The sequence below is a fragment of the Kitasatospora sp. NPDC088346 genome (assembly GCF_044740765.1).
GTDB lineage: Bacteria > Actinomycetota > Actinomycetes > Streptomycetales > Streptomycetaceae > Kitasatospora.
This window is the reverse complement of sequence record NZ_JBIURH010000022.1, coordinates 1-56,904: the sequence shown is the minus strand read 5'-3', so window position 1 is coordinate 56,904 and position 56,904 is coordinate 1. Positions and strand designations below refer to the sequence as shown.

General features: G+C 73.6%; 51 protein-coding genes and 1 pseudogene (1 of these 52 only partly in view). 21 read left to right on the top strand and 31 right to left on the bottom strand.

From position 1 onward, the window contains the following. The 5 genes from ACIOFR_RS25330 to ACIOFR_RS25310 form a co-directional block, all read left to right on the top strand. On the top strand, positions 1–856 hold the 3' portion of the coding sequence (locus tag ACIOFR_RS25330; RefSeq protein ID WP_401001112.1) for a FixH family protein. The gene continues 1,406 nt to the left of window position 1, outside the view; only the last 856 of its 2,262 coding nucleotides appear in the window; its start codon lies beyond the left edge, outside the window; its stop codon occupies positions 854–856. Positions 857–1,019: 163 nt separating this feature from the next. Beyond that, positions 1,020–2,378, top strand: a complete 1,359-nt coding sequence (gene efeB / locus ACIOFR_RS25325) for an iron uptake transporter deferrochelatase/peroxidase subunit (protein WP_401001110.1) — start codon at positions 1,020–1,022, stop codon at positions 2,376–2,378. Between the two features lie 165 nt (positions 2,379–2,543). Next, on the top strand, positions 2,544–3,479 hold the full coding sequence (pheA, locus tag ACIOFR_RS25320) for a prephenate dehydratase (protein ID WP_401001107.1): 936 nt from the start codon (positions 2,544–2,546) through the stop codon (positions 3,477–3,479). A 949-nt stretch (positions 3,480–4,428) separates the two neighbouring features. After that, complete coding sequence (gene serS / locus ACIOFR_RS25315) at positions 4,429–5,703, top strand: serine--tRNA ligase (protein ID WP_401001104.1); 1,275 nt, start codon at positions 4,429–4,431, stop codon at positions 5,701–5,703. Positions 5,704–5,762: 59 nt separating this feature from the next. After that, positions 5,763–6,689, top strand: a complete 927-nt coding sequence (locus ACIOFR_RS25310; RefSeq protein WP_401001102.1) for an HAD family hydrolase — start codon at positions 5,763–5,765, stop codon at positions 6,687–6,689. Positions 6,690–6,814: 125 nt separating this feature from the next. On the opposite strand, the gene ACIOFR_RS25305 is transcribed toward ACIOFR_RS25310, so the two are convergent. Together ACIOFR_RS25305 and ACIOFR_RS25300 are read right to left on the bottom strand one after the other, a co-directional pair. Beyond that, positions 6,815–8,644, bottom strand: a complete 1,830-nt coding sequence (locus tag ACIOFR_RS25305) for an LCP family protein (RefSeq protein ID WP_401001099.1) — start codon at positions 8,642–8,644, stop codon at positions 6,815–6,817. 164 nt (positions 8,645–8,808) lie between these two features. After that, a complete protein-coding gene (locus tag ACIOFR_RS25300) occupies positions 8,809–9,735 on the bottom strand; it encodes a sporulation protein (RefSeq protein ID WP_401001097.1) in 927 nt (308 codons plus the stop codon). Between the two features lie 538 nt (positions 9,736–10,273). On the opposite strand from ACIOFR_RS25300, the gene ACIOFR_RS25295 reads away from it, so the two are divergent. Next, entirely contained in the window at positions 10,274–11,005 is a 732-nt protein-coding gene (locus tag ACIOFR_RS25295; protein WP_401001095.1) for a FadR/GntR family transcriptional regulator, read from the top strand. A gap of 74 nt (positions 11,006–11,079) precedes the next feature. After that, positions 11,080–12,345, top strand: a complete 1,266-nt coding sequence (locus ACIOFR_RS25290; protein ID WP_401001092.1) for a CynX/NimT family MFS transporter — start codon at positions 11,080–11,082, stop codon at positions 12,343–12,345. 93 nt (positions 12,346–12,438) lie between these two features. Here ACIOFR_RS25290 and ACIOFR_RS25285 read toward each other — a convergent pair whose 3' ends face one another. The 9 genes from ACIOFR_RS25285 to ACIOFR_RS25245 form a co-directional block, all read right to left on the bottom strand. Next, the gene (locus tag ACIOFR_RS25285; RefSeq protein WP_401001215.1) at positions 12,439–13,158 is read right to left on the bottom strand and encodes an ABC transporter permease; all 720 of its coding nucleotides are present in this window, start codon (positions 13,156–13,158) and stop codon (positions 12,439–12,441) included. Positions 13,159–13,260: 102 nt separating this feature from the next. After that, the gene (locus ACIOFR_RS25280; protein ID WP_401001090.1) at positions 13,261–14,178 is read right to left on the bottom strand and encodes an ABC transporter ATP-binding protein; all 918 of its coding nucleotides are present in this window, start codon (positions 14,176–14,178) and stop codon (positions 13,261–13,263) included. A 9-nt stretch (positions 14,179–14,187) separates the two neighbouring features. Beyond that, entirely contained in the window at positions 14,188–15,087 is a 900-nt protein-coding gene (locus ACIOFR_RS25275) for an ABC transporter permease (protein WP_401001087.1), read from the bottom strand. Continuing rightward, entirely contained in the window at positions 15,071–16,075 is a 1,005-nt protein-coding gene (locus ACIOFR_RS25270; protein WP_401001085.1) for an ABC transporter ATP-binding protein, read from the bottom strand. Before ACIOFR_RS25270 ends, ACIOFR_RS25275 begins: the two co-directional genes overlap by 17 nt. A 154-nt stretch (positions 16,076–16,229) precedes the next feature. After that, positions 16,230–17,282: a hypothetical protein gene (locus tag ACIOFR_RS25265; protein WP_401001082.1), complete on the bottom strand. Its 1,053-nt coding sequence runs from the start codon at positions 17,280–17,282 to the stop codon at positions 16,230–16,232. Beyond that, positions 17,279–18,151: a hypothetical protein gene (locus ACIOFR_RS25260; RefSeq protein WP_401001079.1), complete on the bottom strand. Its 873-nt coding sequence runs from the start codon at positions 18,149–18,151 to the stop codon at positions 17,279–17,281. Before ACIOFR_RS25260 ends, ACIOFR_RS25265 begins: the two co-directional genes overlap by 4 nt. Continuing rightward, entirely contained in the window at positions 18,148–18,987 is an 840-nt protein-coding gene (locus ACIOFR_RS25255) for a hypothetical protein (protein WP_401001076.1), read from the bottom strand. The genes ACIOFR_RS25260 and ACIOFR_RS25255 overlap by 4 nt, the downstream gene beginning before the upstream one ends. Positions 18,988–19,047: 60 nt before the next feature. After that, the gene (locus ACIOFR_RS25250) at positions 19,048–19,923 is read right to left on the bottom strand and encodes a hypothetical protein (RefSeq protein ID WP_401001073.1); all 876 of its coding nucleotides are present in this window, start codon (positions 19,921–19,923) and stop codon (positions 19,048–19,050) included. A gap of 261 nt (positions 19,924–20,184) precedes the next feature. Beyond that, positions 20,185–21,072, bottom strand: coding sequence for an LLM class flavin-dependent oxidoreductase (locus ACIOFR_RS25245; RefSeq protein ID WP_401001071.1), 888 nt, complete (start codon positions 21,070–21,072; stop codon positions 20,185–20,187). A 61-nt stretch (positions 21,073–21,133) separates the two neighbouring features. Between ACIOFR_RS25245 and ACIOFR_RS25240 the strand changes: the two genes are divergently transcribed. The 3 genes from ACIOFR_RS25240 to ACIOFR_RS25230 all read left to right on the top strand — a co-directional run bounded on the left by ACIOFR_RS25240 (position 21,134) and on the right by ACIOFR_RS25230 (position 22,490). Beyond that, positions 21,134–21,382 carry a hypothetical protein gene (locus ACIOFR_RS25240; RefSeq protein ID WP_401001068.1) on the top strand — a complete coding sequence of 83 codons (249 nt, stop codon included), beginning with the start codon at positions 21,134–21,136 and terminating at the stop codon, positions 21,380–21,382. Continuing rightward, complete coding sequence (locus ACIOFR_RS25235) at positions 21,379–21,780, top strand: DNA-binding protein (RefSeq protein ID WP_401001065.1); 402 nt, start codon at positions 21,379–21,381, stop codon at positions 21,778–21,780. The genes ACIOFR_RS25240 and ACIOFR_RS25235 overlap by 4 nt, the downstream gene beginning before the upstream one ends. Before the next feature lie 266 nt (positions 21,781–22,046). Next, entirely contained in the window at positions 22,047–22,490 is a 444-nt protein-coding gene (locus ACIOFR_RS25230; RefSeq protein ID WP_401001062.1) for an iron chaperone, read from the top strand. Between the two features lie 19 nt (positions 22,491–22,509). On the opposite strand, the gene ACIOFR_RS25225 is transcribed toward ACIOFR_RS25230, so the two are convergent. Next, positions 22,510–25,344, bottom strand: coding sequence for an ATP-binding protein (locus tag ACIOFR_RS25225; protein ID WP_401001059.1), 2,835 nt, complete (start codon positions 25,342–25,344; stop codon positions 22,510–22,512). A gap of 147 nt (positions 25,345–25,491) precedes the next feature. Here ACIOFR_RS25225 and ACIOFR_RS25220 point away from each other — a divergent pair. Next, positions 25,492–25,842: pseudogene (locus ACIOFR_RS25220) on the top strand (VOC family protein); the annotation flags it as partial. Positions 25,843–25,845: 3 nt separating this feature from the next. Then, positions 25,846–26,298 carry a pyridoxamine 5'-phosphate oxidase family protein gene (locus ACIOFR_RS25215; protein WP_401001213.1) on the top strand — a complete coding sequence of 151 codons (453 nt, stop codon included), beginning with the start codon at positions 25,846–25,848 and terminating at the stop codon, positions 26,296–26,298. Positions 26,299–26,402: 104 nt separating this feature from the next. Here the strand turns inward: ACIOFR_RS25215 and ACIOFR_RS25210 are convergent, their stop codons facing one another. After that, a complete protein-coding gene (locus ACIOFR_RS25210) occupies positions 26,403–26,816 on the bottom strand; it encodes a VOC family protein (protein ID WP_401001056.1) in 414 nt (137 codons plus the stop codon). Between the two features lie 40 nt (positions 26,817–26,856). Beyond that, entirely contained in the window at positions 26,857–27,291 is a 435-nt protein-coding gene (locus ACIOFR_RS25205) for a helix-turn-helix domain-containing protein (RefSeq protein WP_401001053.1), read from the bottom strand. A gap of 297 nt (positions 27,292–27,588) precedes the next feature. On the opposite strand from ACIOFR_RS25205, the gene ACIOFR_RS25200 reads away from it, so the two are divergent. From ACIOFR_RS25200 to ACIOFR_RS25185, 4 genes are all read left to right on the top strand, one after another. Next, positions 27,589–27,771 carry a hypothetical protein gene (locus tag ACIOFR_RS25200; protein ID WP_401001050.1) on the top strand — a complete coding sequence of 61 codons (183 nt, stop codon included), beginning with the start codon at positions 27,589–27,591 and terminating at the stop codon, positions 27,769–27,771. A 71-nt stretch (positions 27,772–27,842) separates the two neighbouring features. Continuing rightward, the gene (locus ACIOFR_RS25195) at positions 27,843–28,715 is read left to right on the top strand and encodes a hypothetical protein (RefSeq protein ID WP_401001047.1); all 873 of its coding nucleotides are present in this window, start codon (positions 27,843–27,845) and stop codon (positions 28,713–28,715) included. Positions 28,716–28,788: 73 nt separating this feature from the next. Then, on the top strand, positions 28,789–29,601 hold the full coding sequence (locus ACIOFR_RS25190; protein ID WP_401001044.1) for an HAD family hydrolase: 813 nt from the start codon (positions 28,789–28,791) through the stop codon (positions 29,599–29,601). Positions 29,602–29,711: 110 nt separating this feature from the next. Beyond that, positions 29,712–30,320, top strand: coding sequence for a hypothetical protein (locus tag ACIOFR_RS25185; RefSeq protein WP_401001041.1), 609 nt, complete (start codon positions 29,712–29,714; stop codon positions 30,318–30,320). A 21-nt stretch (positions 30,321–30,341) separates the two neighbouring features. Here the strand turns inward: ACIOFR_RS25185 and ACIOFR_RS25180 are convergent, their stop codons facing one another. The 11 genes from ACIOFR_RS25180 to hisC form a co-directional block, all read right to left on the bottom strand. Further along, the gene (locus tag ACIOFR_RS25180; protein ID WP_401001038.1) at positions 30,342–32,261 is read right to left on the bottom strand and encodes a GAF domain-containing sensor histidine kinase; all 1,920 of its coding nucleotides are present in this window, start codon (positions 32,259–32,261) and stop codon (positions 30,342–30,344) included. 35 nt (positions 32,262–32,296) lie between these two features. Further along, positions 32,297–35,773, bottom strand: coding sequence for a thiol reductant ABC exporter subunit CydD (cydD, locus tag ACIOFR_RS25175; protein ID WP_401001212.1), 3,477 nt, complete (start codon positions 35,771–35,773; stop codon positions 32,297–32,299). Positions 35,774–35,822: 49 nt separating this feature from the next. Next, positions 35,823–36,842 carry a cytochrome d ubiquinol oxidase subunit II gene (cydB, locus tag ACIOFR_RS25170; protein ID WP_401001035.1) on the bottom strand — a complete coding sequence of 340 codons (1,020 nt, stop codon included), beginning with the start codon at positions 36,840–36,842 and terminating at the stop codon, positions 35,823–35,825. A gap of 13 nt (positions 36,843–36,855) precedes the next feature. Further along, complete coding sequence (locus ACIOFR_RS25165; protein ID WP_401001032.1) at positions 36,856–38,397, bottom strand: cytochrome ubiquinol oxidase subunit I; 1,542 nt, start codon at positions 38,395–38,397, stop codon at positions 36,856–36,858. Positions 38,398–38,769: 372 nt separating this feature from the next. After that, a complete protein-coding gene (locus ACIOFR_RS25160; RefSeq protein WP_401001030.1) occupies positions 38,770–40,449 on the bottom strand; it encodes a sensor histidine kinase in 1,680 nt (559 codons plus the stop codon). Then, on the bottom strand, positions 40,409–41,212 hold the full coding sequence (locus ACIOFR_RS25155; RefSeq protein WP_401001027.1) for a response regulator transcription factor: 804 nt from the start codon (positions 41,210–41,212) through the stop codon (positions 40,409–40,411). The genes ACIOFR_RS25160 and ACIOFR_RS25155 overlap by 41 nt, the downstream gene beginning before the upstream one ends. 95 nt (positions 41,213–41,307) lie before the next feature. Beyond that, positions 41,308–41,967, bottom strand: a complete 660-nt coding sequence (locus ACIOFR_RS25150) for a hypothetical protein (RefSeq protein WP_401001024.1) — start codon at positions 41,965–41,967, stop codon at positions 41,308–41,310. Positions 41,968–41,999: 32 nt separating this feature from the next. Continuing rightward, positions 42,000–43,187 carry an ABC transporter permease gene (locus ACIOFR_RS25145; protein WP_401001021.1) on the bottom strand — a complete coding sequence of 396 codons (1,188 nt, stop codon included), beginning with the start codon at positions 43,185–43,187 and terminating at the stop codon, positions 42,000–42,002. Positions 43,188–43,198: 11 nt separating this feature from the next. Then, positions 43,199–43,972: an ABC transporter ATP-binding protein gene (locus tag ACIOFR_RS25140; RefSeq protein ID WP_401001018.1), complete on the bottom strand. Its 774-nt coding sequence runs from the start codon at positions 43,970–43,972 to the stop codon at positions 43,199–43,201. Then, positions 43,972–45,369 carry an efflux RND transporter periplasmic adaptor subunit gene (locus ACIOFR_RS25135; RefSeq protein WP_401001015.1) on the bottom strand — a complete coding sequence of 466 codons (1,398 nt, stop codon included), beginning with the start codon at positions 45,367–45,369 and terminating at the stop codon, positions 43,972–43,974. Before ACIOFR_RS25135 ends, ACIOFR_RS25140 begins: the two co-directional genes overlap by 1 nt. 255 nt (positions 45,370–45,624) lie before the next feature. After that, the gene (hisC, locus tag ACIOFR_RS25130) at positions 45,625–46,743 is read right to left on the bottom strand and encodes a histidinol-phosphate transaminase (RefSeq protein WP_401001210.1); all 1,119 of its coding nucleotides are present in this window, start codon (positions 46,741–46,743) and stop codon (positions 45,625–45,627) included. 302 nt (positions 46,744–47,045) lie between these two features. Between hisC and ACIOFR_RS25125 the strand changes: the two genes are divergently transcribed. The 3 genes from ACIOFR_RS25125 to ACIOFR_RS25115 all read left to right on the top strand — a co-directional run bounded on the left by ACIOFR_RS25125 (position 47,046) and on the right by ACIOFR_RS25115 (position 50,778). After that, a complete protein-coding gene (locus ACIOFR_RS25125) occupies positions 47,046–48,203 on the top strand; it encodes a LacI family DNA-binding transcriptional regulator (protein ID WP_401001012.1) in 1,158 nt (385 codons plus the stop codon). A gap of 467 nt (positions 48,204–48,670) precedes the next feature. Then, complete coding sequence (locus tag ACIOFR_RS25120; RefSeq protein ID WP_401001209.1) at positions 48,671–49,678, top strand: metallophosphoesterase; 1,008 nt, start codon at positions 48,671–48,673, stop codon at positions 49,676–49,678. Positions 49,679–49,911: 233 nt separating this feature from the next. Further along, positions 49,912–50,778 carry a hypothetical protein gene (locus ACIOFR_RS25115; RefSeq protein WP_401001009.1) on the top strand — a complete coding sequence of 289 codons (867 nt, stop codon included), beginning with the start codon at positions 49,912–49,914 and terminating at the stop codon, positions 50,776–50,778. Positions 50,779–50,805: 27 nt separating this feature from the next. Here the strand turns inward: ACIOFR_RS25115 and ACIOFR_RS25110 are convergent, their stop codons facing one another. The 3 genes from ACIOFR_RS25110 to ACIOFR_RS25100 form a co-directional block, all read right to left on the bottom strand. Then, positions 50,806–51,441: a hypothetical protein gene (locus ACIOFR_RS25110; RefSeq protein WP_401001007.1), complete on the bottom strand. Its 636-nt coding sequence runs from the start codon at positions 51,439–51,441 to the stop codon at positions 50,806–50,808. Positions 51,442–51,534: 93 nt separating this feature from the next. After that, entirely contained in the window at positions 51,535–51,702 is a 168-nt protein-coding gene (locus tag ACIOFR_RS25105) for a hypothetical protein (RefSeq protein WP_401001005.1), read from the bottom strand. 36 nt (positions 51,703–51,738) lie between these two features. Next, a complete protein-coding gene (locus tag ACIOFR_RS25100; protein ID WP_401001003.1) occupies positions 51,739–52,095 on the bottom strand; it encodes a PRC-barrel domain-containing protein in 357 nt (118 codons plus the stop codon). Positions 52,096–52,237: 142 nt separating this feature from the next. Here ACIOFR_RS25100 and ACIOFR_RS25095 point away from each other — a divergent pair, with 142 nt between their 5' ends. Continuing rightward, positions 52,238–52,489, top strand: coding sequence for a hypothetical protein (locus tag ACIOFR_RS25095; protein ID WP_401001000.1), 252 nt, complete (start codon positions 52,238–52,240; stop codon positions 52,487–52,489). 42 nt (positions 52,490–52,531) lie between these two features. On the opposite strand, the gene ACIOFR_RS25090 is transcribed toward ACIOFR_RS25095, so the two are convergent. Together ACIOFR_RS25090 and ACIOFR_RS25085 are read right to left on the bottom strand one after the other, a co-directional pair. Continuing rightward, positions 52,532–53,056 carry a DUF5994 family protein gene (locus ACIOFR_RS25090; protein WP_401000997.1) on the bottom strand — a complete coding sequence of 175 codons (525 nt, stop codon included), beginning with the start codon at positions 53,054–53,056 and terminating at the stop codon, positions 52,532–52,534. Positions 53,057–53,493: 437 nt separating this feature from the next. After that, entirely contained in the window at positions 53,494–55,161 is a 1,668-nt protein-coding gene (locus tag ACIOFR_RS25085) for an ice-binding family protein (RefSeq protein ID WP_401000994.1), read from the bottom strand. Positions 55,162–55,577: 416 nt separating this feature from the next. Here ACIOFR_RS25085 and ACIOFR_RS25080 point away from each other — a divergent pair, with 416 nt between their 5' ends. Continuing rightward, positions 55,578–56,012, top strand: a complete 435-nt coding sequence (locus tag ACIOFR_RS25080; protein ID WP_401000991.1) for a hypothetical protein — start codon at positions 55,578–55,580, stop codon at positions 56,010–56,012. Positions 56,013–56,166: 154 nt separating this feature from the next. On the opposite strand, the gene ACIOFR_RS25075 is transcribed toward ACIOFR_RS25080, so the two are convergent. Next, positions 56,167–56,313 carry a thiamine biosynthesis protein ThiC gene (locus tag ACIOFR_RS25075; RefSeq protein ID WP_401000989.1) on the bottom strand — a complete coding sequence of 49 codons (147 nt, stop codon included), beginning with the start codon at positions 56,311–56,313 and terminating at the stop codon, positions 56,167–56,169. Positions 56,314–56,904 lie beyond the last annotated feature (591 nt).

The following is a 56,904-nucleotide window of genomic DNA, read 5'->3' as shown; positions in this document are numbered from 1 at the left end:
AATCGTAGCGACAGCGGGAGCGGCGGCGGCGGAAGAGGCGGGGACGGCCGACGCGGTCGAGGCGGTCGAGGCAACGAAGGCCGTCAACGGCAGCGCGGCGGCGACCGGTTCGGCGGATGAGCTTGAGGCTGCTGCTGACGGCAAGGGCGGTGCGGACGGCGGTGCGAACGGCGCTGCTGACGGCGGCGCCGACGGTGGCGAGGGCCCCGGAGACAGGTCGGACGCCGGAGACGCGAACGGTGCCGACGACGCGGTGCGCCGGGCCCAGTTGGCGCGGCAGCGGGCGGCGCGCAGCGCCGCGACCACCAGGCGGGCCAAGGACGGCACGCCCGCCCGGGCCGGGCTGCGGCGGTCGGTGCTGGTGGAGTCGGCGATCGCGGTCGCGGTCCTGGTCGTGACCACGATGCTGACCAACTCCCCGCCCGGACGGGTAGCCTCGGCGATCGCCGCGAGCGAGCAGTCCCCGGGCGCGGCGCAGACGCCGGGCGCGGGAGCGAGCACCGTCCCCGGGCGGACGGTCGACCTCACGTTGCCGTACGACACCGGCGGCCGCACGGCGGGGGCGAAGGGGACGGCGACGGTGAGCATCAACCCCGCGGGCACCGGGAGCAACGCCGTTCAGCTCAAGCTGGACGACGCCGCCGGGCAGCCGGTGGCGGTGCCGGAGCTGGAACTGGCCTTCACGCTGCCGGACCGCGACCTCGGGCCGCTGCCGGTGACGCTGAAGGCCGAGGGCACCGGCCGCTGGTCGGGGACCGCCCAGCTGCCGCTGACCGGGAACTGGGTGGTCTCGGTGACCGTGCGGTCCTCGGACATCGACCAGGTGACCGCGGTCCAGCAGTTGAAGATCGGCTAGCCGGGCCGGGCGGGTCGCGCTTGCGATCGGGTGAGCATTCACGTGGCCGTGAATGCTCACCCGCACGCGAGCGGTGGCGGATCGGTGAACGTTGACCCGAACGCAGACGTCGGCCACCCGATGAACAGTCACCCATCAGTGAACGCTTACGAGTTGGTGAACAGTGGACGAGCCGGACACCACGGTCGACCCGGACGCGGCGACCGCAACGACCGCAACGACGGCGGCGGCGACGACTGCGGCGCCCGCGGCGCCCACGACGCCCACGGCGCCCACGGCGCCCACGACGGGAGTCTCCCGCCGCACCCTGCTGGGCAGCGCCGGAGCGGGCCTCGCGCTGGGCGCCACCGGCGGAGCGCTGGCGGCAGACGCCGCGGCCACCCACCGGAACACCGGGTCCGCGGTGCCCGCCGGGTCCGCCGCGCCGACCCTCGGCACGGCGGCCACCCCCTTCCACGGCCCGCACCAGGCCGGCATCCTCCAGCCCCAGCAGGCCCGGGCCCTGCTCGCCGCCTTCGACCTGGCCGACGGCGCCGGCCGGGACGGCCTGCGCACGCTCATGCGGACCTGGTCCGCCACCGCCGCGCTGCTGGCCGAGGGCAAGCCCGCCGGGGAGCACGAGAACCAGATCGCGCTCGACGCCGGACCCTGCGCCCTCACCGTCACCTTCGGCTTCGGCCCCTCCCTCTTCGACCGCACCGGCCTCGCCGACCGCCGCCCCGCCGCCCTCACCCCGCTGCCGGACTTCCCCGGGGACGCCCTGGACCGCTCCCGCGGCGACGGCGACCTCTGGGTGCAGATCGGCGCCGACGACGCGCTGGTCGCCTTCCACGCCCTGCGCGTGCTCCAGCGCCAGGCCGCCGGGCTGGCGTCGCTGCGCTGGCAGATGTCCGGCTTCCACCGCACGCCGGGCGCCACCGCCCGGCCGATGACCGGCCGCAACCTGATGGGCCAGGTCGACGGGACCAACAACCCGAAGCCGACCGACCCGGACTTCACCGCCCGCGTGTTCGCCGCCGGTCCCGAATGCCCCGACTGGCTGACCGGCGGCACGTACGCGGTGGTCCGCCGGATCCGGATGCTGCTGGACAACTGGGAGAGCCTCCCGACGGACCGCCAGGAGCGGGTGATCGGGCGGCGGAAGTCGGACGGTGCCCCGTTGTCCGGCGGCAGCGAGTCCACCCCGGTCGCCCTGGACGCCGTCAACCCCGACGGGACGTTCGCCATCCCCGCCGACGCCCACGTCCGGGTCGCCGCCCCCGCCGCCAACGGCGGGGCCGCGATGCTGCGCCGCGGCTTCTCGTACCACGACGGTCTGCTGCCGGACGGCTCGCCGGACGCCGGGCTGCTGTTCGTCGCCTACCAGGCGGACCCGGCCCGCGGCTTCGTACCCGTGCAGCGGAAGCTCTCCCGGGGCGACGGGCTGTCGCGCTTCCTGCGGCACGAGGCGAGCGGTCTGTACGCGGTGCCGCCGGGCGCTCCGCAGGGCGGGTACGTGGGGCAGGCTCTGCTCGACGGCTGACCTCGGACGCCCCCGGCCGGGCACCCGCTCACGGCCCGGGCACGGGGCCGGCACCGGCCGCGTCCGCTCTGCCCACGGACCGGAACGCCGCCGTGCGCGGGCGCCCGAGTGGCTAAGGTGGCAAGTCGAGTACTGCTCTGCATCACCCCGCGTACGGAGGCAGCAATGTCCGCGACCCGCTACACCTATCTCGGGCCCGCGGGCACGTTCACCGAGGCCGCGCTGCGCACCCTGCCGGAGGCGGCCACCCGCGAGCTGGTCCCGGTCGCCTCGGTGCCCGCGGCGCTCGACGCGGTCCGGGCGGGCGAGGCCGCCGGTGCCTTCGTCCCGGTGGAGAACTCGGTCGAGGGCGCGGTGACCGCGACCAGCGACGAACTCGCCTCGGGCGGGCCCCTGATGATCTACCGCGAGGTGCTGCTGCCGATCGCCTTCGCCCTCCTGGTCCGCCCCGGTACCACGCTGACCGACGTGAAGACCGTCACCAGCCACCCGGTCGCGCAGCCGCAGGTGCGGCGGTGGCTCGCCACCCACCTGCCGGACGCCCAGTGGGAGTCGGCCGCGTCGAACGCCGACGGTGCGCGGCTGGTCCAGGAGGGTCGCTTCGACGGCGCCTTCGCGGGCGAGTTCGCGGCACCGCTGTACGGGCTGGACGTGCTGGTCAACGACATCCACGACGCCGCGAACGCGACCACCCGGTTCGTCCTGGTGGGCCGGCCCGGGCGGGTCTCCTCGCCCACCGGGGCCGACAAGACCTCGATGGTGGCCTGGCTGCCCGACGACCACCCGGGCGCACTGCTGGAACTGCTCCAGGAGTTCGCCGTCCGCGGGATCAACCTGATGCGCATCGAGTCCAGGCCCACCGGCGAGGGCATGGGCAACTACTGCTTCCTGATCGACTGCGAGGGGCACCTCAGCGAGCGCAGGGTGAGCGAGGCGCTGATGGGCCTGAAGCGGATCTGCCCGCAGGTGCGGTTCCTCGGGTCCTATCCGCGGGCGGACAAGGGCAGCCCCCGGGAGCTCAGGCCGGGCACCTCGGACGCCGAGTTCGCGGCGGCGGCCGACTGGCTGTCCCGCTGCCTGGACGGCCGCGGCGAGGTCTGAGCCCCGCGAGGTCCGAGTCCGGCGAGGTCTGAGCCCGGCGAGGTCTGAGCCCGGCGAGGTCTGAGCCCGGCGAGGTCTGAGCCCGGCGAGGTCTGAGCCCGAGACGTCCGCGCCTCGGAGACGTCCGGCCTAAGAGAGGTCCGCGGCGGGCCCGGTGCGGCCGGGCTGGTGCCCCGCGAGCACTTCCGGTTGACCAGTTGAGACATCAATCCGTCGTTTTCTGTTCAGTTCTGCCCTTTTTCGACACGCGGGCAAGTTCACCTGCGTGGTGCAGTGAGCCCTTCGGGCCGCTCCGCGCCCGGTGTCCCGGCGAGCCGGCAGGCCGCCCCCGTCGTCCACAGGCCCGGGGTTCCGTCCACAGGACGCCCGCAGCGGAAGTTATCCACAGCTGCGGGGGCAAGTCGACAAAACGGCATAGCCACAGTCGCATCCACTCAGATCATCAGCTAGCGACATAGGGGTGACTAATCGGACCAGAGTCACCCTTTGACCAATAAATCACCCGTCCGAGCGAGCGAATTACCTCAGTCCAGAAGGATGACCGAGGTTTAGAGCCTCAATTCCCCGGTCCCGCACGCCCGAGTGCGCCCCGCCCCGACAATCCACAGGCCCCGAGTCCACCCTGTGGAAAACCCCCGCCCGTCGGGATCTCCACAGCGGTTATCCACAGGATCGGGCGAGTTATCCCCAGGCTGACCGCCGGTCCCCACCGCACCCGTCGACCAGCGGGCGGACGGCTCGGCGCAGGATGACAGAAGTGTGCACCGAGCGCGACCGGTCCGGTACGGCGTGACAGCGGTCCGGCGCCGGATGCGGCCCGGCTGCCGCCCGGCTGCGGTCCGGCTGCCGTCCGGCCCCGGCCGCGGTCCGACCTCGCCGCCGGCCCGCCGTGATCGCGATCGGGCAAACCGTTTCCTGCTGGGCAGCCTCTCCCCGGTAGGCTTGGCCCGTGATTGACCTTCGCCTGCTCCGTGAGGACCCAGACCGAGTGCGCGCCTCGCAGCGCGCCCGTGGCGAGGACGTCGAGCTCGTCGACGCCCTCCTCTCCGCCGACGAACGGCGCCGGTCCTCGGGCAGTCGCTTCGACGAGCTCCGCAACGAGCAGAAGACGCTCGGCAAGCAGATCCCCAAGGCCCAGGGCGACGAGAAGGCCGCCCTGCTCCAGCGCACCAAGGTGCTGGCCGACGAGGTGAAGGCCGCCGACGCCGAGCAGTCCGAGGCCAAGGAGGAGGCCGAGCGGCTGCTCCGCTCGCTCGCCAACCTGATCGACCCGGCCGCGCCGGTGGGTGGCGAGGAGGACTTCGTCACCCTGGAGGAGATCGGCACCCCGCGCGACTTCGCGGCCGAGGGCTTCGAGCCCAAGGACCACGTCGAGCTGGGCCAGCTCCTGCGCGCGATCGACACCGAGCGCGGCGCCAAGGTCGCAGGCGCCCGCTCCTACTACCTGACCGGCATCGGCGCGCTGCTGGAGCTCGCCCTGGTCAACATGGCGATGGCGCAGGCCGACGCGGCCGGCTTCACCCCGATGATCACCCCGGCCCTGGTCCGCCCGGCGGCCATGGACGGCACCGGCTTCCTCGGCCAGGCCGCCGAGAACGTCTACCACCTCGCCGAGGACGACCGGTACCTGGTCGGCACCAGCGAGGTCCCGCTCGCGGCGTACCACATGGACGAGATCCTGGACGCGGACAAGCTGCCGCTGCGCTACGCGGGCTTCTCCTCCTGCTTCCGCCGCGAGGCCGGGACGTACGGCAAGGACACCCGCGGCATCATCCGGGTGCACCAGTTCGAGAAGGTGGAGATGTTCGTCTTCACCACGCCCGAGGACGCGGAGGCGGAGCACCGCCGTCTGCTCCAGTGGGAGAAGGACTTCCTGAACGCCCTGGAGCTGCCGTTCCGGGTGATCGACGTCGCCTCCGGCGACCTCGGCGCCTCGGCCGCCCGGAAGTTCGACATCGAGGCCTGGATCCCGACCCAGGGCAAGTACCGCGAGGTCACCTCGACGTCCAACACCACCGAGTACCAGGCCCGCAGGCTGTCGATCCGGATGCGCGAGGACGGCAAGGTCCGCCCGCTCGCCACCCTGAACGGCACGCTGGTCGCCGTCCCCCGGGTGATCGTCGCGCTGCTGGAGAACCACCAGCAGGCCGACGGTTCGGTGGTGGTGCCCCGGGCACTGCGGCCGTTCCTCGGCGGACGCACCGTCATCGAGCCGTCCAAGTAACCGCACCGCGGCGGCGTACCTCCGCCGCGACACCGCAACTCCCTGGAGATGTACGGAAGATGAGCACGCCCGGCCACCGCCCCGACTCCTCTTCCGACACCTCCGCGGGCGCCCGTGCGAACACCACCACGGACACCACCGCGAGCACGACTGCGGACACCTCGGCGGACACCCGCGGTGGCGACCTGCCGTACCGGCTGGTCGCCACCGACCTGGACGGCACCCTGCTGAACACCGCCGAGACGGTCTCCGCGCGCAACCGCGCCGCGCTGGCAGCCGTCACGGCCGCCGGTGCCCGCCACATCATCGTCACCGGCCGGTCGGCGGGCTGGGCCCGCCCGGTCTTCGACGAGATCGGCTACACCGGCCTCGCCGTCTGCGGGCAGGGCGCCCAGGTGTACGACGCGGGCGCGCACAGGCTGCTGACCTCGCTGACCCTGGACCGCCGGCTGGCCGCCGTGGCCCTCGGCAAGATCGAGGCCGAGATCGGCCCGCTCGTGGTGGCCGCCAACCAGGACGGCCTGGACGGCGAGGTACTGGCCGGCCCGGGCTACCGGCTGAAGATCGGTTCGGACCTGCCGGTGACCCGGGTGGCCGCGGACCGTCTGCTGGACGCCCCGATCAGCAAGCTCTACATCCAGCACCCGGAGCTCGACGACGACGCCCTCGCCGAGACCGCGCACCGGGTCGCCGGCGCCATGGTCGGGGTCACCCTGGCAGGCCCGGGGATCGTCGAGATACTGCCGCTCGGGCTGACCAAGGCCACCGGACTGGCCATCGCCGCCCACCGGTTCGGCGTGAAGTCCGCGCAGACCATCGCCTTCGGCGACATGCCCAACGACATCCCGATGCTCAACTGGGCCGGGTACGGCGTCGCCATGGCCAACGCGCACGAGCACCTGCGCGCGGTCGCGGACGAGACCACCGTGAGCAACGACGAGGACGGCGTGGCCGTCGTACTGGAGCGGGTCTTCGGCCTCGCCTGACGCCGCACCCGGCACCCGCCACCGCGCACCGCGCGCCGCGGGCTCCCGGTTCAGGACGGCGAATGGCGCCGCACTCCACGGAGTGCGGCGCCCTTCGCCGTGCGGCGCGGGTCGGCGTGCTCGGGTCAGCCGAAGGAGACGTTCGAGCAGGGGTCGTCGTCGGCCGACCGGGCGTCCTGCGCGACCGAGCTGGGCAGCGGTCCGGGCGCGGCCGGAGTCCCGGCGCCGGAACCGCCGTTGGCCGCGGCGAAGTCCTGACCGAGGATCAGGCTGATGCCCGCCTTGCTGCCGGCCTCCAGGGTGGCGCCGGGGAACAGCGAGGCCACCGTCTGGGCGTTGGCCTTCTCCCCCGGGCCGTACTGGACCACGGTGGTCGCGTGGTTCTGCTGGGCGGCGTTGGCCGTCGCGGTGACGGTGAACTTCGACGCCTTGAGGGTGGTCGCCGCCTTGGTGGTGAGGCCGGCCGTAGTGGTGCCGTTGAAGACGCCGACCCTGATGCCCGCGCCCTTGACGATGGCCGGTGCCGCCGTGGCCGGGTCGGGGGTCGGGGCCGCCGACGGGCTCTCGGCCGGGGCGGGGGTGCCGCCGCTGGCGTCCTGCCCGTCGAGGGTGCGGTCGGCCTTGAGCGCCGACCAGAGCTGGGTCACGTCCGGGTAGACCAGCGCGACCCGTTCCTTGTCGAACTTCCACGGCGTGGTCAGGAACTTGATGTTGTGCAGGTCTATGTCCTTCATCGTCATCGCGAAGGACAGCAGCTTGGCCGCGGTGTTCAGGCCCTCGTCCACCAGCAACGACTTGGTGGCCGCGTCGGCGAGCGGGAGCAGGGTGGTCGGGTTCATGCCGGCCCCCTTGACCTGCTTGATCAGCGAGGACATGAAGGCCTGCTGACGCTTCATCCGGCCGATGTCCGAGCCGTCGCCGATGCCGTGGCGCAGCCGGACGTAGTCCAGCGCCGCCTGGCCCTCGACCTTCTGCACGCCCTTCGGGTAGAGCTGCTTGCCCTTGTGCCCGAGGTTGGGGTTGAGGTCGCCCTCGAAGATCGCGTTCGGCAGGCAGACGTCGACGCCGCCGACGGCGCTGGTCATCGACGCGAAGCCGTTGAAGTTGACCACGATGGTGTGGTCGACCCGGATGCCGGTCAGCTTCTCGACGGTGTTCTGGGTGCAGGCCGGGTTGCCCTGATCGGTGTTGCCGACCGAGAAGGCGCTGTTGAACATCACGCCGGACTGCTGCTTGGTCCACTTGCCGTTGGGCAGCTTGCACGGCGGGACGTCGACCAGCGCGTCGCGGGGGAACGAGACCCCGACGGCGTGCTTGTGGTCGGCGTAGACGTGCAGCAGCATCGTGGTGTCCGAACGGGCACCGCCGTCCTCGCCGCCGCCGAGGTCGCGGTTGGAGCCGTCGCGGGAGTCGGAGCCGATCAGCAGGACGTTGATCGGAACCCGGCCCTGGGCGTCCGGCGCGGCCGCGGCCGGGCGGTCCGAGCTGAGCGCGTCGTCGCCGAAGAACTGGATGTTGCCGTTGAGCTTGAGGTAGACCGCGCCGCCGGCCGCGGTCACCAGCGCGATGGCGCCGACCGCCGTCCAGATGACGATCTTCTTCTTGCTGCGCGGCTTCTTCTTCCGCCCGCGGGCGGCGGCCCGGCCGCCGGCCCCGCCCGCACTCGCCCCGCTCGCACCGTTGCCGCCGGAGCCGTTGCCGCCCGGACCGCTGCCCGCGCCGCCACGGCCACCGCGGCCCTGCTGGGCCCGGCGGGCCTCGGCCCGGCCGCCCGATCGGGGCTGTTCCGCCGCCGGCTCGGGCCGGCGCCGCCGCTGGCCGACCACCGACGGACCACCGGCGGGGCGGGCGTCATCGCGGTGCGGCGCGTCGTCCCGGTAGCCGCTCTGGTCCGGGGCGTCGTCACGCCACCAGTCGGCGTCCTGGCCGGACGCCCCCGCCCTCTGGCCTGCCATGCGTACACCCTTCACCGACGGCAGCAACACGAAGCCTCAGCAACGCACCGAGTGCAGTACCGACGCGTAGAGCTCTGCGGAGCATATAAAGGCATCATTCAGGAGTCACGAGCCGGGCCACCGGTGACCCGTTCGGCCGCGCCTCGGCGCGGCCCCAAGGGCCGTCAGCCCTCGAAGAAATCCTCGAAGACCTCGTCCACGACCTCGTCCATGACCTCACCCAGCACCAGGCCTCCCACCAGCCCGGCAGCCGCACCGGCCGCCGCCGCGCCGAAACCGCCGTGCCCGCCGTGTCCCCCGTGGCTCCCGTGGCTCCCGTGCCCGTGACCGCCGTGGCCGTAGCCGGAGGCCACCTGCTGGAGCCAGCCGTCGACCACCGGGGTCAGGTCCTGCTCCGCCGCGGCGTTCTCCAGGCGGTGTTGGTGGATGACGTCCCCCGCGCGCTTGTCGAACTCCAGCACCACCTCCGTCCCGGTCTCGGAGGCGACGAAGGTCAGCTCGACCGCGCTGCACAGGTGCGCGTACTGCGGGGCCGCCGTGAACTCGATCTCCTGGTAGAACGGCAGCCGCTGCCCGCTGTCCCGGATGTGCCCGGCCTCCAGGTCCGCGCTGCGCAGCCGGAATCCGAGCCCGGTGAACGCGTCCAGCACTCGCTGCTGCACCGGCAGCGGCGCCACCCCGAGCGGGTCGGCGTCGCCCTTGTCCCGGGCGCCGCTGATCTCGACCTCGGTCCGGAGCCCGACCGCCATGCCCGGCAGCTGCCAGCCCGCGAAGCTGGTGATCGGCGTCTCGTGCGGCGCCCGGACGCTGAACGGGACGGAACGCTGCTCGCCCACCGCCAGCCGGAACGGCGCGCTGACCGCGAAGCGGGCGAACGGGGACAGGCCGGTGCTCTCGCCCTCCTCGTGCTCGATCTCGACCCGGGCCACCAGGGTCAGCGTGATCCCGGTGATCTCCGCGTCCTGGGTGCCGCCGACCAGGTTGACCCGGCCCTCGATCAGCCCACCGGGCTGGACGACCGGCGTCGACAGGACGGTGTCGACCGTGGGTCCACCGACCCCGAGCGCACCAAGCAGCTTCTTGAACACCATGAGGGCGGACTCCAGGAGAGAACGGAAAGCGGTGGACACAGGTGATCGGAGAAACGCAGCCGGCACCGGGGCGGTTCCCGCCGCGCCGACGCCACGGATCGGGGAGGACTCTACGTTCGGACCGCACGACCGCCCCGGCCGGCCGCCGGCGCCTGCCTCGGGTGCCCGGCGCGGGGGGCGTGCTCCGCGCCGTCGGGGCACGCCCTCCGGCGTACCGGCGTCAAGGGAACGCCGGGAGCCCGCCCGGAAGGGCGGCCCGCGGTCGCCCGTTGACGCCGTCCGACACCACGACCCGACACCACGACCCGACACCACCGCCCGACACCACCGCCCGACACCACCGCCCGCCACCGCCCGCCACCGCCCGCCACCGCCACCGGACGCCGCCGCCCGGACGGCGTCTCACCCGATCGCCCGCGACACCGGCCGCGTCACCGCGACACCGCCCTACCCCACTTGTAGGATGACCGGGCAAGCAGTTGTAGGATGACTGACGATCGACCCTCCCGCCCCCGCGCGTGCCCAGGAAGGAACCCCGGTGACCGGTGCAAACGACGGACTGCAGGCCGCCGGCCGACGCTCCCTGGTGGACGCCGCCATCGAGCAGCTCCGCGAGCAGCTGGTGGCCGGGACCTGGCCGGTCGGCTCGAAGATCCCCAGCGAGCACGAGCTGGCCGAACGCCTGCAGGTCGGGCGCAACACCGTCCGGGAGGCGATCCGGGTGCTCGCGCACGCCGGGATGCTGGTCTCGCGGCAGGGTGAGGGCACCTTCGTCCGGAGCACCAGCGACCCGGCCGCCGTGCTGCGCGGGGTGCAGCGCTCGGGCGTGCGGGACGTGCTGGAGGTCCGCGCCGCGCTGGAGGCCGAGGCGGCCCGGCTGGCCGCCGTACGGCACACCCCCGAGGACATCGCCCGGATGCGGGCCGCGCTGGCCCGCGAGGCCGAGGTGCTCGCCGCCCATCCCGAGCGGGCCGGCCGCGAGGCGACGGTGGAACACGACCTGGAGTTCCACACCGCCGTGGTCGACGCCGCACACAACCCGGCGCTCGGCGAGGTCTACCGGTACTTCGGCGCCTCGGTGCGGGAGTCGATGCGCACGGCGTTCGGCGACCACGAGATGCCCGAGGTGGTCATCGCCACCCACGCGGCCCTGGTCGACGCGATCGAGAGCGGCGACCCGGACCGCGCCGAGACCGCCTGTCGCGAGCTGCTCGCGGAGCCGACGGCCGCCGTGGAGCAACTGCTCGCCGCCATCGCGGCCCGGAAGTGACGCGGGGGCCGCACCGGCCCTCTCCTTCCGCCGTCCGCCGCAGTCCCGCCCCGTTGCAGAGAGAGCACCACCTCATGTCGGTCACCCGTGCCCAGCAGCCGGTTGCCATTCCCACGGTCCGTACCCGCACCAAGCTCGCGCACCCCGCGCTGTTCCTGGCCGGCATCGTGCTGGTCGCGCTGAACATGCGGGCCTGCCTGGCGGCGGTCGCCCCCGTCCTGGCGGAGATCCAGCAGACCTTCCACCTGTCGGCGACGGCCAGCGGGCTGATCACCACCGTGCCGGCGCTGTTCCAGGGCGTCGGCGCGCCGCTCACGCCCCGGCTGACCAGGCGGTTCGGCACCGAGCGGGTGGTGCTGGGCGCGGTGCTCACGCTGGGCGCCGGCGTGCTGGTGCGGGTGCTGCCCTCGGCGTTCGCGCTGTACCTGGGGTGCGTGGTGATCGGGGTGGCGATCGCCGTCCTGAACGTCTCGATGCCGGGCCTGGTCAAGCGCGAGTTCCCGGACCGGGCGGCCGCCGCCACCGGCCTGTACTCGACGGCGACGCTGGTCGGCGCCACCCTGGCGGCGGCCTCGTCGGTGCCGCTGGAGAAGGCGCTCGGCGGCGGCTGGCAGGCCTCGCTCGGGGCCTGGTCGCTGCTGGCGGTGGTGGCCGCCCTGGCATGGCTGCCGCAGGTGCTGCGGTCCCGGCAGGCGGCCGGCGCCGTACGGACCGGGGGCGCACGGACCGGGGGCGCGAGCGGCCCGGTCGCGCCGGCCGGCCGGCCGATCGAGGGCATCTGGCGCTCCTCGCTGGCCTGGCAGATCAGCGGCTTCATGGGCGTCTCGTCGCTGCTGGTCTACGTCCTGGTGGCCTGGCTGCCGACGATCCTCGCCGACCACGGCATGGACCGCGGCGAGGCCGGCCTGGTCTTCGCGTTCAGCAACCTGCTCCAGGTGGCCGGTGCGTTCCTGGTGCCGCTGCTGGCCGGCCGGATGACCCGGCAGAGCGTGCTGGCCGTGGCGATGGCCGCGATGAACGGAGCCGGCATCGCGCTGCTGCTGCTCGCGCCGGTCTCCGGGGCCTGGGCCGCGGCCGCGGTGCTCGGTGTCGCGCAGGGCGGTTCGTTCGGGCTGGCGCTGGCGTTCATCGTGCTGCGGACCGGAACCCCGGCGGGCGCCGCCCAGCTGGGCGGGATGAGCCAGGCCGTCGGGTACCTGGTGGCGGCGTCCGGGCCGGTCGGGGCGGGTGCGCTGCACCAGCTGACCGGCGGGTGGACCGTCCCCCTGGTGCTGATGCTGGGCCTGGCGGCGGCCGCCGCCGTGGCCGGCTGGGGGGCCGGGCGCAACCGCACGCTGTGAGGCGGCCCGGGCGTGCCGCGGCCGCGTCGCGCCCCGGCCCGGGCGCCGTGCCGCCGGCCCGCCCGGGGCACACCGGCGGCACGGCGCCCCGCCTCACTCCTCCGAGGCGAGGGTCAGCCCGGCCAGCTTGACCGAGGCGAGCACCGTGGCGGCCACCGCGACGCCGATGAGCAGCGGGACGGCGGTGCCGAGGGCGACCTCGGAGCTGATGGCGCCGTCGGTGGCGAGCGACTCGGCGACCGCGAGGCCCCACTGCTGGACGCTGAGGGTGCGGGCGCCCTCGACGTAGGTGCCGACCAGGCTCTCCCAGACCAGCGCGTACGCGAGGCCCGCCACGACGGCGTGCCGGGTGACAACGCCGAGCAGCAGGAAGAGTGCGCTGTAGGCGGCGCCGGAGGCCAGCGCACCGACCGCGTAGCCGACCGCCATGCCCTCCTGGTTCCCGTAGATGATCAGTCCGGCCAGCAGGGTGGGGACGGCGGCGAAGGCCCAGGTGGTCGCGATCGCCACGGCCAGCTTGGTGGTGATGATCTGCCAACGGGGGATCGGCTTGGAGAGCAGGTAGACGATCGAGCCGTCGTCGATCTCGGTGGCGATCACGCCCGTGCCGATCACCAGGCCGAGGATCGGCACCAGGGTGCCCAGCGAGAGCTGGCCGAGGATGCTGACGGCGAGGTCGTGCTTGTCCTGGTCGGCCCCGCGGGCGAACAGGGAGATCACCAGCAGCACGGCGGGGACCACCAGCAGCAGGACGCCGCGGCGGCGGCCGAGCAGGCCGCGCACGGTCAGCCTGGCGACGGTCGGGTTCACGATGGGTTCCAGCCCTTCTGGCGGCGTTCTGGCGATCTCACGAGCGGGAGACGGCCGAGGGGTTCGGCTCGGGGTGAGCCGAGGGGCGCAGGACGAGCCGGGGGCTCAGGACGAGACCAGGTAGGAGAAGACGCTCTCCAGCGACTCGTCCGCCGGGGAGACCGTGAAGAGCCGGATGCCGGCCTCCTGGGCGACCCTGGGCAGCAGGGTGGTGAAGCCCTGGAAGTTGACCGCCTCGATGCGCAGGGCCTTCTCCTTCGCGTCGAACTCGATGGCGGCGGTGGAGCCGTCGGCGATCAGTGCCGCGGCCAGCCTGCGGTCGTCGCTGGAGCGGACCAGGTAGCGGTGCGGGCGGTCCGTCATCAGGCGGCGGATCTTGCGGAAGTCGCCGGAGGCGGCGTGCCGACCGGCCACCACGACCTCGATGTGGCGGGCGAGTTGCTCGACCTCCTCCAGGATGTGCGAGGAGAACAGCACCGTGCGGCCGTCGGCGCCGAACCGGCGCAGCAGCTCCATCAGCTGGAGCCGCTGGCGCGGGTCCATGCCGTTGAAGGGTTCGTCGAGCAGCAGCACGGCCGGGTCGTGGACCAGGGCCGAGGCCATCTTGACGCGCTGCTTCATGCCCTTGGAGTAGGTGCCGGTCTTCCGGTCCTGGGCGTACTCCATCTCGACCAGGGCGAGGGCGCGGCGGGCGGCCTCGCCGGGGTCGGGCAGGCCGTGCAGTTCGGCGTTGGCGAGGACGAACTCCCAGCCGGTCAGGTAGTCGTACATCGACTCGCGCTCGGGGACGAGTCCGATCTGCCGGTAGACCGTCTGGTTGCGCCAGATCGGTGCGCCGTCCAGGGTGACCTCGCCCGCGGAGGGGCCGAGGAAGCCGCTCATCATGTGGATGAGGGTGGACTTCCCCGCGCCGTTCGGGCCGAGCAGGCCGGTGACGCCGGGGCCGATCCGCATGCTGATGTCGTTGACGGCGACGACGTTGCCGAACCAGCGGGAGACCTTGTCGATCGCGATGACAGCCATGACGACCTCTCAGATCTTCCGGTAGCGACGGAGCAGGGACACGTACGAGAGGGCCACCAGGGCGACGAGTTCGACCGTGAAGAGCACGGCGCCGAGGGTGCCCGGCGCGTGGAGCGCGCTGTCGGGGCCGCCCAGGCCGAAGACCTTGTTGACGACGGCCTCGACGAGCAGGTCCGGGGAGATCACGGCGACCCAGTTGGCGGACTCCGTGCCCTCGAAGCCGCCGGTGATGCCGTAGGCGATGGTGGCCAGGATGGTGCTGACGGTCAGCACGCCCATGATCGCGGCGACGCCGAAGCCGCGCCGCGGGGTGGCGGCGGCGATCAGCAGCGCGATCGCCGAGTAGACCAGCGCGTAGAGCACGGCGGCGGCCAGCCCGTAGAGGAAGTGCTCGGTGTTGGAGCCGAACGGCAGCTTGCCGAGCACGGCCCCGAGGTAGAGCACCAGCAGCGGCACCACCATCAGGATCAGCATGGCGGCGGTCATCGCGGCGAACTTGGCCCGGACGTAGTCGCCCCGGGTGATCGGCCGGGAGAAGTAGAGCGGCACGGTGTTGTGCCGCAGGTCCCGGGACATCAGCACGGGGGCCTGGGCGGCCAGGAAGATGGTGACCAGCAGGCCGAAGTTGCTGAGGAAGGCGGTGTAGTCCGTCATCAGCTTCTGCTGCTTCGACATGATCGTCGCCGTGACGATCACCAGCGCGATCGCGGAGAGGGCGCCGAGGAGCAGCATCGGCAGCACCTTGGACTTGCCGGAGCGCCCCAGCCCGTACGCGCCGCGCAGGCTCTGCACGAACAGCGAGCGGGTGGCGTACGAGCGGCCGAGCCGGGGGCCCTGGTAGCCGCGGTAGCCGATGTTGTGGATGACGCCGCTGTCGGGCGCGGTCCTGGGCTCAGGAGGCAACGACATCGGGAGCACCTCCTGCCTGCTGGTCGGCGATCGGCGCGGGCGCGTGGGACGGCGCCTCGGACGAGTCGGTGGTGAAGATCTCGGCGACCCGGTGGCGGCGCTGCTCCAGCCGGACCAGACCGAGGCCGAGGCCGGCGACGGTGTCCCGGATGAGGTCGTAGGTGTCGTCGCCGGCCATCTCGACCAGCAGCACCCGGGAGCCGTCCGGACGGACGGAGAGCCCGGCGGCGGCGAGCCGGTCGCGGACCAGGCGGTCGGCGTCCACGGTCAGGTCGTCGGGGTGGTCGGTGACCTCCACCGCGAGCAGTCGGGTGGCCTCGGTGAAGGAGGCGGTGGAGGAAGAGCGCAGCAGCCGCCCGCCGTCGATCACCACCAGGTGGTCACAGGTGCGTTCGAGCTCGCCGAGCAGGTGCGTGGTGACCAGCACCGAGATGCCGAAGTCGCTGTGCACCCGGCGGATCAGGGCCAGCATGTCGTCGCGGCCGACCGGGTCGAGCCCGTTGGTGGGCTCGTCGAGCAGCACCAGCTTGGGGTCGTGGACCAGCGCCTGGGCCAGTTTCACGCGCTGCTTCATGCCGGTGGAGTAGCCGCCCATCGGGCGGTACCGCTCCTCGTAGAGGCCGACGTGGCGGAGCGTGTCGGCCGTCCGTTCGCGGGCGGCGGCGGCCGGCAGGCCGGCCATCCGCGCCATGTGGACGACGAACTCCGTCGCCGAGACGTCGGGCGGCAGGCAGTCGTGCTCCGGCATGTAGCCGACGCGCTCGCGGATCGCCGGGCCCTCGGTGGCGATGTCCAGGCCGAGGACCTGGCCGGTGCCGGAGGTGGCCGGGGCGAGCCCGAGCAGGATCTTGATGAGTGTGGACTTGCCCGCCCCGTTCGAACCGACCAGGCCAACCACTCCGGGCTGCACCTCCACGGTGAGCTGATCGAGAGCGGTGACCCGGGGGAACCTCTTGGTGAGGCCGTCCGTCTTGATGACAGTGGACACGTCGACCAACGTAGTGGTCGCGCGGTCCGGCGGACATGAGCTGGGATGCTGAGCCCGAGATCGTCCTGCGGTATGACGCGGCCGGGCCGGCCCCTAGGGGGCCCGCGGCGCGGGCCCCGAGCGGGCCGGGCCCGGCCGCGTCCGTCGTCTCCGCTCAGGCCAGCAGGTCCGCCTGGAGGACCGCCACCTGCCGGAACGCCTGCTCCGGCACGCCCCGGGGGTTGGTCATCACGATCCGGGCCACCACGTCCCCGGCCGCGATGTCGGCGGCCTGCGCGACGGGCCGGCCGCCGGCCCGCTCGTCGACCGTCCGGGCCTGGGCCGCGACGCTCGGCATGCCGGTGAAGACCAGGTCGGAGCGGTGCAACCCGGCGGCGTCCTTCGGCTCCGACCGGGTGGCGGAGCGCTCGTAGAAGCGGTTGGCCTCGGTGTTGGAGCCGAACTGCAGCAGCCAGATCTCCGTGCGGGTGCCGTCCGGGCCGGTCCAGACCCGCTGGGTGGCGGCCCGGCAGGCGCTCTCCAGCAGGGCCGCGGAGGCCTTCTCCGGGTTCGTGTCGCGGGCCGCGAACTCGCTGCAGTCGGCCCAGATCCCGGCGGGGAGCGCGCCGGCGGTCGGGCTCGCGCTGCCGCCGGCGGTCGGGCTCGCCGTCGTGCTCGCGGTCGGGCTCGGGCTCGGGCTCGGAGCCGTGCTCGCCGTCGTGCTCGGCGCGGCGCCCGGGACGGGCTGCTCCGGCGTCGCACCGGCCGGCGCGGGCAGCAGCAACTGCCGCAGGTCGGCGAAGTGCCGGTGCTGGTCGGCCTTGCCCGGCGCCTCCTTGCCCGCGGGCAGCGGCGGCAGTGACAGCGGCGGGAAGGCGTAGCGGCCGTCGCCGGGGGTCCGCAGACCGGGGAGGCTGGTGCGGTCGGGCGCGGTGACGGCGACGGCGGCGGCCGTGCCGGTCAGCACCAGGATCAGCGCGGCGCCGCCCCGGCGGAGCAGCGCCGCCCGGCGGGGCCGGCCGGCCTGCTCGTCGAGGACCGCCTCCGGCGGGAGCGACCAGACCTCGTCGACCGGCGCGCCGAAGGTCGGCGCGCCGCCGGTCGGCGCGGCCCACGGCCCGGCCGGCGGCTGCGGGGGTGTCTGCGGGGAGGGCGCGGCGAGCGGCCGGACCGGCGCCGCCGGCGGGTGGCCGGGCTCCTCGGGCAGGGGCTCGGTGGTGTCGGTCATACGGACGCTCCTGGACGGGCCAGCCGGTCGAGCTGCTGGGTGAAGAGGTTGACGACCTTGTCCTTGGGCAGCGGCGCGACGCCCTCGACCCGGACCACCACGCGGAGGTCGCCCTCGGCCGCGGAGCAGGACAGGTAGTCCACCGGGGAGCCCGGCGGCAGGTGCGGCAGGTAGCAGTGCGCCTCGGCGTGGCCGGGGATCTCCGGGCCGACCCGGAACAGGCCGGAGTCCGAACCCAGCGCCCCGGCCCAGGCGTTGTCCGCCTTCACCGCCTCCTGGTGGTACTGCAGCAGCCACACCGTCACCACCATGCCGGCGTCGCTGCTCACCATGGTGCGGACACCGCCGCCCTTGAGCGGGGTCTCCTGCCAGACCTTGCGGACCAGGTCCTGGAGCTTGGTCGGCAGGGCCCGGACGTCGTCATCGACCCACGCCTGGCGCTGCTCCTCCGTCAGCTCGGTGTCGTTGCCGTACGCGCCGGAGTCCGGGCCGAGCGAGTAGCCCGCCGGTACCGGCAGCAGCAGGTCCCGCAGCGAACCGAAGTGGCTGCCGTTGGACTTGGCGCCGAACGCGGGGGACGGTGAGGCGGTCGCGCTCGGCACGGGGGCCGGCAGCGCCCGGTCGGCGGGCCGGTCGTCGTAGCGGACCTTGATGATGCCGAGGCCGAGGCCGACCCCGACCAGCGCGGCGGCCACCACGGCGGCACCGGCCCGGAGGGCGAAGCCGGACCGCGGGGCGGCGGGCGAGGGCTCAGGCGCGGGCGACGGCTCCACCGGCGGCGGAGCCGGGGCGGGGGCCGGGGCCGGGGCCGGGGCCGGGGCGGGCGCGGGGGCCGCAGCCGGGGCCGGATTCACGACGGACTCACTCATACCAGCCGCTCCCACTGCAGCTTGGCGAGGGCCTTGAGCTCGTCGCCGTTGACCTGGCTCGGGGAGTAGACCGTGATCTGCATCGCGACGTTGCCGCGCCGTGCCACCGCCTCCCCGAGGTAGTACTTCTCGGTGCTCTCGCTGTACGTGTACTGCTTGTCGGAGGCCGTGTACGAGCCGTTGATCGTCCCGCCGTCCAGTGGCTGGCCGCCCGTCACCTCGTTGACCAGCGCGACCGCCGACTGGCTGGACTTGGCGTCGTACTGGATGAGCTCGACCAGGTAGCGGGTCTCGCCCTTCCGCCAGGCCAGGTAGGCGTCCCGCTGGAAGCCCTCCCGGATCAGCGAGCGGAACTCACGGTCCGCACCGCCGTACGACAGCGCCTTCTCGCCGATCGTCATCCAGCCGGAGTCGTCGCCGTAGCCGTAGTTGTCCCACGGCTCGGTCCCCTCCGGCCTGCTGATCAGCAGCTTGCGCAGGTCGCCGTCGACCGGGAGCGGCTTGGGCCGGGCCGCCGCGGCGGCCTGCTCGTCCAGGGTGGCGGCCGGGTAGTGCGGTACGCCGACCTGGAGGGCGGGCAGCGGCGTCGGGGGCCGGCCGGCCTGGATCGCGTAGCCGCCCGCCGCACCGAGCAGCGGGCCGAGCAGTGCGGCGGCGATCAGCAGCCGGGCGGTACCGATCCTGCGCGGGGCGGGTGCGGCCTCGGCCTCGGTTCCGGCTTCGGCCTCCGCCTCGGCAGGCGTCTCGGCCGGGTCGGTGGGGTCGGTGGGGACGGGAGGTGCCGGGGGTTCGGCGGGAGCCTCGGGAACCGGCGGTTCCGGGGTCTCGGTGGTCACAGGGTGCTCCTGAGCAGCTGGGATCGCGTCGGGGAGGGGGCCGGTCCGGCCGGCCGCGGCTCAGCCACCGGAGCCCAGTCGCTCGCGCTGACGCCGCATCGCGTCCGCCAGCAGGGCCTTGTCCGGGGTGCCCTTCACGTAGACGGAGACCTGGTACTCGACGTCGCCCACGGAGGAGACCCCGACCAGCTTCCCGGTCCAGGCCTCCTGCTCGGGCTTCATCAGCACGCCCTTGGCCCCGCTGTCCCCGTCGATGTCGAAGGAGTCACCGGAGTCGAAGCTCATCCCCTTGGCGAACTCGCGCGCCATGTCGCCGTTCTTGAAGCGCAGCATCCGCACCGACACCTCCTGCTTTCCGTCGGCGGTGCGGTAGCGGCGCTCGGCGGCGTCGTCCTGGTAGCCGTAGGACTTGAGGATGCGCGGGATCTCGTCCGAGTTGCCGAACTCGGCGGACAGCTCGTCCGTGCTCAGCTTCGCCCCGTCCGAGGAACCGTAGGACTCGGCGCCGTCCGGCATCGGGACCAGGAAGAAGCGCAGGTCACCGCCGTGCCGGTCGCCGCTGACGGTGCCGTGCAGGGTGCTGCTCGGCTTGGGCGCGGGCGGCGGCGTGCTCGGGGCGACGGTCGGCGAGGGGCTCGGCGACGGGCTCGGCGACGGGGTGGCGGTCGCGCTCGGCGTCGCGGCGGGCGCGGCGGCCACGGCCCGGGGCCGGTCCTCGGGCCTGCCCACGGCGACGGTGACCGCGGTGCTGGTGGCGGTGACGGCCAGCAGGCCGGCGACCGCGAGGGCCACCCGGGCGGGACGGGCCGGGCCGCCGCGGCCCTGCGGTGGAACCGTCTCCGGAAGGGACGACGGGACCGCCTCCGCTGACCGGTCCTCAGGAAGGCTCTCGGGGACAGCCGGGTCGGCGTCAGGGCTGTCTTCGGGCACGGTCAAGGGACTCCCCCCAGGCGGAACGGACTGCGCCGCGCGCGGGCCCGGACCCCACGAGCCTCCCCCTGCTGCCCCGGTGAAGCCGACCGACACGCGTTTCAGCTGGAATTATGAGAGCGGAGCTCCCGGACCAACAACCGCAATCCGCACGAAAGTCGGCTCATTGAGCCATCAATCGGACACCTCGTGATCGAACCGCAATCGGGCGGCCACACCGTGACCGCCCGACCGCGTCCGGCACCGCGTCGCCGGCACCCGGGTCGCTCAACCCAGCTGCGCGAGGCCCTCGGTGGCGATCCGTTCGAAGACCGCGAGATCGTTCTCGAAGATCGAGTCCGGCACCGGCCAGTGGATCACCAGCTCGGTGATGCCCAGCTCCCGGTACCGGCCGGCCCAGTCGACGAACGCGTCCAACGACGCCAGCGGCCGCTCCGCGGTCGACCCCTGGAGCAGCACCTTCTCCAGCTCCGCGACGTCCCGGCCGCGCTCCTCGCAGGCCGCGGTCAGCTTGGCCAGCTGGGCGGCGATCACGTCCGGCGCCTGCGCGACCGGCACGTCCGCCGGCCCACGCGGGTCGCCGTACGTCACCCAGCCCTGCCCGTACTCCGCCGCCAGCCGCAGCCCGCGCGGGCCGGTGGCGGCGACGTAGAACGGCACCCGCGGCCGCTGGACGCAGCCCGGGATGTTGCGCGCCTCGACGGCCGAGTAGTAGCGGCCCCCGCTGGTCGTCGCGTCCTGGGTGAGCAGCTCGTCCAACAGCGGCAGGAACTCGGCGAACCGGTCCGCCCGCTCCTTCGGCGACCACGCCTCCTGCCCGGTCGCCGTGGCGTCGAACCCGACCCCGCCGGCCCCGATCCCGACCGTCAGACGCCCGTCGGAGACGTCGTCGACCGTCAGCAGTTCCTTGGCCAGGGTGACCGGGTGCCGGAAGTTCGGCGAGGTCACCAGCGTGCCGAGGCGGATCCGCTCGGTGGCCGTCGCGGCGGCGGTCAGGGTGGGCACCGCCCCGTACCAGGGCGCGTCCCGGAAGGACCGCCACGACAGGTGGTCGTAGGTGTAGGCGGCGTGGAAGCCGAGGTCCTCGGCCCTCCGCCAGATCTTCTGTCCCTCGCCCCACCGGTGGATGGGGAGGATCACCGTACTCAGTCGCATGCCCTCGACCCTATGCTCCGACGAACCGCCCACTCGGCGCATACCGCAGTCTGCTCTCCTCATGGCCGCAACCACACGCATCACCGTCACCCTCCCGACGGAACAGGTGGACGAGCTCAGAAAGCTCACCGACAACGTCTCCGGGTACGTCGCGGAGGCAGTGGCCCGCCAGATTCGGCACCAACTGCTCGCGGACGACCTTCGCCGCCACCAGGACGAGCAGGGTGCCTTCACCGACGAGGAGATGTCCGAGGCGCAGGCCAGGATCTTCGGCTCCGCCGGGTCGGCGGGTTCGGCGAGCGCCGCGTGACCGAACGCTTCGAGACGGTCGTGCTGGACTCGCAGGGACTGTCCGCCTGGATCACGCAGGACCGCGGCGTGCTGGCGATGCTTCAGGTGTTCCACGCCATGGGGGCCGACTTCGTCGTCGGAGCGAACACCATCGTGGAGGTCACCCACGCACGTGTGAACGAGGCCCGGCTGAACCGGACGCTTTCGCGGGTCAAGGTCGAGGCGGTCACCGACCAAGCCGCGAAGGCGTCGGCCAGGCTGCTGAGGCTGGCCGGCCTGCACGGCCACGAGTACGCGATCGACGCGACCGTCGCCGAGATGGCGCTGCGGCAGCCGGGGCCGGTGGCCATGCTCACCTCGGACGTCGACGGCATGGCCAGACTCTGCGGCCCCCGGATCCGGCTCATCGCGGTCTGAGCCCGAGCGGCACTCGAACATTCTCGACCGGCGTCCTCCCGGCTCAGGTTGTGGTGGGTGAATGATGCTTGACCGACCGGCAGGAGCGTCACGACAGGTGGTCGTCGGGCCCCGCGTTCGAACTCGGGGCTGACACCGACTCATTCTCCGTGGTGCCTTCCGTGGTCAGCACGGAGGCCGGCTGCGCCCCTGCCGGACAGACTGTGGACACAGCGATCGGCCCGGCAGCACACGGGCCGACCACGACCGCCGACCGAGGAGCGACCATGGCCGACACCGCCACGTACGAGGGGTTCACCGCGCAGGAGCGGGCCGCGATGAAGGCGCACGCCCAGGAGCAGAAGAAGGCGGCACGCCGCGGTTCGCCCGCGGAGAAGGCCGCGGAGGCGGAGCGGGACGTGCTCGCGAAGATCGCCGAGATGCGGGACTCGGACCGGGTCATGGCCGAGCGGGTCCATGCCGTCGTCACCGCCAACGCCCCGACCCTCGCGCCGAAGCTCTGGTACGGGATGCCCGCCTACGCGCTGGACGGCAAGGTCGTCTGTTTCTTCCAGAGCGCGGAGAAGTTCAAGGCGCGCTACGCGACGCTCGGCTTCAGCGACCAGGCGAAGCTGGACGAGGGCCCGATGTGGGCGGCCGGCTTCGCCCTGACCGAGGTGACGCCCGAGGTGGAGGCGCGGATCGGTGAGCTCGTGAGGCGCGCGGTGTGAGGGCGCGGGCGCGACGCGGCTACCGCATGGCCATCGGCGCGAGACCGAGGCCGGCGAGCGCACCCGCGCCACGGGCCGCGTGCTCGCCGCCCGCGAGTATCAGGGTCCGCGCCGACTGGTAGGGGCATCCGGCGGCGTCGAACACACCCGCAGTGGCGATCAGCAGTTCACGGTCGCCGTCGAGCAGCGCCGCAGCACGCTCCACGAGGGCGGTGGCGACGGGGTTGCCGGCCACAGCGGTCCGAGCCGCTGCCAGGCGGCCGGCGGCGTCGGGGGCCCTGACGAGCACGGCGGCCTCGGTGCGCAGCGCCACGTACCAGTGGAGCCAGATCCAGGTGGTCCACTGCCGCACCTGCCCGGGTTCGGGGGCCAGCCGTTCCAGCGCCGCCCCGGGCCGCCCCTGGTGGAGCATCAGGACGGCGTCGAAGACCGCCCCGTACCCGCAGGTGTTCCACGGCGAGGGGTCCACCCGGTCGAGCAGCGCGCTCCAGCCGCGTCGGGCCTCCTGGTCGTCGCGCAGCCCGTGGAGCGTCGCCATCGCCGCCGCCGGCGGACCGAGGACGGCCCGGGCGGGGCTGCCGGCCCGCTGCCACGCGTCGCGGAACCGGACGCCGACGGTGAGCGCCTCCTCCGCCTCACCTGCCAGGACGTCGGCCACGAGGAGCCAGCCCGTGGCCCGGTGGCCGACCTCGGCCAGCTGCGGATGATCCGCGAGTCGCCGTGCCCATCGGCGGGCACCCGACAGGTCCCCCACGCCGAGGCCGGCCTCGGCGGCCTCGCCGAGCGCCTCGATCAGCTCATGGGTGTTGGCCGGTCCGTCCGGTGTGGACGAGATCAGCTCGACCCGGCGCCGTGCCGTCGCCGCCGCCGCGAACGCGTCCCCGGCCCAGCTCAGCGTGCCGGCAAGGGTGTCGAGCGCGGCGGACTCCGCGAGCGGATCCCCGGCGAGGCCGGCGAGCTCGACCGCTCGTTCGGCGGACGCGATGGCCTCCTCGGCGGTGGGACCACCCGGGCGCCCTGCCGCACCGGTCGACTCGGGAGAGGTGTCGGTCGTGCCCTGCGCGGCGCCGATCGTGTGGGTGAGTGTCCGTCCGGCCTCGGCCAGCGCGGCCGCGGCCCGGGCGGAGGGATCGTCGCCGGCCAGCTCGCACGCCTCGGTGATGAGCGCGTCGGCTTCCTCCGGCGGGAGCGTTCGGGCGAACTTGCTGGAGAACCGGTAGGCGTTGCTTGCGGCGGCCGCCAGGGCGCGGGCGGCCGCGGCGGTGTCGCCGGACCGACGTGCGACGTCTGCGGCCGCGCGGTTCAGGCGGTGCATGTCATCACCGTCCAGGCGGCAGCCGGCCACGGCTGCCGCCTGCCGAAGCATCGACGCCGTGTCGACCGGGGTGGTCGCGAGCGCGGCGGCCTGCTCGTACCGCTGCTGGGACTCGCCGATCAGGTGACGGGTGAAGGCCAGCTCCGCCATGCCGCGGGCGAGGCGGTAGGCGTCCGCGCGCCGCTCCGGTCGCGTCTCCGCCCACCCGAGGGCGGCGCGCAGCTCGTCGGCCACCAGGTCGAACCGGGCCCGCCAGTCCGCTCGGGTCACCTCGTCGAGGTCGGCGCCCCGGGCCAGGCACCAGTCGAGGTGCCGGCTGCGGGTGTCGTCCAGCTCGCCGGCCTCGGTGAGGCGGTCGGTCCCGTACTGGCGCAGCGTCTCCAGGGCCCGATAGCGGGTTCCGCCGGGGGAGGGCGTCACCGCCAGCAGGCTCTGTTCGGCGAGCCGGGCCAGCCCGTCGACGACGGTTGCTCCGTCGCACCCGGCGACCTCAGCCGCCGCCGGGGCGGTGAACGGTCTCACGAACACCGACACCCGGCGCAGCAGCGCCCGGTCGGCCGGGTCCAGCAGGTTGTGGCTCCAGTCCAGCGCCGCCCGCACCGAACGGTGCCGGTCCTCTGCGCGGGAGCCGCCGGTGAGCATCCGCAGCGGATGGGCCAGGGCGGCGGTGATGCCGTCCAGCCCTAGCGTGGGGTACCGGGCGGCGGCCAGCTCGATCGCCAGCGCCATGCCGTCCAGCCGTTCGCAGATCGCCGTGATCTGGTCGTGCGGGAGAGGATCCGAAGGCCAGCCCACCGATGTCGCCCTGTCCAGGAACAACGCGACCGCGTCCGACCCGCCGTCGCCGGTCAGCGACAGCGGCGGAACCGGATACACCCGCTCGAACGGCACCATCAGCCGGGACCGGCTGGTCACCAGCACCCGCACCCGAGGGCAGGCGGCCAGGAACCGCTCAAGGAACAGCGCCACCCCGTCCACGACGTGCTCGCAGTTGTCCAGCACCAGCAGGATGTGACGGTCGGTCAGTGCGGCGGCCACCGAATCGGCCATGTCGCGGCCCAGTTGCTCGCCGAGGCCGAGCGCCTCGGCGACCGCGGTCGCGACCATGCCGGGATCGGTGACCGGGACCAGGTCGACGAACCACACCCCGTCGGCGAACCCGTCGGCCGCGTCGGAGGCCACCGCCAGCGCGAGCCGGGTCTTGCCGACCCCGCCGGGACCGAGCGCGGTCACCTGCCGGTGCTCCGTGAGCATGGCGGTCAGCGCGGCCCGCTCGCCCACCCGGCCGACGAACGAGGTCAGCCGCGTCGGCAGCGCCGGCGGCGGAAGCGACCGATCGGTGCGGGCCTTCTCGGGGGCGCGCCGGGCCAGCGTCCGCCGGTCGGCCACCTCCAACTTGCGCAGCAGCGAGGAGACATGGGTCTCCACCGTACGCACCGAGATGAACAGCCGTGCCCCGATCTCGGCGTTGCTCAGATGCTCCCCGACCAGTTCCAGCACCTCGGCCTCGCGAGGCGAAATATCCGCTGCTGCTCCCATGGCCGCCATTCTGTCGCACGCCCTCCATACGACCGCTCCGTGATCGTCTCCGTGGTCACCACGGATGCCGGCCGGCCGTGCCCGGCGAGACGCTGTGACCGCACACGGAACGGGTCGATCGCGGCCCACGACCTCCAGGGAGCGCCGATGACCGGCTCGTCCACCTCGGGAATCAAGACCGTGCTCCACCCGGTGTCCGATCTGGGCAGGGCCAGAGCGGTGTACGCGGCCCTGCTCGGCGTACCGCCGCGCAACGACTCGCCCTACTACGTCGGTTTCGAGGCCGGAGGCCAGCACGTCGGGCTGGTGCCGGGCGGCGGACCGCAGGGGATGACCTCGCCGGTGGCCTACTGGGACGTGCCGGACATCCGGGCGGCGCTGGCCGCGGCGACCGCGGCGGGAGCGACCGTGACCGAGCCCGCACACGAGGTCGGCGGCGGCCGTCTGGTGGCCACCGTCACCGACCCCGACGGCAACGTCCTCGGCGTCCTCCAGGACGAGGTGAGCGCCAACCCCCGCTCCCGCGCCCGGCGCCGTCTCGACACCGAGCACCGGCTCGCCCACGACATCGACGTCTGGGTGGCCACCGCCTCCGCCGACGGCGCGCCGTACCTGGTGCCGCTGTCCTTCGACTGGGACGGCCGAGCCCTGCGGGTGGCCACCCCTGCGGACGGCCCCACCGGCAGGAACCTGGCCGCCACCGGGACCGTCCGGCTCGCACTCGGCCCGACCCGCGACGTCACCATGATCGACGGCACCGTCGAGGTCCTCGACGTCGGCGCCCTCACGCAGGAGCAGGGCGACCGTTTCGCCGAACGCACCGGCTTCGACCCGCGCACACTCACCACGCGCTACCGCTGGTTCCACATCACCCCGCACCGCGTCCAGGCCTGGCGCGAGGAGAACGAACTGGCCGACCGCGAACTGATGCGGGACGGCCGCTGGCTCGCCTGACGAACACCGGTGGTGAGGAGCCTGCCGCCGCCGACCGGCCGGACGTCGTCACCACCGTGCTGAGGATCGGCCGGAGCGGCGGGGTTCTCGAACGAGCGGCGTGGTCAGAGGAGTTGGGTGAGGCGGATGTTGTTGCCGGAGGGGTCCCGGAAGCCGGAGTCGATGCCGTACGGGCGCTGCTCGGGCTTCTCGGTGAACTCGACGCCGCGGGAGGACATCTCCTCGTAGGACGCCTGGCAGTCGTCGGTCCTGAGGAAGACCGTGCCGGCGAAGCCCTTGGCCGTCAGTTCGCGGACCTGCTCCGCGGTGGCGTGGTCCATCACCGGCGGGCCGGGGATGGCCATCAGGACGATGGCGATGTCCTGCTGTCCGGGCGGTCCGACGGTCAGCCAGCGGAAGTCGCCCAGTTCGGGGAAGCTGACGTCGTCCCGCACCTCCAGGCCGACCTTCTCGGTGTAGAAGGCGAGCGCCTCCTCCTGGTCGTGCACCCACACCTGCGCGTTGGCGATCGAGATCACGGGGTCCTCCTCGGTCGGGGCTGGTCGATCGCTGACCACGCTAGTTCGGGCCCCCACCACCGTCTTCTCGAAACGTGCGGTGTTGCGGGCGGCCGTAGGCGCGCAGCACGCAGCCGGGGATCAGGGCGTGCGCGGAGGCCGGCGGGTACTGCTCGCGGTGGGCCGTCGGCGACGTGCCGTACATGCGGGTGAAGCTGGTGGTGAAGGACCCGACGCTCTGCAGACCGACCAGGAAGCAGATGTCGGCGACCGAGCGGTCCGTGCTGCGCAACAGCGCCGCGGCCCGTTCCAGGCGGCGGGTCAGCAGGTAGGCGTGCGGTGACTCGCCGAAGGCGCGGCGGAACGCGCGGCTGAAGTGGGCACGGGACAGGCCGGCCGCGCGGGCCAGGTCGTCGACGGTCAGGGGCTCGGCGTACCGGGCGTCGGCGAGGTCCCTGGCGCGGACCAGGTGGCGGGCGAGGGGGACGGGCGCCATGTCTACGGAGCTTACGGCGCACCGCCGACAGCCGGCCCGGCGACGGCGGTGGTTCGGACGGCGGCGGCCATACCTGGTGGGGGTATCTTGGCCGCGAAGGGACCGGAACGGGCCGGGCGGACAGGGTGGACCGGGTGGACAGGGCGGAGGGCGCGGGAGTGGCGGTGCGCGGCGGGGTGGTGCCCCGGTTCGGGGTGCTGTGTGCGCTGCTGCTCGGGCTGTTCCTGATGCACGAACCAGCATCCGGCCGGAACGCCGGCGAAGTCGCTGACGGTCGAGCGCGCGGACGGGCTGTGCGTGGCCGCCCGCGGCCGGGCCGAACGGGCCGCGCTGCCGCAGCCGGGTCCGGCGCCGCTGGGCACGGTCGCGCCGCCGCCCGCGGCCGGTGCGGCACTCGTGGCGGTGGCCCCCTCGGGCTGCCGGGCGCCGCCGGACCGGGGGCGCGAGGTCCTGCTCCAGGTGTGCGTCTCGCGGACCTGACGGGCCCCTCCGGCTCCCGCCCAGGAGCCGGACGACCGGCCCCACCCGTACCCGACCCCGGAGAACCCACCGTGAAGACCCCCTCCCGCCGCGCCCTGGCCGCCGCGGCCGCCGCAGGCCTGCTCGCCGTCGCGCTGACGGCCTGCGCCACCCCGCAGAGTTCGAAGCACCACGGGCACGACATGTCCGGGCACGACACGGCCGGCCACGACACGGCCGGGCACGGCCAGCACGCCACCGCCGCCGGGACCGGACTGGGCGCCGAGCTCAACGGCTACCGGCTGGACGGCGAGCTCGCCGCGCCGACCGCACCCGCCGAGTACCGGTTCCGGATCACCGGGCCGGACGGCAAGGTGGTGACCGCCTTCGTGCCGGAGCAGACCAAGCAGCTGCACTTCTACGCGATCCGCTCCGACCTGACCGGGTTTCAGCACCTGCACCCGGTGCTCGCCCCGGACGGCACCTGGACGGCCGCGCTGACCCCGTTGGAGCCGGGCGACTGGCGGCTCTACACCTCGTTCACCCCCGACAGCGGGCCGGGCCGGGGGACCGCCCTGGTGCTCAGCCGGGCCGTCACCGTGCCCGGCGCGGCGAGCCCCGCCGCGCTGCCGCCCGCCGCCACCAGCACGACCGTCGACGGGTACGAGGTGGCGGTGCAGCACTCCCCGAGGACCGGCGCGCTGAAGCTCACCGTGACCCGGGGCGGGCAGCCGGTGACCGATCTGGAGCCGTACCTGGAGAGCTTCGGCCACCTGACCGCGTTCCACGCCGGCGACCAGGCCTTCGCCCATCTGCACCCGGAGGGCGGGGCCGCGACCGGCCACGGTGGCCCGGACCTCGCGTTCCACGCCGAGCTGCCGGCGACCGGCGACTGGCGTCTGTTCGTGCAGTTCCAGACCGGCGGCGCCCTGCACACCGCGGCGCTGACCCTCGGCACGGGCTGACCCCGCCCCGGCCCCGGGGCCCGGGAGGGCACGCCTCTCCCGGGGCCCGGCGCGGGTGCGCGAAGATGGGACGGTGACCACCACCCCGCGCCCCCGCCTGATCGCCACCGACCTGGACGGCACCCTGCTCTGTGCGACCGGCTCCGTCACCGAGCGGACCGCCGCCGCGCTGGCGCGGGCCGAGCGGGCGGGCATCCAGGTGGTCTTCGTGACCGGCCGCCCGCCGCGCTGGATGGCACAGCTGAGCGCGCACATCGGCGGCCACGGGGTGGCGATCTGCTCGAACGGCGGGGCGGTGGTGGACGTCCGGCGCGGTGAGCTGGTGGAGAGCTTCCCGCTGGCCGTGCCGGACGCGCTGGCGGTGGTGTCGGCGCTGCGCGCCGAGCTGCCGGGGACGGCGTTCGCCTTCGAGTTCCCCGGCGGCTTCGCCCGGGAACCGGAGTACGAGCTGCGGATGTGGGGGTCGGACGAGGACCACGCGGTCGCCACCGCCGAGCAGTTGCTCGGCGGCGGGCGGGTCGGCGGCCTGTTCAAGCTGCTCGCCAAGCACCCCGAGCTGGACCCGGACGTGTTCCTGGCCCGGGCCCGGGTGGCGGCCGGGGAGCTGGCCGAGATCACCCGGTCCAGCCCGGTGGCGCTGCTGGAGATCAGCGCGCGGGGGGTCACCAAGGCGAGCACGCTGGCCCGCTGGTGCGGCGAGCAGGGCATCGACCGGTCCGAGGTGGTGGCCTTCGGCGACATGCCGAACGACCTGGAGATGCTCGCCTGGGCGGGCCGCTCGTACGCCGTGGCCAACGCGCACCCCGAGGTGCTGGCGGCAGTGGCGCAGCACACCGTGGGCAACGACGAGGACGGCGTGGCGGCGGTGATCGAGACCCTGCTGTGAGCGGCCCGCCGGGGCGGCGGGGCGCGGCTGGCCGCCGGGGAACGTCGGTGGACGACGGTAGTCTGTCCGACCGTCAGTTCGATCGACGACGACTCTCCGGGGGAACCGCCTTGTCCGTCCGCAGCGCCCTGAGCACCGCGACCACCGCCGCCACCGTCGCCCTGGTGGCCCTCGCCCTGACCGCCTGCGACCCGTCCGGTGACTCCGCCGCCGGCACCGGGGACGCCAGGGCCGCCGGGAGCGCCGCGGCGAGCACCCCGGGCGCCGCCACCGGCTCGCCGCAGGCGTCCGCCAAGCCCTCCGCCAGGCCCTCGGGTGCCGCGTCGCAGGGCGGCGACCCGGTCGAGCCCGGCGCGGACTGCGGTGCGGCGCCGAAGCTCGCGGCCGGGCACCGGATGCTCAACGTCTCCAAGGCCTCGACGGCCACGGCCTTCTACGCCAAGGAGACCGCGTTCGAGTGCGACCCCAACGACGGGCACTGGGCGGACGCCGGCGCGGAGAAGACGTACGCCTTCGCCGCCGGCGCGGTGGTCGAGCTGACCGACCTGTCGTTCCAGACCAGGAAGGTCACCCTCGCCCAGCTGGCCGAGCACACCGCCAAGTGCCTGGACCACACCGAGGACCCGGAGAAGCGCCCCTGCTTCTCCAACCTCACCTACGAGGTCGTGCTGGACGCCTCCGGGAAGATCACCAAGGCCACCGAGAAGTTCCACTCCTGACGGTCCGCCGGGGCCGGCCGGTCAGTACCGGGCCGTCCAGCGGACCCGGGTGCCCTTGCCGTGCGGGCCCGGTTCGTGCCAGGCGTCCCCGCCGAGCGCCTCGGCCCGGCGGGCGAGGTTGCGCAGGCCGCTGCGCCGGCCGCCGTCCGGGATGCCGACCCCGTCGTCGGTGACGGTGAGCAGGACGCCGGGTTTGCCCGCCCGGTCCAGGGCCTCCGGGTCGCCGGGGACGGGCCGCCCCTCGTCGTCCAGGTGAACGGTGGCGGCGACCTCCACGGCCACCCGGGAGGCCCGGGCGTGGCGAGCCGTGTTGGAGAGCATCTCCCGCAGCGCGGCGAGGAGTTGGCGGGACGTCTTCTCGCCGACCAGGCTCTCCACCGGGCCGGTGAAGGTGATGGTGGGCTTGAAGCCGAGGGCGGCCGCGGCCTGGCTGCCCTCGCGCAGCACCCTGGTCCGCAGGCTGTCCGGCCGGTCGTCGGTGTCGCCGTGCTGGAGGGCGTAGATGGTGGTCCTGACCTCCTGGATGGTGGCGTCCAGTTCGTCCACCGCGCTGCCGATGCCCGTACGCACCTCGGGGACGACCGCCCGGCGGGCCGCGCTCTCCAGCATCATGCCGGTCGCGAACAGCCGCTGGATGACCAGGTCGTGCAGGTCGCGGGCGATCCGGTCGCGGTCCTGGAAGACGGCGAGGCGCTGCTTGTCGCGCTGTCCCTCGGCCAGCCGCAGCGCCAGGGCGGCCTGTGAGGCGAAGGTCTGGGCGAGCTGCTTCTCGTCCTCGGTGAACGGCGCCGAGCCGCGGTCGCGCCAGACGCACAGGCCGCCCAGCACCCGGCCGGCGGAGACCATCGGGACGGCCAGCGACGGCCCGAAGCGGCGGGCCAGCCGGAGCACCACCGCGGGGTCCGAGGACATGTCGTCGAGGTGGACGGTCTCCCCCGCCATCAGGTGGGTGGCGAAGCTCCCGGGCGGCATCAGCTCGCCGTTCAGGTACTCGGCGACTTCGCCGGAGGCGTGCGCGACCCGCATCTGCCCGTCGACGGTGGGCAGCAGGATCATGCCGACCGCGGCGTTCGCCAGCTCCCGGACCTGCTCGGCCGCGACGGTGAGGGCGAGTTTCGCCTCGTCGGTGGAGAGCAGCGCGGTGGTGACCGCCGAGGCGCCGGCGATCCAGCGTTCCCGGCGGCGCACGTTCTCGTACAGGCGGGAGTTCTCGATCGCGACGCCGGCCGCGGCGGCCAGCGCGTGCACCACCTGCTCGTCCTCGGGGGTGAAGCCGCCGCCGCCCTTCTTCTCGGTGAGGTAGAGGTTGCCGAAGATCTCGTCCCGGACCCGGATCGGCTCGCCCAGGAAGGAGATCATCGGCGGGTGGTCCCCCGGGAAGCCGGTGGAGCGCGGGTCCTTGCCGAGGTCGGCCAGCCGCAGCGGCTCGGGGTTGTCGATCAGCGCGCCGAGGATGCCCCGGCCGGCGGGCAGCTCGCCGATGAGCCCGGCGGTGGTGTCGTCGATGCCGACGTGGATGAAGTCCGAGAGCCCGGAGCCCTGCGGGGAGATCACGCCGAGCGCGGCGTACTCGGCGTCGACCAGCTCGGCCGCGCCGGTGGCGATCCGCTGGAGCGTGGCGTGCAGGTCGAGGCCGGCGCCGATCGAGACCACGGCCTCCAACAGCCGCTGCATCCGGTCGGTGACGGCGGCGGCGGACTGGAGCCGCTCGGAGACCTCGGTGACCAGGGTGTCCAGGCCGAGGGAGGAGATCTCCGGGACCCGGTGCGGAGCGGGCTCCGGGGTCTTCGGCGTTTCGGGGGCCCGCGATGCTTCGGGAGCCCGCGATGCTTCGGGGGTCGGCGCGGGTGGCGGTGCTCCAGGGCTCTGCGGGGTCGCCGCCGGCGCGGGCCGCTCGGGTCCGGGCGGCTGCGCGGTCGGGGGCTGCGGCGGGGTCTCCATGCTTCGAGCCTAATTTGTGCCCTTTGCGGCGATCCTCAGACCACCGCCATCAGAGTGTCGGCCTGCCGCTCCCGCGCGCGCAGGGCGTTCAGGCGGCTGTCCGGGCGGGCCGCCAGCTCGGACCAGCCGCCGCGCTCGACGACCCGGCCCCGGTCCAGCACCAGCACCTCGTCGACGGTGTGCTCGTCCAGGCCGGCCAGCCGGTGGGTGATCAGCAGGGTGGTCCGGCCGGCGGTGGCCGCCAGCAGGTCGGTGGTGAGGGCGTCGGCGGTGGGCAGGTCGAGGTGTTCGGCCGGCTCGTCCAGGATCAGCACCGGGAAGTCGGCGAGCAACGCCCGGGCGAGCGCGAGCCGCTGGCGCTGGCCGCCGGAGATCCGGGCGCCGTGCTCGCCGACCATGGTGTCCAGGCCCTCGGGAAGGGTGTCCACCCAGTCCAGCAGCCGGGCCGAGGCGAGGGCCGCCCGCAGCTCGGCCTCGGTGGCGGTCGGACGGGCGAGCCGCAGGTTCTCCCGCAGCGAGCTGTCGAAGACGTGGGCGTCCTGGGCGCACAGGCCGACGACGCGGCGGACCTCGTCGCCGGCGGCCGCGCGACTGTCCACAGCCTGTGGACGGCCGGCGCCGAGGGTGACGCTGCCGGACCGCTGGTCGAGGAAGCGCAGCAGCACCTGGGCGAGCGTGGTCTTGCCGGAGCCGGACGGGCCGACCACGGCGATCCGGCGGCCCGCCGCGAGGTCCAGGTCGAGGCCGGCCAGCGCGTCCTCGCTCTGCCCCGGCCAGCGGGCGGTGAGGCCGCGGACCGCGAGCGGCAGCGGCCGGGCGGGGAGCGGCCGCGGCTCGGCGGGCTCGGCCACCGGTTCGGCCGCGGCCGGCAGCTCGTCCAGCCGGGCCCGGGCGGCGCGGCTGCGCTCGCGGAACCGTACGGCGGTGGGCATGCCGGCGACCGCCTCGAAGGCGGCCAGCGGGGTGAGCACCACCAGCGCCAGGCACACCCCCGGCAGTGCCCCGGCGCCCACGGCGTGCACCCCGGCGGCCGCGGTGGCGGCCACCGTGAGGCCGGTGACCAGGGCGGTCAGGCCCGCCGAGAGCCCGGCGCCGGCCGCGGACCGGGCGGCCAGCACGGTCAGGCGCCGGTCCGCGGCGCGGGCGGTGTCGAGCCGGGCCGGCAGCGCACCGGCCACCGTCAGCTCGGCCGTGCCGGTCAGGGTGTCGACCACCGCGACCGCCAACGCGCCCCGGGCGGGCGACTGCTGACGCTCCGCCCGGCCGGAGAGCCGGGTGGCCAGGGCCGGGACGGCGGCGCCGGCCAGCAGCAGCCCGAGGACGAGCAGGGCGCCGGCCACCGGCAGGAACGCCGCCAGCGCGGCGGAGGCGGCCAGCGAGACCAGGACCGCGACGGCCGCGGGCAGCCGCCAGCGCAGGTAGTGGTCCTGCACCGCGTCCACGTCGGAGACCAGGCGGGCCAGCAGGTCGCCCCGGCGGAAGGCGGGCAGGCCGGCGGGGGCGAGCCGCTCCAGCCGGCCGTACACCGCGGCGCGGACCCCGCCGAGGGCCTTGAGCACCGCGTCGTGGGCCACCAGCCGCTCGGCGTAGCGGAAGACGCTGCGGCCGATGCCGAAAGCCCGGACGGCGGTGACGGCCATCATCAGGTACAGCACGGGGGGCATCTCGGAGGCCCGGGAGATCAGCCAGCCGGAGGTGGCCATCAGGGCGACCGCGCAGCCGAGCGCGAGCGAGCCGAGCAGGACGGCGAGGGCCAGCCGGGGACGGGTCGGCGGGTCGGCGGGGGCCGGCTCGTCCACCGCCGCGGCCACCGGCACCGAAGCCGGGGCCGCAGCCGGGGCCGCGGCGGGCGGCGGGGTCACGGCGGGCGGCGGGGCCGCGGCGGGGGCCGCGGCCGGGCCGGGCAGGTGCACCCGGTGGTCGGCGGCCGCCAGCAGCGCCGGGCGGTGGGCGACCAGCAGGACCGTCCGCCCGGCGCCGAGCGCGCGCACGGCGTCGACCACCGCGGCCTCGCTGGCGCCGTCCAGGTGGGCGGTCGGCTCGTCGAGCAGCACCAGCGGGCGGTCCGCCAGGAGCGCCCGGGCGATGGCGATCCGCTGCCGCTGGCCGGCGGAGAGCCCGGAGCCGCCCTCCCCGAGGACGGCGTCCGGCCGGGCGAAGTCCTGGGCGTGGGCGGCGGCGAGCGCCTGCGCGACCTGCCGGTCGGTGGCGTCCGGCCGGGCGAGCCGGACGTTCTCCGCGACGGTGCCGGCGAACAGCTGAGGGTGCTGTGGCACCCAGGCGATCTGCCGGCGCCACTCGGCCGGGTCGAGCTCGGCCAGGTCGTGGCCGCCGACCCGCACGGTGCCGGCGGTGGGCCGGGTGAAGCCCAGCAGGACGGAGAGCAGGGTGGACTTCCCGGCGCCGCTCGGGCCGGTGAGCGCGGTGGTGGTGCCCGGTCGGAGGGTGACCGAGACGCCGTCGAGGGCGGGGGCGGCCCGGCCGGGGAAGTCCACGGTGACGCCGTCGAGGGTGATCTCCGCCCCGGCGAGCGGCGGGACCGGGCGGGTGCCCTCGGCCGGCCGCGGGGTCTCCAGCACCTCGAAGATCCGGCCCGCGGCGGTGAGTCCCTCGACGCTGGAGTGGTAGAGCGCGCCGACCTGCCGGAGCGGCAGGTAGACCTCCGGGGCGAGGACCAGCACCAGCAGGCCGGTCTCCAGGTCGAGGGTGCCGTCGACCAGCCGGAAGCCGACCGAGACGGCGACCAGGGCGACCGAGAGGGTGGCGAGCAGTTCCAGCGCGAACGAGGAGATGAAGGCGATCCGCAGGGTCCGCAGGGTGGCCCGGCGGTACTCGTCGGTGATCCGGGCGATGGTGCGGGCCTGGGCCTTGGCCCGGCCGAAGACCTTCAGGGTGGGCAGCCCGGCGACCACGTCCAGGAAGTGGTGCGAGAGCCGGGCCAGGCCTTCCCACTGCCGGTCCATCCGGGTCTGGGTGGCCAGGCCGATCAGCACCATGAAGAGCGGGATCAGCGGCAGGGTGGCGGCGATGATCGCGGCGGAGCGCCAGTCGGCGCCCAGGATCCGGGCCAGCACCACCGCCGGGACGACCACGGCCAGGGCGAGCTGGGGGAGGTAGCGGGCGAAGTAGTCGTCCAGGGCGTCGATGCCGCGGGTGGCGAGCGCGGTGAGCTCGCCGGTGCGCCGGCCCGCCAGGTAGGACGGGCCGAGCGCGGTGGCGTGGTCGAGCAGCCGGCGCCGCAGGGTGGACTTCACCCGGGCCACCGAGCGGTGCGCGGTCAACTCGGTCAGCCAGGCGACGGCCGCCCGGCCGGCGGCGACCGCGACGAGCCCGAGCAGCGGGGCGGTGAGCTCCTGGTCGCGGTCCTGGAAGGCCCGCACCACGACCTCCGCGATCAGGCCCGCCTGGACGACCACCAGGACCGCGCCCACCCCGCCGAGCAGGACGGATCCGGCGAGGAAGGCCCGGGTGGTGCGGGCGTACCGGAGCAGCCGCGGGTCGACCGGGCGCATGCGCTGCTGGGGCTCCATCGGTTCCGCCTCCTCGGTGGGTGGTCGGCTGTCAGTGGCCGGGGTCGGCGGGGACGGCGGCCGGGATGTGCTGGACGCCGATCCGCTTGCGGAACACCCAGTACGTCCAGCCCTGGTAGAGCAGCACGATCGGGGTGAACACGGCCGCCACCACGGTCATCACCTTGAGGGTGTACGGCGAGGAGGAGGCGTTGGAGACGGTCAGCGACCAGGCCGGGTCGAGGGTGGAGGGCATCACGTCCGGGAAGAGCGCCAGGAAGAGCATCCCCACGGCGGCCACCACGGTCAGCCCGGAGAGCACGAACGCCCAGCCCTCCCGCCCGATCCGGTTGGCCGCCAGGGAGCCGAGCAGGGCGGCGACCGCGACGACGAGCGCGGCGAGGCTCCAGGCGTTGCCCCGGTGGGCCTGGGTCCAGACCAGGAAGACCAGGGCGAGGACGGCGGCGGCCAGCCCGAGGCCGAGGGCCTGGGCGCGGGCGCGTTCACGGATCCCGCCGACCGTCTTCAGGGCGGCGAACACGGCGCCGTGGAAGGTGAACAGCACCAGGGTGACCAGGCCGCCGAGGAGCGCGTACGGGTTGAGCAGGTCGCCGAGGGTGCCGACGTAGTTCTTGTCCCGGTCGATGTCGACGCCGTGCACGATGTTGGCGAAGGCCACGCCCCACAGGAAGGCCGGGATCAGCGAGGTCCAGAAGATCGCCAGCTCCCAGTTGCGCTGCCAGCGCTCCTCGGTGCGCTTGGCGCGGTACTCGAAGGCGACCCCGCGGACGATCAGGCACACCAGGATGGCCAGCAGGGGGAGGTAGAAACCGCTGAACAGGGTGGCGTACCAGTCCGGGAAGGCGGCGAAGGTGGCACCGCCCGCGGTGAGCAGCCAGACCTCGTTGCCGTCCCAGACCGGGCCGATGGTGTTGATCAGGACCCGGCGCTCGGTGGTGTCGCGGGCCAGGGTTCTGGTGAGGATGCCGATCCCGAAGTCGAAGCCCTCCAGGAAGAAGTAGCCGATCCACAGGACGGCGATGAGGACGAACCAGAAGTCGTTGAGGTGCATGCTCGTTCCGTCCTCAGTACGCGAAGGCGAGGGGCTTGTCGGCGTCCTCGTCCGAGGACGGGCCGCGCAGGGTCGGGTCCTTGGCCGGCGGCCGCTCGGAGGTGACCGGCCCGGCCTTGGCGTACTTGACCAGCAGCCGGACCTCGATCACCGCGAGCACCGCGTAGAGCGCGGTGAAGGTGGCGAGGGCGCCGATCTGGAGGCCGACGGAGACGTTGGGGGAGACCGCGTCGGAGGTGCGCATCAGGCCGAAGACCACCCAGGGCTGCCGGCCCATCTCGGTGAAGACCCAGCCGAAGCTGTTGGCGACCAGCGGGAAGCCCATGGTGAGGATCCCGATCCGCCAGCTCCACCGGGTCAGGAACGGGCTGAACTCGCGGTTCCTGGTGAGCATCAGCTTCGGCGGCTCGTCCTCGCCGGTGCGGTGCTCGGGTGCCAGCCAGAACTTCCGCCGGGTGGTCCACAGCCCGATCAGGGCGGCCGTGAAGGAGGTCATCCCGAAGCCGATCATGAGGCGGAAGCCCCAGTAGGTGACGAAGATGTTCGGGATGTAGTCGGCGGGCTGTCCGCCGTAGCGGGCGGCCTCGGCGGCGGCGGTGTCGTTGATGCCCGGGACGGGCGAGCTGAAGTCGCTGTTGGCGAGGAAGGAGAGGATCCCGGGGACCTCCAGCTCGACCGAGTTGTGGCCCTCGTTGACGTTGCCGACCGCGAAGATCGAGAACGGTGCCGGGTCCTGGGTGTCCCAGAGCGCCTCGGCGGCGGCCATCTTCATCGGCTGCTGCTCGAACATCACCTTGGCCAGGCTGTCGCCGCTGACCGCCGTGCCCAGGCCGCCCAGCACCGCGATCACCAGGGCGACCCGCAGCGAGGTGCGCATCGCCGCGGTCCTGCGGCGGTCGGCCTCCTTGCCGCGCTTGGCCCGCCACAGGTGGTACGAGGAGATCCCGACCATGAATGCGGCGCCGGTCAGGAAGGCCGCGGTGAGGGTGTGGAAGACCTGGACCAGCGTGGTGTTCTGGAACAGCACCTGGCCGATGTCGGTGAGCTGGGCCTTGCCGGTGGCCGGGTCGACGCGGTAGCCGACCGGGTGCTGCATCCAGGAGTTGGCGGCCAGGATGAAGTAGCCGGACAGGACGGTGCCGATCGCGACCATCCAGATGCAGGCGCAGTGGATCCGCTTCGGCAGCCGCTCCCAGCCGAAGATCCACAGGCCGATGAAGGTGGACTCGAAGAAGAAGGCGATCAGCGCCTCCATCGCGAGCGGCGCGCCGAAGACGTCGCCGACGAAGCGCGAGTAGTCGGACCAGTTCATGCCGAACTGGAACTCCTGGACGATCCCGGTGACCACGCCCATGGCGATGTTGATCAGGAAGAGCTTGCCCCAGAACTTGGTGGCGTGGAAGTACTTCTCCCTGCCCGTCCGCACCCAGGCGGTCTGCAGCCCGGCCACGATCGCGGACAGGCTGATCGTCAGCGGGACGAAGAGGAAGTGGTAGACGGTGGTGACTCCGAACTGCCACCGCGCGATGGTCTCGTGAGCGATTGCTAGCTCCACTGCGCCCTCTCTCTGCTCGACCTGCCCTGATCCGTCACGTACCGGACGAAACGCGCGACCGGCACGCAATCACGACGAGCCGGGCAAAGCTTGCTCGCTTGTGAACGTGAACACGTTCACAAGCTCAGTATCCAGCATGCTTATCCGCGCTCGAACAGGGGGGTGGGTGTCCGACGACCGCACCGGTCGGACCGATCATCCGGCCAGGCCGGGGGCCGGGCAACCGGCCGCGGACGGGAGCCCGGGCCGCGCCCCCTGCCGTTCTGCACCTTGACAGCGCCCGCGCCGCGCCTCCCCGGCGCGCAGAGCAGACCACCGGCGCGCGGTACGGATCGCCGGGTACGTGGCCCCGGTCGCGCTGCAGCGCACCCCTCAGCGCTGGTGCGGCAGCTGGACCCGGAAGGACGCGCCCCGGCCGGGCGCCGAGTCGAGGGTGAGCGCGCCGCCGTGCGCGTGCACCAGCGCCGAGGCGATGGCGAGGCCGAGCCCGGCGCCGCCGCCTTCGAGCCGGCTGCGGGACGCGTCGACCCGGTAGAACCGTTCGAACACCTGGGCCGCCTGACCGTCCGTCAGCCCGGGGCCCTGGTCGACGACCTCCAGCAGGCACCGGCCGTCGGCGGTGCCGACACCGATCCGGACGGCGGTGCCGGCCGGGGTGTGCCGCACCGCGTTGCCGACCAGGTTGGAGACCACCTGACGGAGCCTGGCCTCGTCGCCGAGCACCGGCGCGGGCTGCGGCGCACCGGCGCCGTCCGGGCCGGTGAGCGCGACCGGACGGCCGGGGTCGAGCGCCGTCAGGTCGTGCAGCGCGTCGGCGGCCAGGGTCCGCAGGTCCATCGGCGCCAGGTCGAGCGGACGTTCCTCGTCCAGCCGGGCCAGCGTGAGCAGGTCCTCGACCAGGCCGCCGAGCCGGATCGCCTCGGTCTCGATCCGGTCCATCGCCCGGTCCACGTCCCGCAGGGCGCCCATCCGGTGCAGTTCGGCGAAGCCCCGGATGCCGGCCAGCGGGGTGCGCAGTTCGTGCGAGGCGTCCGCCACGAAGCGCCGCATCCGTGCCTCGGAGGCGGCCTGCGCGGAGAACGCGGCCTCGATCTGGCTGAGCATCCCGTTCAGCGCCGCCGACAGCCGGCCGATCTCGGTCCGCTGCCCCAGGTCGGGCATCCGGTGCGAGAGCTCGCCGGCGGCGATCCGCTGCGCGCCGCGTTCGATCTGCCGCAGCGGGCGCAGCCCGGCCCGGACGGCGAAGGCGCCGAGGCCGGCGATCCCCAGCAGGACCGCGCCGCCGATGGTCAGGAAGGTCGTCCGCAGCCGGGCCAGCACCGCGTCCACGTCGTCCAGCGAGACGGCGACCATCAGGTAGCCGGGAGCGGAGAAGTCGGCGCTGTCGGCCGCCGCACCACCGCCCTGACCGCCACCGCCACCGGTGCCCAGGCCGCCGCCCGAGCCGCCGCCCGAGCCGCCGCCCGGGCCGCCACCACCCGGCCCGCCGCCGCCCGCGCCCCGCTGCAGCGGCAGGACGAGCACCCGCCAGCTGCCCGTGCCCTGCTCCCCCGGCACCGTGAAGCCGTCGCCGCCGTGCGCCGAGATCGCCGCCGGGGTCAGCCGGGCGACCTTCGGCAGCGGGTCGGAGTCGTCGATCGGCTGCCGGAAGACCTCCTGCACCGCGCCGTCCGCACCGAGGTACTGGACCACGTACTGGCTCGGCAGGAAGGGCCCCGGCCGCCGGCCGCCCGCTCCGGTGCCGTCGCCCTGCCCGAGCCTCGGCCCGGACCGCGGCCCCGTCGGCGCGCCGGGCAGGCCGCTCAGCGGGCCGTTCGTCCGGCCGGGGGACCGGTGGGTGAGCGGCTGGGCGAACCGTTCCAGCTGCTGGTCGGCCCGGTCCACCAGCTGGACCTTGACCGCCCCGAGGACCAGGGTGTCGCTCACCACCAGCCCGGTGGTCACCAGCAGCAGGGCCAGCACCAGCAGCCGGGCGCGGAGCGAGAGCCGGGCGACGGCGCGCACCTCGGCGTCAGCCCTGGGGCGGGCGGCGCAGGGCGTAGCCGATGCCACGGACGGTGTGGATCAGCTTGGGGCCGTGCGCGGCGGTGCCGGAGTCGAGCTTGCGGCGCAGGTAGGAGATGTACGACTCGACGATGGAGAGGTCGCCGCCGAAGTCGTACGCCCACACGTGGTCGAGGATCTGCGCCTTGGAGACCACCCGGCCGACGTTGGCCATCAGGTAGTGCAGCAGCTTGAACTCGGTCGGCGAGAGCGAGACCGGCACGCCGCCCCTGGTCACCTCGTGCGCCAGCGGGTCGAGGGTGAGGTCGGAGACCACCAGCCGGCCGTCCTCGGCCGGGCCGCCGGCCCGCCGCAGGATGGCCCGGATCCGGGCGATCAGCTCCTCCAGGCTGAACGGCTTGGTGACGTAGTCGTCCGCGCCGACCGCCAGGCCCTGGACCTTGTCGCCGGTGCCGTCCTTGGCCGTGAGGAACAGCACCGGGACGTGCTCGCCGCCCTGCGGCCACTGGGTCTGCTCGCGCAGCCGCTGGACGACCGCGAAGCCGTCCAGATCGGGCAGCATGACGTCGAGCACCACCAGGTCGGGGCGCTCGGCCGCGACGGCGGCGATCGCCTCCTCGCCGGTGGCGGCCGAGGCGACCCGGAATCCGGAGAACCGCAGCGAGGCCGAGAGCAGCTCCCGGATGTTCGGCTCGTCGTCCACGACCAGCAGAAACGCCTCACCCGAGGTCGTGCCCGCGACCGGGCCGCCGGCCGGCTGTGCTGTCCCTGACACGGTGATCCGCCTCCCGGTCGGTCGATGGTTGCTCATCGGACGATAGCCCGGGGAGGCTATGCGCGGTTGATGAAGGTTGGATTAAACCTCCGCGGGAACCGTTCTGGCCAACTCCGCAGCGTGTCCCGGGCTCAGTTGTTGGTTCCCGGAGCCGCGCCCGTACCACCACCGGCCGCGCCGCCGCGGCCGCCGAAGCCGCCCGGGAAGCCGCCGGCCGCGCCCTCGGTCAGCTGGGTGGCCGTGAAGCCGCCGTCGGCCGCCTTGCTGCCGACCACGGTGACGGTCTGGCCGGGCTGGAGGTCCGCGACCTTGCCCTCCTTGTTGACCGTGACCTTGGTGGCGTCGCCGGTGGTGACCTTGACGGTGTTGCCGGCCGCGTCGGTCAGGTAGACCGTGGTGCCGTCCACCTGCTTCACGGTGCCCCGGGTGAAGCCCCCGCCCTGGCCGTTTCCGCCCTGGCCGCCGTTCTGGCCGTTGCCGCCCTGCCCGTTGCCGCCCTGGCCGCCCTGGCCCGGGTACTGCCCGTTCTGGCCGCCGCCGCGGCGTCCGCCGGGCTGGCCGTTCTGCCCGGGGCCGCCGGCGGCCGCGCGCTGGCCGGAGCGGGCCGGCCCGTTTTCCTTCTGGTACCAGACACCGCCGGCGAAGGACAGCGTGGCTATCACGCAGCCGGCCAGGACCAGGGTCGGCCAGGGCAGCCTGCGACGCGGCGGGGCGGCCAGTTCGGCGGTGACGTCGCGGGCGTCCGGCGCGGTGGCCAGCAGCTCGGCCGGGTTCTCGTGCTCACTCGACATGGTGGGTCAACTCTCCTGATCCGTCTGGGGGTTCACTCGTGACGCAGGGCGTCGATCGGGCGCAGCCGGGCCGCCCGGTTGGCCGGGTAGCTGCCGAAGAACAGGCCGATCGCCACCGCGATCGCGAAGGCGCCGAGCACCGACTCGGGGATCACCACCGGCTTGATGCCGACGATGCTGAAGTGCGAGCCGAACAGCCCGGCGAGCACCCCGAGGCCGGCACCGAGCACCGAGAGCAGCGTCGATTCCATCAGGAACTGGCCGAGGACGACCGCGCGGGGTGCGCCGAGCGCCTTGCGGATGCCGATCTCCTTGGTCCGCTCGGTGACCGTCACCAGCATGATGTTGGTGATCCCGATCCCACCGACCAGCAGCGAGATCGCCGCGACCGCGCCGAGCAGCACGGTGAAGGTCTGGGTGGTGCTCTCCCGGGCGGTGAGCAGGGAGGCCTGGCTGCTGATCCGGAAGTCGGCCTTGGCCGGGTCGGCGATCGCGTGCGTGCCGAGCAGGATCCGGCTGACGTCGTTCTGCGCCTCGGTGGTCTGCTCGGCCGAGGCCGCCTGCACCAGGATCTGGTTGACCGATCCGAAGCCGGTGAAGGCGTTCTGCACGGTCGGCAGCGGGGCGATCACCACGTCGTCCGGGTCGTTGAAGCCGGTGCTGCCCTTGGTCTGCAGCACCCCGACCACGGTGAACGGGGTCGAGCCGACGGTGATCCGCTTGCCCACCGGGTCCTCGGTGTCGAACAGCTGCTTGGCCGTGGTCGAGCCGATCACGGCCACCTTGCGGGAGCCGAGCACGTCGTCGTTGGAGAAGTAGTCGCCGTGCGCGACCTTCTGGTTGGCCGTCTCGAAGTACGCCGGGTAGGTGCCGACGATCGAGCCGGGCTGGTACGAGACGTTGCCGTACAGCGCGGTGGCGGTCGCCGTGACCACCGGGGCGACCGACTTGATGGCCGGGGCGTCGGTGGCCGTGGCGAGCGCCTTGGCGTCCTCCACGGTGAGCTTCTTGGCGGCGGTGGCGGCGCCCCGGGCGCCGCTGGCGGAGACCGTCAGGGAGTTGGTGCCGAGCGCGGTGATGGAGTCCTTGACGGCGACCGAGGAGCCGTTGCCGACCGCCAGCAGGATGATCACCGATGCGACGCCGATCAGCACCCCGAGCATGGTGAGCGCCGAGCGCACCTTGTTGGCCGCCAGCCCGCCCAGGGCGAACCGGAGCATCTGCCAGAGCATCACCCGCCCACCCCCACGCCGAGCGCCGGCGGCGGGCCGGCCACCTTCGCCTGCCGGACGTCGCCGACGATCGCGCCGTCCACCAGCCGGACGACCCGCTTGGCGTGCCGGGCGACCTCGTCCTCGTGGGTGATCAGCACCACCGTCCGGCCGGCGGCGTTCAGACCGTCGATGATCGACAGCACCTCCTCGGTGGAGTGGCTGTCGAGGTTTCCGGTGGGCTCGTCGGCCAGCAGCATCGCGGGCGCGGTGACCAGCGCACGGGCCACCGCCACGCGCTGCTGCTGACCGCCGGAGAGCTGGTTGGGCTTGTGCCCGGCCCGCTCGGCCAGGCCGACCAGGGAGAGCGCGGCGAGCGCCCGGCGCCGGCGTTCGGCGGCGCGCACGCCCGCGTAGGCGAGCGGCAGTTCCACCTGCGCGAGCGCCGTCGTCCGCGGCACCAGGTTGAAGGACTGGAAGACGAATCCGATCTTCCGGTTGCGGACCAGCGACAGTTGGCCCTCGTCCAGGTGCCCGACGTCGATGCCGTCCAGCAGGTAGCGGCCCGAGGTCGGCACGTCGAGGCAGCCGAGGATGTTCATCAGGGTCGACTTGCCCGAGCCCGAACTGCCCATCACCGCGACGAAGTCGCCCTGCTCGATGTCGAGGCTGACGCCCAGCGGCTCCCCGCCCGGCCCGGACGGGCCGCGCAGGGCGTGCACGACGGCGTCGCCGTGGCCGTACGACTTGATCACCCGGCGGATCTGGATCACCGGGGGCTGCTGCTCGGTCATCAGCCGCGGCCTCCGCCGCCGCCGGTCCGAGCACCGCCGGCACCGCCCGCGCCACCGCCCGTACCGCCGAAACCGCCGGTGCCCACCCCGCCCGCGCCACCGGCGCCGGGGAACCGGCCGCTCGGGAACCCGTTGCCGGTGCCGGCCGTGGTGCTGGTCAGCTCGACCTGGTCGCCCTCGGCGAGGCCGTCCACCACCTGCACGGTGGCGTCACCCTCGACGCCGACGGTCACGGTGACCCGCTCGGTGCTGCCGTCCTGGTGCACCACGGTCGCCGTCCGGCCGGTGCCGGTGCCGGCCAGCGCGGCGGTCGGCACCGAGAGGGCGTTGTCCGCCTCGCCGGTGACCACCGAGATGGTCGCGCTCAGGCCGGTCCGCAGCTTGCTGGTGTCACCGCTGATCTGCAGCGTCGCGCCGTACTGGACCGCGCCGGACGAGCCGCTGGACGCGTTCGGCAGCGAACTCACCGACAGGACGGTCGCGGTGAGCTTGGTGTCGGACTGGGCGTTCAGCGTGACGGTGGCCGCCTGGCCCTTCTTCAGCTTCAGCGAGTCCAGCTCGGAGAAGGCCGCGGTGACCTGCATCCCGGTCGGGTTGGTGAGCACGATGAAGCCGCTCGGGGCGGTGCCGGTGGAGGTGCTCGACTTGGTGGAGCTGCCGGTGGAGGAGCCGCCGCCGGAGTTGCCGGTGGAGCCCGACCCGCCGGAGCCGGAGACGGTGTCGCCGACCCGGGCGCCGATCGAGGCCACCGTGCCGTCGCCGGCGGCGGTGAGCGTGGTGCCGGCCAGGGCCGCCCGGGCGTTGCTCAGGGTGGTCTCGGCGGTGTCGACCTGCTGCTGGGCCTGCGCCACCTGGGCCTGGTCCACCTTGGTGGTGGTCACCGTGGTGGTCTGCGGCGCGGGGGTCGCGGCGGCGCCGGACTGCCCCTGGCCGCTGCTGGCGCCGCCGGAGCGTCCGGCGCCCGAGGAGCTCTGGGACGGCAGCTGCTTGGTGGTCGTCACGGTCTCGCCGGCCTCGGCCTTGGTCAGGTTGGCCTGGGCGGTGGTGAGCGCCGAGGTGGCCGCGTTCACCTGTTGCTGGGCGGCCGTGGTGTCGACGGTGGCGAGCACCTGGCCCGCCTTCACCGTGTCACCGACGGCCACCTTGATCGACGTGACCTTGCCGCCGGTGGTGAAGTCGAGGCCGGAGTCGGAGGGCGAGGCCAGGGTGCCGGAACCGGACACGGTGGCCAGGACCGTGCCCTTGGCCACCGTCGCGGTGCGCACCCCGGTCTTGCCCGCGGCCGAACTGGTGCCGCTGTCCAGGGTGGTGTACGCCAGCGCGGCCCCGCCCAACAGGGCCACCGCAAGCGCGGAGTTGAGGAGGACGGCACCACGCCGTCGCGGGAGGACCTTCATGCCGCACAGCTTCGCCCCGCGCCCTTTCGGGATCCTGGACCCGGGCTGGGAGCTTCCTGACCACGGGAAGTCGGGAAAACCGCCAGATATGCGGCCCTCGGGGGCTGCGCCCTACCGGAAGCAGACCAGGGGTTGGCCGAGCTCCCAGCGAACTCCCAGCGGTTCCCGGTCGGCTCCTCACATCGTGCGGGCGCGCCGGGCCGCGGGGACGCGAAGGGGCGGGCGCCGCCGTCGGCCCCCGCCCCCGCCGACCGCCTACAGCTCCTCGCGGAAGGCCTCCGCCGCCGCCAGGAAGATGTCGTTGCCGGCCACCTCGCCGATGGTGATCCGCACGCCGTCCCCCTGGAAGGGGCGCACCACGACACCCGCGGCGCCGCAGGCCGCGGCGAAGTCCAGCGCGCGGTCGCCCAGGCGCAGCCAGACGAAGTTGGCCTGCGAGTCGGCGAGCGTCCAGCCCTGGGCGGTCAGCGCGGCCACCACCCGGGTGCGCTCGGCGACCAGCGCCTCGACCCGCTCCAGCAGCTCGTCCTCGGCCCGCAGCGAGGCGACGGCCGCGTCCTGGGCGATCTGGCTGACGCCGAACGGCACCGCGGTCTTGCGCAGCGCGGTCGCCACCGGCTCGTGCGCGACGGCGAAGCCGACCCGCAGCCCCGCCAGGCCGTACGCCTTGGAGAAGGTGCGCAGCACGCAGACGTTGGGGCGGTCGCGGTAGAGGTCGAGGCCGTTGGGCACCCGCTCGTCGCGGATGAACTCGATGTAGGCCTCGTCGAGCACCACCAGGATCCCGGTGGGCACGGCGTCCAGGAAGCGCACCAGCTCGTCGCGGCGGATGGCGGTGCCGGTGGGGTTGTTGGGGTTGCAGACGAAGATCAGCCGGGTCCGGTCGGTGATCGCCGCGAGCATCGCGTCGAGGTCGTGCTCCTCGGTCGCGGTGAGCGGCACCGGCACGGGGGTGGCACCGGCCACCTGGGTGATGATCGGGTAGGCCTCGAAGGAGCGCCAGGCGAAGATCACCTCGTCGCCGGGGCCGGCCGTGGAGAGGACCAGGGACTGCGCGACGCTGACCGAGCCGGTGCCGGTGGCGATGTGCTCGGCCGGGACGTCGAAGCGGCGGGAGAGCTCCTCGGTGAGGCCGGTGACGGCCATGTCCGGGTAGCGGTTGAGCGACCCGGCCGCGGCGACGGCGGCCTCCAGCACGCCGGCCAGCGGCGGGTAGGGGTTCTCGTTGGAGGACAGCTTGTACGCGTCGGCGCCGGCCGGCTTGCCGGGCCTGTAGGTGGGGATGCCGTCCAGGCTCGGCCTCAGCCGAGGACCCTGCGCTGCCGTTCCGCTCACGGTCGTCTCCGTTCTCTCCAGCCGCCAGGCTGCGGCCATCAGATCGCGTGCGTACGGGATCGCCGACACACGCAGTCCTCGGTACGCACCCGCACCACCCCGGTCGGGTGCCCTGAACGATACCCACCGCGCTCACCCGTAGGGGTGAGATGCTCGTTCGGGTTACGGGTGCAGATCAGCCATTCTGCCGGGTTCCAATGGCACATGTCAGAGGTAAGACGGCCGGATCTGGAGAGGTATCGAAGGGGGCTGTTCGGGCGCACTCAGGAAGAAACGTATCTTCATCAATGAGTAGTGAACCGGTCACGCAGTGGCGTCACGAGCCATACGATCGGTCCGCCATGACAGCAGCAGCCAACCAGAGCGGTCGGCGACCCACCGCCTCGCGGCGTCTGGAGCGGGCCGGCATCCGGGACGTGGCGGCAGCCGCCGGAGTGTCGATCACCACGGTCTCCGACGCCCTGAACGGTAAGGGCCGCCTGCCCGACGAGACCAGAAGCCGGGTGCGCGAGGTCGCCGAGCGCCTCGGATACCGACCCTCCGCCGCCGCCCGGACCCTGCGCACCGGCCGGTCCGGCCTGATCGGACTGACCGTCACCACCTACGGCGAGGAGCCCTTCACCTTCACCGAATTCGCCTACTTCGCCGAGATGGCCCGCGCCGCCACCAGCGCCGCCCTCAGCCGCGGCTACGCCCTGGTGGTCCTGCCCGCCTCCTCCCGCCACGACGTCTGGAGCAACATCGCCCTCGACGGCACCGTGGTGATCGACCCGCCCGACCAGGACCCGCTGGTCAGCGAGCTCTACCGGTCCGGCGTGCCGGTGGTCAGCGACGGCAAGCCGGGCAACTGCCCGGTGACCGCCTGGGTGGACAACGACCACGAGGCCGCCGTGCTCGGCATCCTCGACCACCTCTCCGAGGCCGGCGCCCGCCGGATCGGCCTGCTCACCGGCACCAGCACCGACACCTACACCCGGCTCTCCACCGACGCCTACCTCGGCTGGTGCCACCAGGTCGGCCAGGAACCCGTCTACGAGGCCTACCCCGCCCACGACCCCGCCGCCGGCGCGCTCGCCGCCGACCGGCTGCTGGCCCGTCCGGACCGTCCGGACGCGGTGTACGGCCTGTTCGACCCGAACGGCACCGACCTGCTCGCCGCCGCCCGCCGGTACGGCCTGCGGGTGCCGGACGACCTGCTGCTGGTGTGCTGCAGCGAGAGCGACGTGTACGCGGGCACCGAACCGCCGATCACCACCCTCTCGCTCAAACCCCGGCGGATCGGCACCACCGTGGTCAACCTGCTCATCGACGCGATCGAGGGAGTCGACTCGGGCACCGGTTCGGACAGCGGGCGGCTCTTCCCGCCCCGGTTCCGCACCGCCGGGACGGGCCCGCCACCGGGCACCCTGATGCCCACCGAGCTGATCGTCAGGGCGTCCTCGGAGCGCCGCAGCCCGCGGACCACCGTCAGCCCGCCCCGCCCTTCCGGCGAGGTGTGACGGCCGCCCGGCCGGGTACGGCGGCTCGCGGCGGAGGGTCTGCGGCGGGCCGGTGCTCCGTATCCGGCCGGTGATCCGGGCCGGTCCGGCCACGTGGTCCGGACCACTACAGAAGGGGGCGGACCGGGCAGTCGGGACCGCCCGGAGGACGTTCGGACGAATTGGATACCGACCAGGTGAGGACGCCGGGAGAGTGGTCTTCCTATGATGGGCGAATGACACCCGAGGACCGCTTCCCCGGGCCTGAACTGCCCGACTCAGGCCCCCACCGCCAGCAGGACCTCGACGTGCTCCCGTACGGCTCCTACTACGAGCCCGCCGAACCACCGGCCGGCCACCCGTTCGAGCAGACCTACAGCGGATTCGGCGGCGCGCGCTACCTGGAGCAGCACTGGCCGACCCCCGGTCAGCTCGCCGGGGAGCAGCAGGCCGTGGCCGTCGGACCGGTGCCCGGCCACTACGCGCCGATGGGCCCGTACGAGGGCGGATACGCGCCCGAGTACAGCGCGGCGCCCGAGTACGCCACCGCGCCCGAGTACAGCGCCGCGCCCGAGGCCGCACCCGCCGCGCCGCAGTCCGAGGACCCGCCGACCATCGAGCTCGGCCCGCCCGTCCCGGACGCCGTCCCCGAGGTCCACTTCCCGTACCCGCAGCCCGAGCCCGGCGAGGCCCCCGGCCCGCTGTACGTGATCGGCGACGTGCACGGCTACCTGGACGAGCTGCTCGCCGCGCTGCACCAGCAGGGGCTGATCGACGACGACGGCCACTGGGCCGCCGGCCGCTCCCGGGTCTGGTTCCTCGGCGACTTCACCGACCGCGGCCCGGACGGCATCGGCGTGATCAACCTGGTGATGCAGCTGGCCGCCGAGGCCGCCGCCGCCGGGGGCTACTGCCGGGCCCTGATGGGCAACCACGAACTGCTCTTCCTGGGCGCCGCCCGCTACGGCGACGAGCCCGTGCAGTCCACCGCCGGCACCGCGTCCTTCCTCGCCGCCTGGCGGCTCAACGGCGGTCAGCAGCACGACCTGGAGCGGCTGGAGCAGCACCACATCAGCTGGCTCTCCCGGCTTCCCGCGATCGCCATCGAGGACGGCCACCTGCTGCTGCACTCCGACACCACCGCGTACCTGGAGTACGGCCAGTCGATCGCCGAGGTCAACGACGCCGTCCACGTGGTGCTCGCGGACGAGGGCATCGACGAGTGGTGGGACTGCTTCCGCAAGTTCACCAAGCGGTTCGCCTTCCGCGGGCAGTCCGGCCCGCTCGCCGTCCACGAACTGCTCGACGCCTACGGGGGCTACCGGGTCGTGCACGGTCACAGCCCGATCCCGTACCTGACCGGGGTGGACCAGGCCGACGACGCGCCGCCGCACGTGCCGGGGCCGTACATCTACGCCGACGAGCTGGCCATCGCGATGGACGGCGGGGTCACCATGGAAGGCCGGCTGCTGGTGGCACGACTGCCGCTGAACTGACAGGATGTCCGCTCCGGTGTGCCACAACTGAACAACTCTCCTGCGCTGCCGAGCTGCTGACGGTACTGAAAATCCGGAAACCTACTGTCAGCGCCGGCTCGCCGCCCCCTACCATCGAGGCACCACGTGAGGCCCCTCGCCCGGCCGCCGGCACCGGTTCCCGCCCCGGCGGCCCGGCGCGGCAGGCCCGCGCGGACCATCCACCTCCGTGACTCCAGCGGAACGGGGTACCCATGAGCAACGCCCCGCACCTGCTCGCCGAGGACCGTCCGGACTTCCTCCGGATCCTCGACGAAGCACTGCGCGACGGATCCGTCCTCCAAGCCCTGCGCGCGCCCGGCCCGCACCTCAACGCCGAGCAGCTGCACACCAAGGCCGTGCTCGCGGCGGCCGAGATCGCCTCCGCGGCGGCCGCCGAGTACCGGCACTACGTCGACCTGCGCGAGGCCCTCGCCGTCCCGGGCCGGGACCGGGCCGGAACCGGGCCGGGCGCGACCGCCGGGACCGGGGCGGGCGCACCCGCCGGCCCGAACCCCGCGCTCGGGGAGGGCGCCGGGCTGTTCCCGGTGCTCACCACGCTCGCACCCCTGCTGGCCGGGGGCGGCGGTGTCATCCTGCTGCTGCTCGGCTACTCGGTCCGGGCCACCTACTCCGACCTGGCCCTGGGCCACACCCTGGTGACGGCCGGCTGGGTCGCCGTCGTCATCGCGCTGGCCGCGCTGCTGATCGGCGGCGCCGGCCTGCTGCTGACGGCCCGTCGGGACGGTGCGTCCACCCCGGCAGGCCAGGACCCGCAGCTGCACGCCGATCTGGCCGAGGCCCGCCGCGTCTGGCACACCGCCCTGCGCGAGCGCGCCGTCATCCCCTACCTGCTCGCCAACCTCGACTCCGAACCCGCGCTCTCCCCGCAGCCCGGCGGCCGGCCCGTCCCGCCCGAACTGCTCAGCCCCGGCTACAGCAGCGCCCGCTACTCCAGCCCCGGATTCTCCAGCCCCGGTGTCGAGGGCGTCACCGACCCGCAGGGCCGGCGGCCGCGGCCCGCCGAGTTCACCGGCCCGGGCTACACCTCACCCGACTTCACCGGCCCCGACGAGGTCTGAACGGCTCCGGCCCGGGAGCCGAGCAGGTCAGAACGCCCGGCCGCCGTGCTGCGGGCAGCCGGGGCTGCGGTGGACGGCGTGCCGCCCCGCGGCGTCGTCCAACCGGTACTCCCACGGCGCCCCGGGCGCCGGTCTGCGCAGGAAGAGCAACTGGTTGACCCCGTGCGAGAGCCGGGCCCGGTACTCCTCGACCACCGGGCCCCCGTCACCGACCAGCTCGGACGCCACCCCCTCGACGAAGCAGAGCGGGCACCCCTCGGTGAGCCGCACGCTCCGCGACCCCGTCCCCGGCGGCACCTCCTCGACCAGGAGGTTCCCGTTCGGCACCACCGCCAGCATCATCACCACCCGCCCGGTCGACTCCTGCGCCGCGGCCACCAGGTGCCGGAGCCCGTCCGGGGTCACCACCCGTACCCGGACCACCTTGACCAGCACGACCAGGATCTCCAGCAGCGCCAGCCCGAGCACCCCGTACGCCGCCGGAACGAACCAGCCCGGCCCGGAGCCGTGGCCCTGCCACAGCGCTGCCCCGCTCCACAGCAGCAGGGCCAGCAGCGGCCCCATCCTGATCCCCCGCACGAACAGGAACCGCAGCAGCGAGACGAGCAGCATCACCGGCAGCAGAACGACCCAGACGGCGTGCGCGACCGCACCGACATCCATGGCTTCCCCCCGGGTCGGACCCGACTCAGGAAGGGGATGCCCGGTCCGCCCGGCGGTCAACCTGACCGCAGACCGGCCCGCGCGCCGGCCGGCTCAGCGTCCGGGGCTCCGCCCTCCGCTCCGGAACCGACCACCGGCCAGGACCAGCGCGATCACCAGGACACCGATGCCGATGAACAACAGGTAGAGCAGCCCGTCCGCGACAACGCCGATCAGGCCGAGGACGATCGCCACGATGATCAGGAACAGCACCAGCACCATCTCGGGGTCTCCTTCCCGTCCCGCGCCGCCCGGGCCCTAGCGCCGCGCCAGGCGGCGCTCGCCGCCCCCGCCCTGGGCGTACTCCAGCTCGTAGTGGGCGAAGACCGCCGGCTCGTCCTCGGCCGGCAGCTCGCCGTCGGTCTCGATCGCCGGCGCGTTCTTGACCTGGTTCTTGGAACGGGCGACCCGCAGGTAGCCCGGCCCCACCAGAGCGTCCGCGAGCGGGACGAACACCAGCCGGCGGCGCGTGGGCAGCCCGACCGTGACGGTGGCGAACGAGGGCAGGTCGGTCGCGGTGTCGACGTACACGGCCTCCAGCGTGCCGATCTTGTGGCCGTCGACGTCGACCACGTCGTGACCGCGCCATTCCCGGATGTCAGCCGCTTCGAACATCAGCAACCTCCGACGTCGGTGAGCGTCTCCCATCGTCCCACCGGGGCGACGACCGCACCCGCCGGGCCACCGGTCGCCGCCGGGACGCCGGGCTCGTACGGTCGTGTCCTGGAGGCGGGGCCCGTCGGCGAAGGAGTCCGGGATGCGGCAGTACCGGTGGACACTCGACACCCAGGACGACGACGGCAACTGGTCCGAGCGGCGCGACGCTCCCGTCCCGAACCCCCTGGACTACGACGGACCGCCCCAGAAGGCGGCCAACCACCTGCGGGACGTGTTCGTGCGCACGCTCTCCACACCGGCTCCGGGCCCCCGGGCGATCAGGGTGCGGACCTGGGAGGGACACCTGGCCGTCGGCGAGCCCCACGCCGAAACGGAGTGGTCCCGCGAGTGACGGGCGCTCGGGCGCCGCGCCCGAGCAGGTCAGGAGCGACGCCTACACGGGCGCGGGCCACGTCTCGGCACGTGTCCGGGCCACGCCCGCGCGACGGTCGGCCGCACTCGGCCCCGCGGCGGGCGCGGCGGCGGAGGGCAGGAAGTCGGCGCGGACCTCCCGCTCCGAAGCCCTGTCCTTCCCGCCCCCGAGCAACGCGCTCGCGGTCCGGGAGCCGGCCGGGTCGGCCGCTTCCGCCATCAGGCGAGCGGCGTCGAGCGCGTCCGTCGCCGGCGGTACGACCAGCAGTTCCAGGAGGGGCGGTGCGTACGAGCACACCATGATCGTGTGTTCGTCCTGCTCCGTGGTGAACCAGCCGACGTGGACGGTGTGCCCCTCGACCGGGACCCGCCGGGGGATCTCCGGCCACTGCGCGGGGTTCACCGTGATCCGGGTGACGCGGCCCCAGCGCTGGTCCAGTTCCGCCACCAGGGAGGGGATCTCGCTGAGAAGGTCGCGCGAACGGGGCCACCAGGCGCCGTCCAGGCGGCCGGGGCGCACGCCGTCGGGCGTCAGCGACAGCCGCACGGGCCGTCCCGGAGGCGGCGGAGCGATTGCGCGTTCGAAGGTCACAGTCATGATGGACGACCTGACTCCGAAACCGGTCGAACCCGGCTCCGGTCTAGCCTCTCGCCGGAGACGACGCCAGTGTCGGGTGCCGGCATGCGAAGTGCCTTCGGTACTTCCCAGGGTACTCCGGAGTAGCCCGGGCCGGCTCGGATCCCTCGGCGCATGCGCGGCGCCGCGGGGGCGGTCCCGGCTCAGCGAAGCCCTGAGCCTCCGGACCAGTGGTCCGGAGGCTCAGGGTCTGCGCACGAGCGCCCTCGTCGGCCCGATCGAGGCTGCCGCCGCCGATCACGGACGCGGCAGCCGCACCTGACGGAGGCCGGACGCTTCCGCGCCCCTACCTCGTCCTCAGGATCGCCGGTGCGACCGCGCACGGCGATCAGGCCACGGGCCCTCGGCTAGTGCCGGCGGCCGAATCCACCACCGCTGTTCCTTCTCACCATGATGACGAGGAGTGAACCACCTGCGGCGAACAGGATCGCGGCCATGGCCGCGATACCGGTGACCGGGCTGTCTCCCGTCTCCGCAAGACCGTGGGCACCGCCCTTCGACGGCGGGGCACCCGAGGGTCTGCCGGACGGAACACCCTGCGAGGGGCTCTTCGTCGGCTGACCGTGGTCGCCCTGCCCCTGGTCGCCCTTCCCGTGATCGTCTCCGCCGTGGTCGCCGCCCTCGTGACCGCCACCGCCGTAACCGCCACCCTCGTGACCGCCACCGCCGTAACCGCCACCCTCGTGACCGCCACCGCCGTGACCGCCACCCTCGTGACCGCCGCCGCCGTGACCGCCACCCGGCCCGGCAGGGCCGGCGGGACCGGCAGGACCAGCAGGACCAGCAGGACCGGCGGGACCGGCAGGACCGGAGGGACCCGGGGCGCCGGGGGAGCCGGGCGCGCCGGGAGCGCCGGGAGCACCGGGAGCGCCGGGAGCACCAGGAGCGCCAGGCACACCGGAAGCGCCAGGAGCACCGGGGGAGCCGGGAGCACCGGGAGCACCGGGAGCACCGGGAGCACCGGGGGCACCGGGGGAGCCGGGGGCACCAGGAGCACCAGAAGCGCCGGGGGCGCCGGGGGCACCGGGGGCACCGGGGGCACCGGGGGCACCGGAAGCGCCGGGGGCACCGGGAACGCCAGGGGCGCCGGGAACGCCGGGAGCACCAGGGGCGCCGGGAGCACCGGGAGCGCCGGGAGCGCCGGGAGCACCGGGAGCGCCGGGAGCGCCGGGAGCACCCGCCGGGCCGCTAGGGCCGGGGGAACCCGTCGGTCCGGGGGGACCGCTCGGTCCGGGAGGTCCGCTCGGTCCGGGCGGACCGACGGTGCAGGCGGCCCGGGTGATGGTGTTGGTGTCCAGGGTGACCGCGCCGTTGCGGGCCAGGGCACGGCCCTCGATCACGGTGCCGGTCTGCGCCGCGATCGACGTGAGCGCAAGGATGTTGCCCTTGAAGAAGGAGTTGGTCCCGATGGTGGCCGAACTCCCCACCTGCCAGAACACGTTGCAGGCCTGCGCGCCGTTGATGAGGCTGACGTTGCTCGCCGAGCCCGTGATCAGGGTGGAGGCGATCTGGAAGATGAAGACGGCGCTGGGGTCGCCCTGGGCATCGAGCGTCACGGTGCCGTTGAGCGCCAGCGACGACGTGGACTTGTAGACACCGGACGTCAGGGTCAGCCCGACGAGGTCACCGGAGACGAGCGCGGTGGGTGCCCGGCCGGCGGCGTCGTTGTAGGCGATGACCAGGTCGGACTGGGCCTGGAGGGCCTGGGCGTCGGCGACGTGCTGCACCCCGTTGAGGATCCCGGGCGGGAAGCCCGTCACCGACGAACCGGGGCTGAGGCCCAGGTCGCCGTTGATGACGCTGGGGCCCGTGTTGGTGACCGTCGAACCACCGAGGACCGCGTAGCTGGTGTCGGTCCCCAGGGTCACCGGGGCCTGCGCCGCGTGGGCGGGCTGCGAGATCAGCGTCGTCGTCGCCAGTAACGCCAGTCCTGGCACGAGGTAGAGGGCTTCCTTGAACCGGGTGCGTCTACGCCCGCTGTCGGGAGGGGCGGACAGGGTGACATCCACTGCCATGGGACAGGACCTTTCGTGCCGCTGTGGGACTCGGCGATCCGCGGGGATTCCGAGTGGCTGTGGGTGGGTTCCGATCGGACTCCTTGCCCTGGCGACCACGCCGGCGCCTCTCGGCATTCGCCCCGAGGAGAGGTCGCGTAGCAGCTGCTCACCAGGCTTGTGATGGATCGTCACCCAACCGCTTACATGCCAATGGCACCATAGGATCGGATGCTTATTAAGAATCCAAATGAGTGGTGTCGCGGCAGAATTCCTGCTCTTTCACCCATCCGGCCCCGGCGTGGCGCCGACCACTCGCCGAGCGCGGGCAATCCCACATTGATCGTGCACGATGGTGGAATACCCATGAATCGCCGCATACGTCCGAGCCGGGGAACTGCCGCATCGTTTTTGCAGTTCGTTTCGTTGGGCCGGACATGAACACCCTGACGAATCTGCGTGGTGACATGCCGAGCGCTCCCTGGGACGGCGGCACCGGCACGGTGGCCGAACGCTGCCGCGCAGCGGGCGGCCTGATCAGGACGTCGCTGGGCGAGCTGCGCCAGGAGCTCGGTTACGGGCGCCTCGGCAGACACGTCCTGGCGGAGGTCGCGGAGAGCCTGACCGCCGACGGGCTCGGCTGGTTCCCGGCCTGGCGGTTGTCACCGAAGCAGAACGACGAGCCTCACAAGAACCAGGAGTTGTGGGTGTACGCCCGGGACGGCGGCCTGCGGTGCCAGATCATCGGTGTCGTCCAGGCCCCCGACTCCTGCGACGTCCCGTCCGTCCTGAACGGTCTGCTGGTCGGCCGCCCCCAGGGACTCTCCGCCGAGGCCAAACTGGGCCTCATCCGCGAGATCCTCGGCAACTGATCACGCACGCCGCGACGGCGGCCAGGCCGGGCCGGGTCAGAACGTGGACCGTTCCGCGGGCCGGAAGCCGGTGGTAGGGCGGTCGAGTGCTGAAGCGGGGCTCTGGGAAGGCCCTCTCCTCCTCCCAGAGCCACGCTGTCTCACAGGCCAAGCCTCAGTCGGCCTGCGGGAGGTGGACCCGGTTGCCGTGGGCCGCGCACTCCTCGGACTCAGCCTTCATGCCGGCTACGACCGCCTCGGCCTGGTCGACGGCCGTGGAGCCCTCGCCGTGTTCGGCGCGGATCTGCTGGGAGATCTTCATCGACGACAACTTCAGCCCCCAACCAGCACTTGGCGAGCCCAGTACCAGCGCGTGAACGCAGCAACGCCCAAGCCGGCGTCGACCGCGTGGTGCAGCACCCGGGGCGGGCCGTCCCCGGCTCCTACCTGTCGGAAATCTTCGCCGCGCGGGACCACCATCGGCGTGCTGATCCGGAACGGTGCGGGCCATCGAGTACACCCTCGGCAGCGAGGGCACTGTCTTCGCATCGTCCGCCGTCACGTCACCGGGCAGGCGGCGCTTTCCCCCCTCCGGACTCACCAGGGCCACCACCCGGAGCATGCGTGAGATCACCGAACGACTCCTGCCCCAAGGCGGTTGAGATCCACCCCCCGTCATCGAACGCAAGATATCCAACTGGGCGCTCAAACGAGCCGAACACCACAACCCGTCCCGGTCACCCGCACCGACCGTGCACCTGGTCGCACCGACCAAGGCCCACTCCAAACGCCACAGAGCTCCTAAATCAGCGGCATTGGGCTAGAAGGCTCGTGAAGATCTTGCTGAGGGGCTGTCTGGCTGCGGGCCGGGCGGCCCCTTCTGGTTATGCGCTGGCGGGGGTGAGGTGCCAGG

Coding starts and splice junctions, on each gene's coding strand:
- pheA (WP_401001107.1), top strand. CDS start 2,544: ATGTCCGCGACCCGCTACACCTATCTCGGGCCCGCGGGCACGTTCACC.
- ACIOFR_RS25310 (WP_401001102.1), top strand. CDS start 5,763: ATGAGCACGCCCGGCCACCGCCCCGACTCCTCTTCCGACACCTCCGCG.
- ACIOFR_RS25305 (WP_401001099.1), bottom strand. CDS start 8,644: ATGGCAGGCCAGAGGGCGGGGGCGTCCGGCCAGGACGCCGACTGGTGG.
- ACIOFR_RS25300 (WP_401001097.1), bottom strand. CDS start 9,735: ATGGTGTTCAAGAAGCTGCTTGGTGCGCTCGGGGTCGGTGGACCCACG.
- ACIOFR_RS25290 (WP_401001092.1), top strand. CDS start 11,080: ATGTCGGTCACCCGTGCCCAGCAGCCGGTTGCCATTCCCACGGTCCGT.
- ACIOFR_RS25280 (WP_401001090.1), bottom strand. CDS start 14,178: ATGGCTGTCATCGCGATCGACAAGGTCTCCCGCTGGTTCGGCAACGTC.
- ACIOFR_RS25275 (WP_401001087.1), bottom strand. CDS start 15,087: ATGTCGTTGCCTCCTGAGCCCAGGACCGCGCCCGACAGCGGCGTCATC.
- ACIOFR_RS25265 (WP_401001082.1), bottom strand. CDS start 17,282: ATGACCGACACCACCGAGCCCCTGCCCGAGGAGCCCGGCCACCCGCCG.
- ACIOFR_RS25260 (WP_401001079.1), bottom strand. CDS start 18,151: ATGAGTGAGTCCGTCGTGAATCCGGCCCCGGCTGCGGCCCCCGCGCCC.
- ACIOFR_RS25245 (WP_401001071.1), bottom strand. CDS start 21,072: ATGCGACTGAGTACGGTGATCCTCCCCATCCACCGGTGGGGCGAGGGA.
- ACIOFR_RS25240 (WP_401001068.1), top strand. CDS start 21,134: ATGGCCGCAACCACACGCATCACCGTCACCCTCCCGACGGAACAGGTG.
- ACIOFR_RS25230 (WP_401001062.1), top strand. CDS start 22,047: ATGGCCGACACCGCCACGTACGAGGGGTTCACCGCGCAGGAGCGGGCC.
- ACIOFR_RS25225 (WP_401001059.1), bottom strand. CDS start 25,344: ATGGGAGCAGCAGCGGATATTTCGCCTCGCGAGGCCGAGGTGCTGGAA.
- ACIOFR_RS25205 (WP_401001053.1), bottom strand. CDS start 27,291: ATGGCGCCCGTCCCCCTCGCCCGCCACCTGGTCCGCGCCAGGGACCTC.
- ACIOFR_RS25180 (WP_401001038.1), bottom strand. CDS start 32,261: ATGGAGACCCCGCCGCAGCCCCCGACCGCGCAGCCGCCCGGACCCGAG.
- cydD (WP_401001212.1), bottom strand. CDS start 35,773: ATGCGCCCGGTCGACCCGCGGCTGCTCCGGTACGCCCGCACCACCCGG.
- cydB (WP_401001035.1), bottom strand. CDS start 36,842: ATGCACCTCAACGACTTCTGGTTCGTCCTCATCGCCGTCCTGTGGATC.
- ACIOFR_RS25155 (WP_401001027.1), bottom strand. CDS start 41,212: ATGAGCAACCATCGACCGACCGGGAGGCGGATCACCGTGTCAGGGACA.
- ACIOFR_RS25150 (WP_401001024.1), bottom strand. CDS start 41,967: ATGTCGAGTGAGCACGAGAACCCGGCCGAGCTGCTGGCCACCGCGCCG.
- ACIOFR_RS25145 (WP_401001021.1), bottom strand. CDS start 43,187: ATGCTCCGGTTCGCCCTGGGCGGGCTGGCGGCCAACAAGGTGCGCTCG.
- ACIOFR_RS25140 (WP_401001018.1), bottom strand. CDS start 43,972: ATGACCGAGCAGCAGCCCCCGGTGATCCAGATCCGCCGGGTGATCAAG.
- ACIOFR_RS25135 (WP_401001015.1), bottom strand. CDS start 45,369: ATGAAGGTCCTCCCGCGACGGCGTGGTGCCGTCCTCCTCAACTCCGCG.
- hisC (WP_401001210.1), bottom strand. CDS start 46,743: ATGGCCGCAGCCTGGCGGCTGGAGAGAACGGAGACGACCGTGAGCGGA.
- ACIOFR_RS25125 (WP_401001012.1), top strand. CDS start 47,046: ATGACAGCAGCAGCCAACCAGAGCGGTCGGCGACCCACCGCCTCGCGG.
- ACIOFR_RS25120 (WP_401001209.1), top strand. CDS start 48,671: ATGGGCCCGTACGAGGGCGGATACGCGCCCGAGTACAGCGCGGCGCCC.
- ACIOFR_RS25115 (WP_401001009.1), top strand. CDS start 49,912: ATGAGCAACGCCCCGCACCTGCTCGCCGAGGACCGTCCGGACTTCCTC.
- ACIOFR_RS25110 (WP_401001007.1), bottom strand. CDS start 51,441: ATGGATGTCGGTGCGGTCGCGCACGCCGTCTGGGTCGTTCTGCTGCCG.
- ACIOFR_RS25105 (WP_401001005.1), bottom strand. CDS start 51,702: ATGGTGCTGGTGCTGTTCCTGATCATCGTGGCGATCGTCCTCGGCCTG.
- ACIOFR_RS25100 (WP_401001003.1), bottom strand. CDS start 52,095: ATGTTCGAAGCGGCTGACATCCGGGAATGGCGCGGTCACGACGTGGTC.
- ACIOFR_RS25095 (WP_401001000.1), top strand. CDS start 52,238: ATGCGGCAGTACCGGTGGACACTCGACACCCAGGACGACGACGGCAAC.
- ACIOFR_RS25085 (WP_401000994.1), bottom strand. CDS start 55,161: ATGGCAGTGGATGTCACCCTGTCCGCCCCTCCCGACAGCGGGCGTAGA.
- ACIOFR_RS25080 (WP_401000991.1), top strand. CDS start 55,578: ATGAACACCCTGACGAATCTGCGTGGTGACATGCCGAGCGCTCCCTGG.
- ACIOFR_RS25075 (WP_401000989.1), bottom strand. CDS start 56,313: ATGAAGATCTCCCAGCAGATCCGCGCCGAACACGGCGAGGGCTCCACG.